Origin of the sequence: Ruminococcus sp. RTP21484sp1_RTP21277st1_D2_RTP21277_210401 (genome assembly GCF_040924225.1) — a bacterium.
Classification (GTDB): domain Bacteria; phylum Bacillota; class Clostridia; order Lachnospirales; family Lachnospiraceae; genus Blautia_A; species Blautia_A faecis.
Window position 1 is genome coordinate 57,672 of sequence record NZ_JBCOMJ010000018.1, and the last position, 44,557, is coordinate 102,228.

Consider the following 44,557-nt stretch of genomic DNA (forward strand, 5'->3'; position numbering starts at 1 on the left):
GGATCTGTTAAAGGGTGCCGGATTTTCGGCCTATCTGGTGAGCAACCTAAATACAAAAGAGGATGGCTCCTATGATTTTGAAAATGCAGTTCCGGTCGTATTAACTGAAGATGGAAAGACGGAAATCTTTACGGATGAAAAAGGTTATGCCTGCACCATTCCCCTTCCCTATGGAACTTATATCGTAAGGGAAACCACTACCCCTCATAATTTCAAACCTGTTGATGATTTTACGGTTGTGATCAGCGAGAACAAGTCAGAACCCCAGGTTTGGAGAGTGTTATTGGACGATGAATTTTCTGCAAAACTAAAAATCATTAAACAGGATGATGAAACCAAGAAGCCGGTCCTGGTTGCAAACACCGAGTTTAAGATTTACGACCTGGATGAAGGAAAATATGTGGAGCAGACGACCACCTATCCAAGTACCGTTACCCATAAATCTTATTTTACTGATGAAAACGGTTATCTGATCCTGCCAAGTGCCTTAAAATGTGGAAACTACCGCATTGAGGAAGTAACAGCACCGGATGGTTACATCCAGAATACCAATTATGTAGAAATCAAGGTGGACAGCAACACTGCTTACCAGATGGATTCTACAACTGGGGATGCAATCATTACGGTTGTCTATGAGAACCATCCGGCAAAAGGAAAGCTGGTAATCCACAAAACCGGTGAAACCTTAAAATCGTTCAAAAAAGATTTTACCTACGAGGAAACTTCCCTTTCTGGTGCAGAGTTTGTCATCTACGCTGCTGAGGATATTTATACCCCGGATCATCAGGTGGATGAAGCGGGCAACCGCACTGTCATTTATCCAAAAGATACCCTGATCCAGAAGGTTACCACAGATGAAAAGGGAGAGGCCATCCTAAATGATCTGCCCCTTGGCACCTACCGTGTTGTAGAAACCAAAGCACCAACCGGGTTTGTCATTAATTCGGACAGTCAGGAAATCACCTTCCTGTATAAAGACCAGAATACTTCTGTTGTGGAAGAAACCATGGAATTTTCCAATAAGCGCCAGAAGGTAGAACTTAAAGTGGTGAAAGAGGATGTCGAAACTGGTAAAAAGTTGGAAGGTGCCGAATTTGGAATTTATAACAATAATGACATTTATTCCGGCGATAAGGTAATTGTAAAGGCAGATACCCTGCTTCAGAAGGTAAAGAGTGACAAAAATGGACTGGCACAGATTACCCTGGACCTGCCGCTTGGCAAGTATTATGTGAAAGAGCTTCAGGCACCGGATGGCTATGTTTCCTCGGATGAAATCCTGGAATTTGATGCCAGCTACCAGGGACAGGATGTAAAAGTAATCAAATTAAAAGCCACCAAGAAAAACCAGCCAACCACCGTGGAAATCACAAAGGCAGATCTGACTACCGGCGTGGAACTGGACGGTGCATCCTTAATTATCCTGAATAAAAAGGGCGAAGTGGTCGATTCCTGGATTTCAGAGAAAGACAAGCCGCATGTGATTAAAGGTTTAAAGGTTGGGGAGGCCTATACTCTCCGGGAACAGATCGCGCCGTATGGCTATTTACGCACAACAGATATCACCTTTAAGATTTCCGATACCGCTGAGGTACAGAAGGTAAAGATGGAAGATGATGTGCCGATTGCCCGCCTTCTGGTAAATAAAAAAGGTGAGTTTTTAGATGATGTAACTTTGCTTGACAATGCAAAAGGTATGGTGGAACATTTCTTTAGCTATGTAACTGGAAGCCTGATGGATGTTTCCTTTAATGTGTACGCAGCTGAGGACATAAAGGCAGCAGATGGTGTCAGTGAAAACTACTATACAAAAGATCAGCTGATCGGTACCATTACAACCGACGGAACGGGTATTGCAGAGCTTGACAATCTGCCTCTTGGTAAATATTACATAATTGAAAAAGAAACCTCCTATGGATATGTATTAGATGATGAGCCAAGATACGTGGACCTTACCTACCGTGACCAGGACACTCCGGTTGTAACCTATAGTGCAGACTGGCAGAACCGTCGCCAGAAGGTGCAGGTTAATGTTCTGAAAAAAGAAAAAGACAGCGACAAGGTTCTTTCCGGAGCCATTTTTGGACTGTTTGCAGCGAAAGACATTACATCTGCAAGCGGTAAAGTCCTGATTGAGAAGGATACCATCATTGAGTTGAAGACCACAGATGAAAGCGGATGGATCCACTTTATTGCAGATCTTCCGATCCGTGCCAAGTATTACCTGAAAGAAATCTATGCACCAGACGGATATGTGCGTGCGACCGAAACCCAGGAATTTACTTTTGAGTATCAGGGTGATAAAACCACCCAGGCTGTTTATGAATTTACCTTTGAGGATGTGCAGACTTCTGTAGAGCTTTCCAAGGCAGACTTAACAGATGGAAAAGAGCTTCCAGGCGCTTCCTTACAGGTATTAGATTCCACTGGAACTGTTGTGGAAGAGTGGATTTCTACGGAAGAACCTCATATGATACGCGGCCTGTTAGTAGGGGAAACCTACATCCTGGTGGAAACCAAACCAGCAGACGGCTATACCACTGCAGAGAGCATTGAGTTTAAAGTGGAAGATACAGCCGAAGTTCAGAAGCACCAGATGCTGGATGATGTGACAAAAGTAGAAATCAGTAAGACAGACATGACAGATTCCAAGGAAGTCCCAGGTGCGAAGCTGACTATCCTGGATAAAGATGGAAAAGTAGTAGAAAGCTGGGTATCTGATAAAGATCCGCATATGGTGGAGAAACTTCCGGTTGGAACATATACCCTTCGGGAAGAACAGGCACCGGATGGGTACCTGATTGCAGAAGAGGTATCTTTTGAGGTCAAAGATACTGGGGAAATCCAGAAGGCGGAAATGAAAGATGCCCGCCCGGTTGGAAAACTGGTTCTTAAGAAAACCGATGCAGAAGATGGCTCCCCTCTTGCCGGAGCAGAGTTTGAGCTTCGGATCAAGAAATCCGGAAAAGCTGTGGCAACCCTTGTCACAGATGAAGATGGCGTTGCCACAAGCGGAGACATTCCAATCGCGACCTATAAAGATGGAAAGATGAAAAAAGAAATCGAGTACATCCTGGTGGAAACCAAAGCACCGGAAGGTTATGTAAGAAGTGAGAAAGAGGAAAACGTTGTATTTGAGTACAAAGATGATAAGACAAAAGAAATTGAGATCACAAAAGAGCTTACCAATGAGCGGATCCCGACTGGCGGTTATGTAAAATCTCCGAAAACAGGAGATGACACTAACATCTGGCTGCCAATCCTTCTTCTCGTTTTATCAGTGGGCGGAATTGCCGGAATCTTCTGGTATACCAAAAAGAAAAACCACGAGGAATAAGAAATCTGGACTGTCACTTCGGTGGCGGTCCTTTTTTCGTGTAAAAAATTGGAAATGGAGGGAATTATGAAGCAGGTAAAAGAAATGGGAATCGTGGCTGTGTGCCTGATGCTGCTTGGTTTTGGAATCTGCATGGGAATCGGAACGTATCTTATGTACCGGAATGGAGAAGAGGAATATGACACCCTTCGGGAATATGTTGCCGTGGAGGAGCTAAAAGAAAATGCTGATGGTGAAACACCGGAGAAAAACCAGAAAGAAACAGTTACTGTTGATTTTGAAGCTTTGAAAAAAATAAATTCGGAGATCATTGCCTGGATCCGGATTCCGGACACGAAGATTGATTATCCGGTTGTGCAAGGGACAGATAATGAATTCTATCTGAAGCATACCTTTAAAAAGACAGAACATGTAGCTGGGAGCATTTTTCTGGATAAAGATAATAGTCCGGATTTTTCCAACCGAAAGAGCATTCTATATGGCCACAATATGAAAGATGGCAGTATGTTCCAGGGGCTGCACAAGTACGAGAATGAGCAATATTTAGAAACACACAATAAAGTGTACCTATATCTGCCGGATGGACAGTCCTTGACCTATTCGGTATTAAGATGCGAATATGTAAATGCGGACAGCGATACCTTCTGGCTGGGAGAGCCAGTTGAAACCAGTCAGCTTTTATTATCCACCTGTGGTTCCGATTCTTCGAAACGACTGGTGCTTTTTTGTGAACTGCCAGAGGAACAGGAAGAATCAGAGGTAAATGGCGAGGATATAAGTATGGAAGTCTTTTAATCGCAGGGAGCTAAAATGCCATCCTTGATAGCAAAAATATCAAAGATGGCATTGTTTTTTATGTGTAGTGTTTACACTCGTATTTTCTGGGGATTGCAATTCAAATGCAATATATTCAAAAATTTCTCTTAAATCGCTGTCAGCCTGTTCAGATAATTCAACCTCATAGATCATATACCATAATCATTGCGGATATCTGCAAAGGCTTTTTTCTCATTTTTAGTCCGTCCCGCCTGCATATCCGAATATCCTTTCTCCAATTCTTCATTGAATTCTGTTTCAGATACTGTATGAATGTCAACAGGTCTTGAAGATGGTAATTTCACTTCAAATGGAAGTCCCCTCTGTAAAATAATCTGTTTATAAAACATATTAATAGCACTGGAAACTGGAATTCCAAGCGCAGACAAAATGCTTTCTGCTTTTTCTTTTACATCTGGTTCGATTCGTGCATATAAATTTGCTGATTTTGCAGCCATATAGATCCGCTCCTTTCAAGAAAAATATGTTATCTATAGTTATAGTACACAAATGTCCGTACAATAGCAATACTTTTTACAGGTCGAATTGGATATAAATGGCGAATAGTTACTGTTGTTTAATGAAGGAAGACTATGAAAAATTTTTCAAAATAGTATTCTTTTGTTTCCTTATTTTGCAGGTTTTATCAGGCATTTGAAAACGCATTGTATTACAGGGAAAAATCCGCTATAATAGAAACAAAGGTTGCTGATAGGAATCATTGCAAAACATAAAGCCAGACAAAGATACGAATTATAGATTTGGAGGGAACGTATATGCCATTATTTAAAGAAGAATACAAAAAGGAAGAGAAAATAAATGGTGTCATTTATGATATGTTGCCATCACCAAATTATCAGCATGGTATCGTAAACGGAAATATATACCGGATTATATCTGGAAAACTGCAGGGAAGTATTTGTCTGGCATTCATTGAGAACTTGGATTACAAATACCATCCTGAAATAAATGATGATTATGTAATCCCGGATGTTATGATTGTCTGTGACCGGAAACACTTAAAAGGCGGTGCCTATTCTGGCGTGCCTAAATTTATAGTAGAAACACTTAGCCCGGCTACTGCATTGCGTGATAAAACAGACAAGAAAGAAATATACCAGAAAGCTGGGGTAGAAGAATATTGGATCGTGTCACCTAGAGAAAGGGCGGTTGAAATCTACTACTTGGAAGATGGAAACTATAAGCTGAATTATAGTTATATTCTTCAGGATGATCCGGAGGAAGCGCATTATAATGCAGATACCGTAATCACATTAAAAGAATTCCCGAATATCAGTATGACGCTGGCAGAAATTTTTGCGGATATTGATTGAGGCTTTACCATCTGGTATAGGACGATACAGAACTAGGAAGGATCATGCACGATCTACATTGTAAAAAGGCAGATGAAATGCACAGTCAGGTTCTTGCAAAAAGGGTACATGAATTAAAAGAGACACAGAAAGGGGTTGAGCTTATGTGCCATGAAATGGAGAAAATTTACAGCGAGGGAATGGAAAGCGGCGAATTAAGGGCTAAAAAGGAAACTGCTCTTTCTATGGCAGAAGAGGGAATGAACGTTAAAACCATTGCTCGTCTGGTTAAGGTAAGCGAAAAAGACGTCCAGAAATGGATTGATGAAACTTTGTGTGTAACAAAATAACTGAAATCATTATAAATGGGGCTGTCGGGACAGTCCCATTGTCAATATTAACAAAGAATAATATTAAAAGTGTAATGTCTGGAGGCGGTTTTGTGACACACGATCAATTTAAGAAAGCAGCAGATTATTGGAAGAATAAAAAACAGAATGCTATGCCGGAAGAGAAGCTAAAAAAGACAGTATTGGAATATATTAGTTCCAACAATACTTGTGCACTTGCGACTGGAACCGGGGATTATGTAAGATGTACTCCAATTGAGTACAGCTACCATGATGGGAAGTTCTGGATGTTTTCAGAAGGTGGTGAAAAGTTTATTGGTCTTGAGAAAAATGAAAATGTATGCCTTGCGATTTACGACAAGTATGAAGGCACCGGTAATCTGAAGAGCATACAGATAATGGGAAAAGCAGAGCTTGTGGAACCTTTTTCCGATACATACAATACACATGCACAGATCAAAAAAATCCCAATAGAAGCGTTAAAGAAACTGCCTTCACCAATGAATCTTATCTGCGTAACGCCAGTTAAAATGGAAGTGCTTTTTTCGGAATTTAAGAAAAGTGGATACAGCAGCAGGCAGACAATATAATTTTAATACATTATATTTTATGGAGGTATTGTATGAAAGCACATAAATATTGGTCTATCGGAGCATTTATTACCATGATCGGAACTTTTTATACCGGTTACAAAGGGTTAAAATCAAGCCACAAATATTTCGCATTAAGCTCTCTGCTTTGTATGATAATGTCTATCTATACAGGACATAAAATGATTTCTGGCAGTAAAAAAACGAGAAAGAAAGCGGAAGCTACAGAAACGGAGGATTAAAAAATGTTGGAAACAGGAACAAAAGCCCCTGATTTTGAGCTGCTGGATCAGAACGGAAACATGCATAAATTAAGTGACTATGCTGGAAAAAAAGTGATTTTATATTTTTATCCGAAGGATAATACAGCTGGATGCACGAAACAGGCCTGTGGATTTTCAAAAAGGTATCCTTTGTTTACAGAAAAAGGAGCTGTTATCCTTGGTGTTAGTAAGGATTCTGTAGCTTCCCATAAGAGATTTGAAGAAAAATACGGACTGGCATTTCCCTTATTGGCAGATCCAGAGCGCAAAGTGATGGAGGCATATGATGTCTGGAAAGAAAAGAAGAATTATGGAAAAGTCTCTATGGGAGTGGTAAGGACGACATATCTGATTGATGAGCAGGGAATCATCATAAAAGCAAATGATAAAGTGAAAGCAGCGGATGATCCTGAAAATATGCTGAAGGAATTGGCGTGATGAAGATTATATTATCACCAGCAAAAAAGATGATTATAGATACGGACAGTATCGCACCAGTGGGAATGCCGGATTTTCTTGATAAGACAATTGAGATACTAAGTTGGATGAAGAGCCTGGAAAAAGATGAACTGAAGGCAATCTGGAAATGCAATGATAAAATTGCCATGCAGAATTTTGAAAACCTGTGCGTCGCATTCTCGTTACTTCAGTGATGAGTTAGACGCACTATTTTTTAAAAATAAACAGAACAAATGTTTGCAAACAATTCTTGCATATGGTATAATAAAAACATGGAGAAAAATATGTTTAATATCAATGATAATGAACTTTCATATGGTAGAGGATATGTGTATTCCCTGCAGTACCATCTGGTATGGTGTACAAAATACCGGAAAAAGGTTTTAAAGGATGGTATTGATGCAGAATGCAAAGAAATGCTCTATGACCTTGCTGAAGAATATAAATTTCAGATTCTGGCAATGGAAGTTATGCCGGATCATATCCATCTGCTTGTAGACTGCAGACCACAGTTTTATATCTCTGATATGATCAAGATCATGAAGGGGAACATTGCTCGGCAGATGTTTCTTGCGCATCCAGAACTGAAGAAGGAACTTTGGGGAGGGCATCTGTGGAATCCATCTTATTGTGCAGTAACAGTGAGTGACAGGAGCAGAGAACAGGTATGCTCTTACATCGAAGGGCAAAAAGAAAAACAGAAACCTGAAAGAAGCAGTTTTTAACCGAATCAAGCAAGTCCCCTGCTGGGGGTGCGCAAAGCAATAAGCAGTGGGTTGGGAATTGCTTGTATTAGGCGTGGTGCAAGCCACTCCTGATAAGCTGCGAAGCAGCATCCGGTTATGAGCAAGTAGCGGAGCGGACCTGTAATATCCGCTTGACAACGGTAAGCAGAAAGAGGAAAAAGATGAAGACAGTATCCAGTTATGGCGTAGAATTGCGAAAACAGAATATCCCGGTCCGCCAGACACTGGACATCTATCGTACTGCGGTCAGCTGTCTGACGGGGATTTATGCTCAGATATGGGATGAACTGGCAGTGATCACGGAACTTAAAAAAAGATTCAACACGGCAGAACATCTGGTACATACTACTAAAAAGAATCATGCAAGATTTGATTTTGACCGGCGCTTTCCCAAGATGCCTTCTTATCTCAGAAGGGCAGCTATCCAGCATGCCCTGGGAAGCGTATCCTCATATAAGACAAGGCTGGAACTGTGGGAAAAAACGGATCAGAAAGGCGGCAGGCCGAAGTTGGTGTGTGATAATCATGCCATGCCGGTATTCTACCGTGATGTGATGTACCGCGAAGATACAGAAGAAAGAGATGGAGCGTACCTGAAACTTTATGATGGCCATGACTGGAAATGGTTCAGGGGCAGTCTCAGCCATACAGATATGGAATATCTCAGAAAGAACTGGGCTGGAAAAAAAGCTGCAGCACCCGTATTGGAAAAAAGGCATCGTAAATACTTCCTGCGTTTTTCTTATACAGAAGAGGTGCTGCTTACAAAGGCACCTGCAAAAGAACAGGTCATCTGCAGTGTGGATTTAGGACTCAATACGGATGCAGTCTGTACCATTATGCGGTCAGATGGAACTGTCCTGGGAAGAAAGTTTATCGATTTTCCCAGTGAAAAAGACCAGATGTACCGTGTGCTGGGACGGATAAGCAGGTTCCAGCGGGAGCATGGCTCTGCACCGGTGAAAAACAGGTGGGCTTATGCGAAGCGTCTTAACACAGAACTCGGAAGAAAGATCGCAGGGGCAGTCACAGGGTATGCAGAAGAAAACCATGCAGATGTGATCGTTTTCGAGTATCTGGAAACAAAAGGAAAGATATCCGGGAGAAAGAAACAGAAGCTGCATCTGTGGAGAAAAAGGGATATCCAGAAAAGATGTGAACACCAGGCGCATCGCAGAGGGATGCGTATATCCAGGATCTGTGCTTGGAATACCAGCAGGCTTGCCTGTGATGGTTCAGGAACAGTTGTCCGTGATCCGGGCAATCACAGTCTCTGTACATTCCGGAATGGAAAAAGATATAACTGTGATCTTTCGGCATCCTATAATATTGGAGCAAGATATTTTATACGGGAACTCTTAAAACCCCTTCCGGCAACGGAAAGGTCTTTGCTGGAGGCAAAAGTCCCTTCAGTAAAGCGTAGGATCTCATGTGTGTATGCTGACTTAAGAGAATTATTTTTAGAAATGGAACTTTTAAGAGCAGCATAAACACAGGCAGATATACAGCGGACTACCTGTGGTGTGGGAACCTGCCATATCTGGCATGGAAAAAGCGCATGACTGCGCATATCCTAAGTTACAGGCGTATCCGCCGATATTTAGCCTTGTCGCTTAAAGCGACTGAGGAGCACGTGACTTTAGTCGTGTGAGATCCACCGGAAGGTAGACTGATAGGGAAAATTAAAAGAAGATAATAAGGTTATTTAGAATCATAAGAGGATGCCAGTCTCTTCTACTGGTTTTCCTGGATACCGTTACCCGGCATAGTAACAATATGCACTCTGCAACACAAAATACAGAAAATGAATTGTTGACGCATACTATATCTTGTGTTATTATGATTTTGAGATTTGTATTTGTGCCTGTAAAACAGGTAAAAAAATTTGGTTTCGGAGAAGTCCGGAAGAAAAAAATATGAGGAACATGGTTCCTGCCTTTTGTGAGAAATTAGGTCATTTAGAATGAAACGTTCTAAGTGGCCTTTTTTTATTGCAAAAAAACAAATACGAATCAACATCTTGAAAGGAGGAAAAATAAAAAATTCAAAAGAAAGGAGATCGGAAGAACTGGTAAAAGAAGGAAAATGATAACGGACATTTGGAATTCATTCTGAATGTTTTTTGTTATCAAATCAAAAACAACAAGGAGTGTGGACATGAATAAGTCTATATTTATCGGACGGATGGCAACGGATCCAAAGGTGATGTCTTCAGCGGGAAAAAAGACAGTCGCGTATTTTCGGATTGCAGTTGAGCGAAATTTCAAGCAGGAAGGAGCTCCGAATGCTGATTACTTTAGCTGTGTCACATTTGGGGAAAGAGCTGAGTTTGTAGCAAAGTATTTTTATAAGGGCAAAAAAATCGCTTTAGAGGGCGAGATGCATAATGATAACTATACAGGTAATAGTGGCGAAAAAGTATATGGTATGAGACTGCTTGTAACTGACATTGAGTTTGTAGACAGTAAGGACGAAAGTGAAAATGTGAGCCAGAACGGACGTACCAATCGGAATTCCTCACAGTCTTCACGAAATAGTGGATCAAATAACAATGGACGATCCAGCCAGAATCCAGGAAATTCCTATCAAAATTCGCCGTACTACAAAAACACGAACCAGGGGAAAACAAACTGTACAGGAAGTAAACCACAAAGAGCCCAGTCTTCACGCCAGAATTCACAAAACCGCTACAACGTAGATGAGAAATTTATGAATATGGGAAATGAAGAGATGGGAGATTTTTGCTGATAACAAAGGAGAAAAAAATGGAACGAGTAAAAAAATGGTGCCAGGCACACCAAAAAGCCTGCCTGATAACTGGAATTATAGGAATGCTTTTGTCACCCTTTTTATGGCCGCTGTTTTTAGCAGTGATTGTACAGAGTCTGACACTGGGCCTTCCAATTGCAGCAGGTATCTATTGCTACAAATATCTGAATGAAAAAAAGGAGAATCCGAATGAGAATGATGAACAAAAACGCAGCCATCCTGAAACCAAGAAACCAGCTCCCGGTAAAGTACGCGGTCATGCTGAAGCGCCCGGTGGCGTTCAAAAGAGTCCGGATGAAACGCGGTCAGAACCGGTAAAACAGAGGAGAAAGCAAGGAAGAAAACAGGGAAGAAAAAGAGGTGTTTCCGGAGGTGATGGACCAAAATGAAATGTAAAGCAGTCCGGTGTATCTATTACAATGCAGGAAATGGATACACCGTTGCCTCCTATGTAACGGAAGAAACCCTTCCCAAGGAAGTAAGCAGCCAGAAAAATGGCAGATATGGCATGTTTGTGGCAGTTGGAAATGAGCTTCCCACAGAGGATGGCCTTGAAGTAGAACTGAACGGAACCTGGAAAGACGGAAAATTTGGAATGCAGTATAAGGTTTCTTCTTTTCAGATTGCATTACCCACGAGCATAGAAGGAATCAAGGCATACCTGGCCTCTGACCTAATTAAGGGAATCGGGCCAGTACTTGCCGAGCGGATTGTAGACCGCTATCAGGAAGAAACCTTTGCGGTACTGGAAAATGATCCTGAGAGACTGCTGGAAATCAAAGGCATTACCCGAAAAAAGCTCTCAGAAATTCTGGAAGGATACCGTGAAAGCGAGACTTTGAGGCAGTTAATGGTGACCTTATCTCCCTTCGGGGTGACACCAAGGAAGGTGGCGCAGATCCAGGAACACTTTGGAAATGCAGCCCCACTTATTATTCAGAACACGCCATTTCGTTTGTGCGAGATTCCTGGGTTTGGTTTTCTAACGGTGGATCCGATTGCGGTAAAAGCAAAGAATTTTAAGCCAGATGAGCCTATGCGGATCAAAGCGGCGATCCTTCACATTATGTCGGAAGCAGAGGGCGAAGGCCATCTATACCTGACTTGTGAGGAAATTTTAAAGCGGACAGCCCTGCTTTTAAACCATAAAAAGGAAACCGGACTGGTGCCAGAAAGAGCCATCCGGGATGCCGGAAATGAAATGATCCGTAAGGATGGTACCCTGGTGTGTAGTGATGGCGGATTTTATTTAAAGAATAGTTTTCGTGCAGAGCTTGGAGCGGCCGCTTCCTTAGTCAAACTGATCCTGCGAGGTGGGACACAAAGTTATCAGGTGGACTCCATTATAAGCAGCATTCAGAAAAAAGAGAAGATTCTACTAAATGTCAGGCAAAAAGAAGGAATTTTAAGAGCATTTCAATATCCGGTTACCATCATTACCGGAGGACCTGGACGTGGAAAGACGACAGATATCAGCTTTATCATTGAGGTAGAGAAAATTCTTCATAAGAACGCGGAGATACTGTTATGTGCTCCAACTGGTCGTGCCAGACGAAGGATGAGTGACTGTACTGCTTACCCCGCCCTGACGATTCATAAAGCAATTGGGTTAAAAGGAGAAGCGGGTGAGGAAGAATGGGATGAAGAGAGTATGCTGGAGGCATCTCTTATCATTGTGGATGAGTGCAGTATGATCGACATGCCACTTATGGATAAGTTTTTGTCTCGGGTTCCTATTGGAACCCGCCTGGTATTCTTAGGCGATAAAGACCAGCTGGAATCAGTGGGACCGGGAAACGTATTTAAAGAGATGATCGAGTCCGGTGTGATCCCAGTTACGATACTAACAGAGAGCTTCCGTCAGGAAGGAAAATCCACGATTATTCAGAATGCGGATAAGATAAACGAAAGGAAAACCAATCTGGTTTTTGATGATACGTTCCAGTTTTATCCGGCAAAAGATGATGAAGAAGCAGCTGAAATTATCCAGAAGCTCTATCGGGAAGAACTTCAAAAAAACGAAAACCGGGTAGAAGGGGTTCAGGTACTCTCCCCACTTCGAAAGGATACGAAGGTAGGTGCAGATGCATTAAATCCTGTTCTTCGGGATATCGTGAATCCGAAGAGGTACGGTTATCCGGAAATTAAGAATGGATCGACTACATATCGGGAGAGAGATCTCGTTATGCAGCTGAAAAATGAGGAAGATGTGGCAAACGGTGACGTGGGAGAAGTCCTAAATATCTATAAAGCAGACGGGAAAAGCAGGATGCGTGTAGATTTTGGGGATGGAAAAATCATGGAATATACCGAAGGGGATATATGGCCGTTAAATCTGGCTTACTGTATCACCGTCCATAAGGCACAGGGCTCGGAATATCCAGTAGTGATTCTGCCGATGCTCACCTGTTTTTATCGGATGCTGCGGAAAAATCTTTTCTATACCGCAGTCACAAGAGCAAGGCGTGGGGTGAAAATAGTAGGAAGTAAAAAGGCAATGGTAATCGCAATCAATAACGATACGGTGAGCAAACGAAATACCATGTTTGGTTACCGGATCAAAAAGATTTACAAAGCCTACCTGGAACAGGAAAAGAAATCAGCATAACAAAGATCAGCAGGATATGAGACGCAAAATGCTCATACCCTGCTTTTCCATATGGAGGAATCAAAATGCCAGAAATCTGTTTTTATGAACCATGGACCTATCAATTGGCATTGCCAGAAAAAATTGAGGCATATTTAAAGTTTGCAAAGAAAAAAAGAATCAGCTATGAAGCGGAAGACTGCTCCAGATATAATACGCGGACAAATGGAAAATCTGCAAAGCTTCATCCGCCTACTTTGGCTGCTATTTTTAAGCTTTTTGGAATGAAAGAGAAAGAAGAAGGTGCTGCCGGAATTCAGCTGGCAGAAAAGTCTGTTCGTTATTTTTGCCTGGAATACCCGGTGGAGCAGGAACTTTGTGTCATGACATACAATTATCAAAACGGAAGATTCTGTGGAATTAGAAAGAAAAAGGATCCCGCAGGAGAAACAACAAAGATGCCTGGCGTTTTAAAGGGAAAATCTACCGGGGAGGAGTATCTTGCAATGCTTGTCTATGCAAGTATAGTTCCCGAAAGCCAGTATTACGACGATGAGTTTCATACCTGCTTTGATGAACTGAAACGTGCTATAAAAGCAGGACTGGCGGGGCAGGCGCTCAAAATGTCCTTTCGCTGCTGTGATAACCTGTATCTGCGGATGACTGCCACAACGGAGGATGCCATTTCTTTTGACCGGAACCAGTTTGCGGAAGGAAAACTGAAGGATAGTTTTCACCCATTTGACCTGAACTCCGGAATTTATGCGCCAAATGCCTGTATAATTGGTACTTTTAAGGTGCTGGGAGTAAAAGGGAGGAAGAAAGGTGCTGCTATTTCGGAGTTAAAGATGGAGTATGCAGGACATTTTAATTGCCGGCATAGTGAAAAAGAGAGGATCCCCACGCTTCCAGAGGATTACATTGTGAGCCAGGAGGTGGAAGAAATCCTGGAAATGGTCGTTCATACCCCGGCAAGGCTTTTTATGATGACGGGGGAAGCTGGAACTGGAAAAACCACAGATGCCAGGATGATCGCACAGATATTAGGTCTTCCCTATTATGTATTTACCTGTGGGCCTGGTACAGATGAGCTGGAGCTTCTTGCAAGTACGGTACCAAACATGGGAACGAAAAACAAAACGCTTCCAGTGCTTCCAGTCTTTTACGACCTTCAGATGGATCCAGCTTCCGCACTTTGTGTACTTAGCGGAACCTATGAAGAGGGCATTTCAGAAGAAGCTGCATTTGAAAAACTTTTGCGCCTTGCGTATGAAAAAGGATATGAAAGTGCAAGGGCAGAGAAGGATTTTTTGTTGCGGGAATCAGAGATCATAAAAGCGTGCCGCCTTCCTTCCGTTTTGGAAATTCAGGAGCCGTCCATGATTGAAAAACCAGGAACGCTTACAAGACTGAACTCCCTTTTTGATGACGGAGCAGTGACGGATCTGATTAATGGGGAAAAAATACGGCGAAATCCGAATACCATTATCATTATGACTACAAACCTGGATTATGTGGGCTGCGGAAACTTTAACCAGTCGGTATTATCCCGAATGAGCCTGATCCAGCCCAAGCAAAATCTCACAGAAGAGGAAATGAAGCGGCGGGTTATTGCACGTACCGGATATGCGGATGAGAAAGGCTTAAACTTTATGGTTTCGGCCGTTCGAAAAATCCATGCTTATCTGAAGGAAGAAGATCTTCAGGATGGTGTGTGCGGTTATCGGGAACTGGAAAACTGGGTGCGTACCTTTCAGGCAATTAAAGATGTCAGGCGCGCGGCACAGGTTGCGGTTATCAGTAAAGCCACAATGGATCCGGAGGAACAGGAACATCTGATGAAGACCTATGTGGAACCGTATTGTTAGAAACAGGAGAATCGAAATGAAGGATACTTATAGAGAGCGGATCAAGGAAGAACAAAAAAAGTTAAGCCCCAGTCAGGTCTTTTTTTCAGAAGGTTACCGGAAACTTTTTCGGGACCTTGCAAATGAAGTGGCAGGGGAAAAACTGGAGCAGCTGCTTTTGTACCAGAGTACAGAAGACGGGCTGGCAGGCTGGAATGATGGGAAACGAATTGGCATCAACATTGACAATCTCATTACAGGCAGTTTTTTAGAACTGGAACAAAAAAGTGACAGCCTGATCGGGATATTAGGACATGAATGCGGTCATGCCAGATTTACGGATTCTGCACTTCGGAAAGTCTATGTGCAGAACATGCTGGCAGGTGTCTGGTATCCGGATGCACCAGAGCCGGAAAACGAGGACGAAGAAAAAGCCCTGGATGAGATGGATACCTGTCTGACCGGGAAAAATCCAGTGGTGGTTCCCCTTCTGACAGAATGTGCGGCTTATATCAGCAACCTTTTAAATGATGTGTACATAGAGGAAAAGATGTGCAGCCTGTTTCCTGGAAGTATCAAAAAAGGAATTCTGATCAACCGGAGACGAAACGTGGAATGGATTCCACCGTTAAAAGAACTGCTAGAGGGGAATTCAGATCCGGTTTCCGTTTTTTTAAAGGTACTTGTACAGTATGCCCTTCGGGGATATGCCAATTCCTGGAATATGGAAAGCTGTGAGATGCTGGATACCTTAAATGAAGTGAAGCAGTTTGTGGATCTGTCGGTGACAGCGGACAGTGACCTTATCCGTTACCAGGCCACCAACCAGATCCTGCTTAAGATGTGGAAGTATTTTCGGAATCTTTTGGAAGAATTGAAGCAGGAATGTCAGGAACCAGAAGAAAACGAGGAAGAACGACCACAGGAAGAAGAACCGCCGGAAGCAGAAATGCCTCAGGAAGAACCATCAGAAAAAGAGCCGCCAGAAGAGGACGAGCCACAGGAGGAACCGTCGCAGAAAGAACCACCGCAGGAAGAATCGGCAGAAGAAAAATCAGCAGGGGAAGAAAATTCTACAGAGGAAGATAGAAAAGAGGCATCCCAGGGAAATGGAAAATCCATGGGAGAAGAGGAAGAAGAATCCCCCACAGAAGAAACGGAATCCAAAGGGGAAGAGGAACCTGTAAAAGAAAGGAATACTTCTGGAGATAACAACCGGGAAGCTTCTAAGCAGACCGGGGATGAGGAGTCTCCAAATTCTTCAGAGGAGGAAAATAAATCAGAAACGGTATCTGAGAAAGCTTCTTCAGAAGAGAAATCTAAGGAAGCTGTAGGCGGTAAAGAAGGTCCAATAGATTTTTCTTCGGATTCCTCCGATGAGGATCTTCCGACAGATGTATCCGGAAATGGAAAGGACGAGGCGAAAACCGGGAAACAAACAGAAGAGCTGACGGAAGAACAACTAAAAAAGCTGGAGGCAGCCATGGGGGAGTATCTAAAAGAACTGACCGAAGATCTTCCCAAATTTATTCAGGAATCGGAAGTGGATGAGACTGCCTTACCGGAACTTGAAAATGCCACAGCGATCCAGGTTTCGAAAGAGGATAAGGAAGAACGGGAAGGCGCAGATGAAAAATCTGACCTGATACTGCAAAAAATCCTTTTGGATTTAGTATCAGAAACCGTGGATCAGGATATGGGAGTAGAAGCCCAAAACCGTCTGCAGGAGGAACTGGATGGGATGGAATTTGAAGTAGCCCATAACATGGTAAGAAAAGAGGTCTTGTATAAGAATACCTTCACAGAAACAGAAAAAAGCTGGCTGTCTGCATATGAAGCTTCGGCAAGAAAGGTAGAAAAAAGGCTTCGGACCAGGCTTCTTCCAATCCTGGAAAACCAGAAGGAACGGACGGAACGTCGGATGTATCTTGGAAAAAAGCTGGATATGCGTGCCATTGCTGATCCAGGCGGTGCCGTATATAAGCGGATATTTCCCGGAAAGAAAACAGATGCGGTGGTCTGCGTGTTAGTGGACAATTCTGGCTCCATGATAGGCCATCGTATAGAAGCAGCCAAGGTAGCAGCCCTCACCTTATACGATTTTTGCAGACAAGCCGGAATCCCCATTCTGGTTTACGGACACCATACGGATGGTTACGAACATTGTGATCCAAGTGAGGAAACCGTTTATTTTCACAGTTATGCAGAATTCGAAGAAGACAGAAACGACCGTTTGCGGATCGTCACTATGGAAAACGATGGCAGTAACCGGGACGGGGCAGCCCTTCTATTTATGGCAAATAAGCTTTTAAAACGTCCGGAAAAACAAAAACTGTTATTCCTTATCAGCGACGGACTGCCAAATGCAACCCGTTATTTTGGAAGCTATGCCACAGCAGATTTAAAAAAGATCAAGGAAAAGCTCGGAAAGAAAGGAATTTTGTTTCAGGCTGCGGCGATTGGATGGGATAAAGAAGCCATTCGGAAGATTTATGGAAATGCCTATCTTGATATATCAAGCTTAGAGCAGCTTCCCATCCGACTGACAAAGCAGCTGGCAAAATTACTTCGAAGAGTAAACTAAAAAAGGAGGAGCATGATGCAGCATAAAAAAAGAAAAAAGATTTATTCCGAAGAGTTGTTACAGATCCATGAGGATTCAAAAAAGATACATCCGGGAAAGGAAATCTACGCAACCGGGTATGTGATCGAGCTGAAAAAAGACTGTTATTTTGCAGGCTTTCAGGATGGAAAAATTCTGTGCCGCTCATTTGAGTATGCCCGTTATTTTTCTAACACCCACAGTGCGGAACAGTTTGTAAAAGAATATCTTGGGTATGCAGGATTAAGATGCAATCTCTGCAAGGTGGCCTGGGGGCTTGCCGTTCACGGATTGGAGTCCGGATGGAAGGAAAACCTGAAGCCCTATAAAAATAAGGGGCAGATCCTTTATTTCTCGTCTTACCACGATGGCGTAAACTATCAAAAAGAAAACCATCTGGAACAGACGACCTATGTTCTGCCTCTTGTGGACAGGGAAAAAGAACTTTATATTGCAGCGTAACTTTTTGGGGGACAAGTCGTCCCCCTTATTTAATAGGAAGAAATAATTTTAAATGGAGGCGATAACATGACCGTAAGGGAAGCTGGAAAAGAAATCGTAAGAAGCGGAGGCGGAACTTATCAGATTGGATATACCGATCTGTATGGAAGGGAACAGGAAACGGAACTTAGTGCATTCGGGATGAAAGATCTGGAAGAATTGTGGAGTTCCTTGTGTCCGGAATTTGAATGCCGAAAAAACAGTATCTGCTATATAGAAAGAGCGTGAAAAGAATAAGGCAGGGCTTGGTGCCGACAGAAATGGAGTGAAAAATATGGGAATGTATCATAAAAACCACCTGGTAGGACCTGGATTTAAAAGAATGGCAAAACGCCAGACTTCAAAAGGCATGAGAAGGGCAGCGAAAAAAAGCTGTCAGGAACATTTTGAGGACAGTATTACATTGACCAGAAAAAGCCATAACCTGCATGGGATTGATGCATTTAAGTTTAGTTGAAAAAAAGGAGAAGTAAAGAATGGAATGGAACATCTATAAAGACTGGCTGGATCCCGTCTTGTACCGGCAGATGGTGTCCATGATCTATCAGCTGTCCTCAAATGCGGACAAAGAAGCAGTTTTAAAACAGGAGAGAGAAAACAGCCTGTTTTATGGAATCTGTGAGCGCAGTATGGAGGAAGAATATAATCTTCATTATCCCGGAGAAGTATTAGAGCGTATGAAAGAGCGGAGAACCATGACAAAACCGGTTTACCGCGCCCTTGGTCTTGCACTTGCAGGAACGCCTAGTATTCAGGAGCCGTGTATGTTTAATGGCACCCAAAAAAGCGGCTTCTGGAAACAGTTTGATAAGGCACTTGGGGAAAAGGATTTGTGTTACCTTGCAGTCCGGTGTCTGCTTGCAACAAAAGATCGCAAGCTCTGGGTGGATGCCCTGCACCAGTATCCATATGAAAAAGTGGAGGAAATGATCTTTATCCTTTCCGTTTTTCCAGAGTCGGATACGTTATGGCAGAAATTAAAGGGAAAGATCGCGGCCTGCTTTGGAAGGGAACGCAGGCTGTCTGTTTACGAAGACTGGCATTTTTATGCCTGGATTGCCATGAAATATGAGAAACGGCTGAAAAATGACCGGACCAAAGAAACTGCGGTGTTAAAACAGGTGGTAAAACTTTCCCAGACAAATGCGGCGAATGCAAACGGGGCGTTGGAGGAACAGCTTATAAAAAATGGATATAAAAAGGAAGAGGTCATTTTTTTAAATGGCATATTGACAGGGGCACGAAGATACCTGGATCCGAACTCATTGACTGCGGAGAAGATTGCAGTAAAGGTATTGAAAACCTTTCTGCCAGGAGAAAAGATGTATCCGGATGTGGTGTATGAGTTATGTGAAACTTTTTTAAGAAAATACGACTGTTTTCCAGTGCGTCTTGGTGGACAGGAAAAAATCCAAAATTGCCTGTATGGAATGAAGGTGGAAAATGTCCGGACTTTCTTAACGCTGTTTCCTTTTCGAAAAAATGGGATGAAAGAGTGGCATTATATTAATTTAAACCAGGAAAAATGGCACTGCATGGCCACGCAGCTTAAGGAGGAAGAGTTTGAAAAGTGTGTGAATGACACCCTGCGAAATGGGGCATTTGAAAAAACAGAGCTGGAATCTTATCTTGCAGCCTATCAAAAGCTGACCGGACGGGAATATGTGGAAATCTTCTGGAAGAAAATGGATTACGATCTTTGTCATGTCTTTCATCTGTTAAGTGAAAATGGGATCCTGGATGCCGTCGGTCTTATGAAACAATTTTTTAAGGAATACCGGGAAATGAGAAACAAAGAACCGGAACCGGATGCTTTTGAACCGGTCCCTTTTATCGGAGAGGCTGATACCGGGGAGGATCAGACCGGGGAGGCAGAAAAAGTATTTGGGGAGAAATGGGATAGCATGCTGTATTACCTGAAAGCAGATATGGAAGATATAAATACCATGACCAGTTTTTCCATGTTAAAGCTCGTCATTACCCAAATCGGAATAGAGGGAATCCCAGGAATTCTGGAACCATGGAGCATGCTTCAGAGATCCTTTTCGTTGTATCCGTATGGAATCAGTCGTGGAGAATGTGAGATCTGCCGTCCGCTGTTAGAAAGAAATGCACATCAGGAATTATTTATGTGGATCGAGGAACATCTGTTTTTAACAGATGTTGGAAACTACATCAGCTTTTTGAGGAGCATCCTGTTAAAAGACAGTACAGGACTTTGGATGGAACCAAAGGAAGCTATGCAGATGGCAAAAGAAATCCTTCCCTATCTGGAGGACAGTAGTGGGAAAGAAACGCTGCGAAGAAAATACATGTCAGAGGAAGAACTGCGAAGCCTTGAAATGGAAAAAGAGTGGAAACAGATACAGGAAACAAGGATGCGAAAGCTGGAAGAGGAAAAGAAGATCAAAAAGGAATTTAATCTTCTGCTTCGGAAAAATAAGGGGACAAATCAGCTTTTCGAACAGATCTATGACTTTTATTACTATGGAAGATATGCGGAAAATTCCTTACGTGCCAGGATCATTCTTTCCTATATGCGGGATTATCTGGACAGAAGAGGAAAAATTGTAACCAGCAAAGAGGAAATAAAATATCTGTTGTTGCTGATTCAGAACCTGTATAAAAATGAACAGATAGAGTTAGAGGGCATCAGGCAGATGGTAGATTTGATGGAGGTTGCATAATGATTGAAGTGATAAAAAGACATTTAGCGGAACGAAATATGCTAAAAACGGCGGGACTCTCTCTTTGTTACCTGGAAAAAAAGGGAGAAGAAAAATGTGTACGGGCAGCAGAAGCCATCATTCAAAATGAGGTTATGGATGTGATCCCGTCCTTGTGGGAACAGGTATGTTTGTACATGATGGAAGATCCGGAAACGATTACCTATCTTGGAAAATTGAAAAAAGAGGGATGTGAGCTGAATGCATACCGGTTCCAGCGGATCCTATTGGATGCGGGGACAGATAAAGTTTCAGATTTTTCCTATGAACAGGTAAAAGCCGTGTATTTTGATCCGCTGGTAACCGATGGAACCGCTTATTCTTATATGAAATATTATGGAGAGCAGAATGTAAGCAAAGAAGAAAAAGAACAGCTGGTAAAAAGTATTGCCATGTGTATGGATGTGCTGGACTTTGAGAAGGCAGGGGAAAAAGACCGTATGCTGCTTGTGAATCCGGTATTTTCCTCAGAGCTGCTACTTAATCTATTGGAAAATGTAAACAACCTTAAAATTCTTCAAGACCAAGGTCTGATGGAGCTTGTCAATACGCTTGCTGGGTACGAGGCTGAGATCCGGTCTCTAAACCAGAAGCAGTTCGATCAGATGAAGGAAAGACCTGGTGAGATACTGGAAAAGTTAAGGCTTGTGACCAGGTACATTGAAAAAGAGAATCTGACAGATGGATTAAGCTTATGGCTGTGGAATGAAACTCTGTATGAGGATTTGTGTAAGCTGGAACGGGCATTTACAGATGGCGCGGATCCAGCCGAGGTATTTTCCGGCAAAGTGTCCTATGTGAATACCCTATACCAGAATCCCTTATCTAAAATTTCTCTGTCCAGTTTAAGTGTAGAAAAATCAGAACTTCTATTATATGCCATCACACAGAAAAAGAAGGCATTCTTAAATCTCATCAATGAGGAACCGGAACTTTTTTATGATCTTCCAAATGCTTCCATGCTGTTAAAGAAAGAGATGTACCAGGAGTATATAAACTTAAATACCCTCAATCGGAAGAATTTAAAAGATAGTGCGGATCTGATTTTATCGCGTGACAGATTTGAACTTTTGGCAAAACGGGAGCATACATTTGAAGAGTTAAAGCTTCTTTGTACTGCAAAAGAGGCAGTGATCCGTTTGTATGAACAGCTGACCTGCAAATGTGATGAAAGACTCCTGGTTCTTCGGGAACTGATAAAACGGGAGTGTGTGCCGTATTCCTTTTGGAAAGGACAGATAGAACCACTTGCAACTGCGTTATCCCAAAAGCCGTTATCCAGATGGATCCGGGAGAACTTTTGGAACATTCCGGATTTAAGCTACGGAACGGCACTGTGGCTTTTGGTGTACCGGGAGCAGCTAAAAGGCATGGAAAAAGAGATCACCATGGAACAACAGGCCCTCTATCTGTTAAAAGATCTGGCACTGGTAAAAGAGTGTGATTCGTTAAGTGAATTAAAAGAAAAGCTGATCTTAGGGGATGTTTCCTGGAGGCTGCTAAAAGAAAAACTGTCGTTTTCAGAAGAATTTGTACAAAATAATGCTGCTCGGATTGGCAACTTTCTATTTGTAGGCGGGGCTGAGATCATGGAAACTTTTCTGGAACGGCAGCCCTCCAAAATCGAAGAGATCCGGAGACTGGTTACAGCAGAGCTTCTTGGAAAATTTGACGAACTGAAATATCCATCTGGGGATCTCATGCGTGAGATTGATTTTGAGGTATCCGAAGAAGCGGAAAAAGAATGGAAAATAGATCGGACTTTTACCAGCAAAAACTTGGTATTAAAAGAGGAAACCGGTCTTCTTCCAGTTATGCAGATCGGAGAGGTCCCAAGCTATTCCTGCCTCTCCTACCGCTCAGGGTTAAACAGCGATTGCCTGTTATCCTGCTTTGATTCGAATAAAAAGTTTTTCTTTATCCGAAAAAATGGACAGGTGGTATTTCGGGCCATGATACGATTGACAAAGGGATCCTATGTGGGTGACAGAATGCGAAAAAAGATCCAGTTTGCAGATCTGTCAGGAGCTGGGAAACCAAAAGAAGAGGAAGGGGAGGAACTGGTATTGTTCTTGGAGCGCTATTACGAGAAGAATCTGACAAATGAGGAAATGGACCAGGCCGTATATCTTGCATTTGTGGCTGCAAAAGAAAAAGCCAAAAAGCTGGGAGCCAGGTTGGTTCTTAGCTGTTACTACCAGGATGATGTGAAAACAAAGGAATATATAAAGAGTAACTACTATTTATATATTTCCAAATCCAAAAACGGCAGCCAATACCTGGATAGCCTATACGGGGAAGCGTCAGTATCGGATTCCGGAGACTATAGCAGCAATATCTTTTTGCTGGAAAATAAAGAACAGGAGGTAGCTGCGTGAGCGTGCAGGAACTAAGAAAAGAAAGGGCGAAGAAGTTAAGATATAAAAAGCCCATTGCAAAAGGACTGAATTGGCAGGATATTTTAAGAAAAGATGAGCGAGGAAGTGTGTATGGCAAGGGCATTGTATGATTTATGTAGAAAGGACGGAACGGTGATGGTTTATTCCATCACCGGACCAGAAGTGGCAGCAGCAATCGGCTGTAAGCTGCAGGATGTTTATAATTCTGCGTGTTATGGACAATTGATCCAGCATACCTATTATGCGGAAGTGATTGACCGTCCGCTTAGCAGGCGAAAGGATATTACCCTCTTAACGGAGTATGACCGTGTCCGCAAGGTATTTTTACGAAAGTATGGAAGCGCATCGGAGAAAAGAGACGTGACAAGATAAAAAGAAAAGGGATAAGAGAGGAACCCATTTATGAGAAAAACCGAACAGAAAGAGTTTTGTGAAAGATATGACGCAAGAAGGACATTTTATAATTGTCAGCTGAAGGTGCCGCAGGTATCTTCTAAGCTGGAAACGCTGTTTGCAAACAGTAAAATCGAATGCAGGGAGCTCTATGAAAACCAGATGGAGAAGATCACTGATGCAAAGAAGCTGGCAGACTGGATCCGCGATACCTATATGCGTGTTAATAAAGAGCGTGGCGTGTTATATGCAAGAGCGTGCCTTACGGTGATGATGGCAGCTGGCTATTCAGTCCGCGGCATGCGTCTTCCACATAAGAACGAATGTGTGACAACCTGGTGGAAGTTAAAACATGTCATGAAAAGAAAAGAGCAGCTTATTGTAACCTATAGAAGTGCATTAGGTCCGCTCCAGAAGGAAAAGGCAGTTGTATTTGGAAGAGAGTAGGATTAGGGGGCTGAAAACAGCCCCCTTTGGTGGGAGAAAGTTATTGAAATGACCATATTAGAAATGTTATATATATAATTAATTTTTAAAAAATCTTTTAGAATGATTGACAAATTTATAGATAAATGTTATGATTTTGACAATAAATAAATAATAATGTGGTCGGCTCCTAAAGAGCCTGTTTAAGACAATCCAGTGGAAATCTGGAACTAAACCTTTGTGTTTACCTGTGTATAGCATTTTATATAAAGTGCTTAAGTCAGACCATACTACACGTTGGCGGAGACTCCTATATTTGTTTATGGAGACTTCGCTTTTGTTATCTAAATGTGATTTTTCATAGTTAGGATCTGAGCTATAGGCAGACTTGATTTGAAGAATAAAGAAACAGGAAGGAGGGTCACAGGTCGGATTAGCAACAAAATGATAACTAAAAATTATAAAAAGAAAAATGGTCTTAAATTGAAAGGAGACAACACCATGAAAAAGAATTTTAAACGAGTATCCGCTATTATCTTAGCAGCAGCAATGTCAATGAGCTCAAGCGTAATCGCTTCCGCAGCAAAGATGAATATTTATGTTAGAGATTACGATCAGAAAGTAACAAATATTTATCAGGAAACTTCAACTACCCCAACAATTGTACTTGATACAAATCCTGGTGAGTCTATCTATGAAGCTATTGCAAAAGGAAAAGTAGCAAGCGATTCTAATAATGCGTTAACAGCAAGCATTAGTTCTAATTGGAATAAAGTAACCAATAAAGATGGCTCAATTGACTGGTATTTGATTTCTATGGGAATTAATAACCGTGCTAAGACATCGTTTGCTACAAAAACAAATGACAATAACTATTCAGATTTGGAATACGATGATGAAGGCAATATCATTCATGGTGTATGGAGCGGACATTCTTGGATGTGGCTGGAAGGTGGTATGGAAAGTATTAACAGTACAGCGTATCCGGAATATACAATGAGTGATGCTGTGTGTCCGGCAAGTGATTTTTCAATCATCTTAAGCTATGATCATTCTGAATTAAAATGGTAAGTAGGTGACGGTGAGAGATGAAACGTAAACAATTTTTTTTCATTCTTTCTACTTGCTTAGCTTTATCTGCATATAGTCCAGTAAGTGCAGCAGAAGCTACATTTAGTAGTTTTGAAGAAGATGAGACATTTGTATCAGAAGATGAGGACTCTTTTCGGGATGAAAATTATGATATTATAGATGATGAAAATGATGGCTATAATTTCGTTGATTCTGAAGAATGTGGAGAGACTGAACAGGCTGAAATATTTGCTGATGAAGCTGATACAGGATATAAAATAGTAAAAAATGGGGTACCAATCGAGTTTAAATATGATGGGACAACATTATATTTTAGGCTAACAGAGGGTGCAACAGAAGGAAAATTACCAGATTGGGGATCTGTTGCTGGAGCAATGTGGTGTCGTGGCACGCTACAGACAAGTGCACAGAACGTAACGAAAATCGTTATCGGTGAAGGAATAACAGCTATTGGCAAGAATAATTTTTGCAAAGGCGGAAATAAGTTATTTGAAAACTTAACAGAGGTTGATGTGCCGTCAACACTTTCTGAAATCGGTTTCGGAGCATTTCAGAATGACACTAAATTAGTGAAGTTTGATTTTAATAATATAAAATCAATTGGTGATGTTGCGTTTGCTGGCACTGGATTTACTGACGTTACAATTCCTTTAGATGGTGTTATTCTTGGAAGCAATGCTTTTTATAATTGCAAGAATTTATCATCAGTTTCCATTGGTGATTCTGAATTATCAGATGGAATATTTTCTGATTGTAATTCTTTAGCTGATATTCATTATGCGAGTAAATTAGTGAATATTCCAGCAAATGCATTTCAACGAACTGCACTATCCTCTTTTAATTTTGATGGAGTTGAATCTATCGGTAAAACAGCATTTCAAGGAACAAAATTAGAAACAATTAGTCTGCCAAATGTAAAAGATATTAGTTCTTATGCATTCTTAGGATCATCGGTGAAAAAGATTTCTTTCGGCAATGCAGAAATAAATGTTGCTGAAGATGCATTCTCTGATTGTAATGATTTGACATCAATTTGTTATGCTGGAAGCAGAGAACAGTGGAAAAATCTAGCAATCAGCGCATCAGTTTCTGAGAATGTTCAAATTCATTGCAAGGCAGATAGTGTAGAACCTAAAGTTGCTACTTGTACCGAAACAGGATTGAAAGAAGTTGGTGTTTGCGAAGTATGCGGTGATCATTATTCATATGCAGACGATGAAAACGTACTTCCTGTAGACACTGTGAATGGACACAACTGGTCAGAGGATTATGTGGTGGATCAGGAAGCAACCTGCACAGAGCCAGGTTCCAAGAGTAAACATTGTACAAGAGAAGGTTGCAATGCAAAAGATGATAGCCAGGAGATTGAAGTTCTCGGACATGATTATGTTTCCAAAGTGACAAAAGAAGCAACCTGCACAGAGAAAGGAATTCTTACTAAGACCTGTAGCAGATGCAACGATGTTGTAACAGAGGAAATTCAGGCACTTGGTCATGATTTTGCGAAAGACTATAGTGTAGATGTAAAAGCTACCTGCACAACTGATGGTGAGCAGAGCAAGCATTGTTCCAGATGTGATGCGAAAGAAGATGTGCAGAAGATTGCAGCACTTGGACATGATTTTACATCTAAAGTTACCAAAGAAGCAACCTGTACAGCTGATGGCGTGATTACCAAAACCTGCAGCAGATGTGGTGCAACTGAAACTGAAGCAATCAAAGCAACTGGACATAAGTTTGGTGACTGGAAAGTAACTGCTGAAGCAACTGTTTTCGCACCAGAGCAGCAGGAGAGAATCTGCGAGACTTGTGGAGAAAAGGAGACAAAGACAGTAGGTACTGCTTTAAAAGCGACTGCTACTGTAAACGCTTCCAGCGTAAAGCTGAAAGTAAAACAGTCCACATCTGGTCTTAAAGTTACTGGCCTTGCAAAGGGCGATTCTGTAAAGACATGGAAATCCACCAATACTAAGATCTTTACTGTAAAGGGATGTGCAAACGGTACCTGCAAGCTTACAGCAAAGAAGGCTGGTACTGCAAAACTTCAGATCACTCTTGCAAGCGGCCTGAAAAAGACTGTAACTGTGAAAGTGCAGAAAGCTGCTGTAAAGACTACAAAGGTTACCGTAGCAAATACAAAAGTAACAGTTAAGAAGGGCAAAAAAGTTACCCTGAAACCAGTGGTAACTCCATTTACCTCCAAACAGAAAGTTACTTACACAAGTTCAAATAAAAAAGTGGCAACGGTTTCCGCTAAGGGTGTTGTAACGGGAAAGAAAAAAGGAACAGCAAAAATCACAATTAAATCTGGTTCCAAATCAGTAAAAGTTACTGTTCGAGTAAAATAAGCATTAGGATCAAGGCTCTTCTTCCGTGAGGACGGGGAGCCTTTTTTAGAAGGAGTGGCTGAAAAGAATGAAAAAAATAGGACTATGGAAAAAAATAGCCAGTTGGCTGCTTGTTTTTTTGTTGGTATTGCAAATCCCAGTAGATACATTTGCAGAAGAATGGATTAGCGGGAACGATATTTCTGTAGAAACAGATTTTACAGAAAATGAGAATTCAAATAATGAAGAGGAAGAAAACACTGATTTTTATAGTGATGGAAATATAGAAGAATCAGAAGGTGATAGTTTTACTGATTCAGATGAACTGCCAGAGGCAGATATTGTTTCTTTTAGTGATGGAACCAGTCTGTCCGAAGATACAGAGACACAGGAAATTCAGGTTACTGTGAGTGTAAGCAAAGACGGTAAATTTTTAAATGACAAAGACGGTAAGCCTATGGCTGGCCGTACCGTATTGCTTAGTGGCAAGGCGTCTTACACTATGGATGATGCCCTAAAACTGGCGCACGACTTATATTATCCAGGTGGTTCTGAAGCGGGATATGATTATCATGCAGATGATAGTGGTTTATATTATGGGCTTATTTACAAATTATGGGGAATTAATCGCGATGATGTTCCGTTTATAAAATCGGTATTAAACAATGATAGCGCAAATTATCAAACTTCTTTAAATAGATTGATTCATGACGGTGATGATCTTTGTTTCTTTATTCAAAAACGAAAAAGTGTGGATTCTTATGCATATTTTACAAGGAAAACACAAACGGTTTTTGCAGGGCAGGATATAACGTTACAGCTGAAAGAAACAAGTGATGCACATATTTATAGTAATTGCCAAAGCGCATCTATTTATATTGACGGAGAAAAGGCAGAAGGTTTAATTACAGATGAACAGGGTAAAGTAACTATATCAGGATTGGAATCACGGGAGAAACCATATTTTATTACGGCAGAGAAAATGGAAGAAACTGCTGATGGTGATAGAGCTACTTTAATATCAGCTGCTTATTCCTATATAACAGTTATTCCAAATGAAAGTGTTAAACAATCTTGCATAGATACAGTAACACTTCATTTTGAGACGGAAGAAAAAGAAAAAGATATTGCTCTTAGTGTATTAGATGGAAGCCAGGCATTTATTGTTCCAGCGGAAATGACATATGTAAATACGCATACTAACAAAACAGATATGTATGTTAACGTAGGCATGAAAGAAGCAGTGAGTGATGACTGTCATGTTTATGCTGTTTATACGAGTCCGCGAGATCAAGCGGAACATAGAGTTAGCTTAATCCAAAATAAATATGTATATTTAAGCCAGGCAATTTCTAAAGATGCTATATTGGATCAAGGAAAAGGATATAATTTGGCTATTCGATCAATACGGATAGAAGTAAGTAAGAATGGCAATGTTATTGATTCTTGCGATCTTGAAATTCGTTATCGTAATCATTTAAAAGAAATAAAAGTTATTGACCCCAAAAATCACGAAATCCCGTCCAATCTAGAAGACTCATTGGATAACCAAGAACTTATTGTCAATATGCCAGAGAATATTGAACATATTAATCTTGAACTAGAAGCATACGGATATAACTCTTCTCTTAAAGTAATGTTGGAGGAAGAGGAAATTAAACCGGATTATTTAGGCAAATACTGTATTGTACCAAATTGGGATAATAAAGAAGAGTATATAGCGACAATAGAAATTATTGAGAGTAGCGACGTATATTGTCAGGAAACAGCCAAATACTCTTTGATTATAAAAAAGAGTGGAATTGACTATACTCCAGATGTTACATTTAAAGAACCATTTACTAATATAAAAACATTACATTTGGGAGAGACACCTTTAACGATAAGTGTGCAAGCGTCAGTGCCAGGCAATGGAGAGGGAAAATTTACTTATCAATGGTATTATTTACAGAGTACAGAGCGGTATTTTAGAGCATGGAATTATCCAAAAACAGCTTGTAAAATCATAGAAGGGGCTACAGAACCTACTTATACTGTAGATACAAATGAAGCTAGTTCAGAAAAATGTTATTGCTGTGAAGTTACTTATGAACTGAATGGAAAAAAATATAGTGAATGGAGTTCGTTTGGTCAGTACGAAGTACTTCCGGAAACTGTTTCTTCCCCTGTAATAACAAAGCAACCTGAAAGTATTATATATGTAAAAGGTAAGCCGATAACTTATCAGCTCAAAATAGAGACGGAAAAATCGCAATGGTTTACAGAAGACACTTTATATCAATGGTATAAAAACACTGAAAATAATTCCGAAAATGGAACTTTGATTCCAGGTGCTACAAAAGATTCTTATATACCACCAATTCCAGACGATGGCACGATGTACTATTACTGTAAAGTAAAAACAAAAAGGCTGGAAAATTGGTTTGATTCGTTTTATAGTGAGGAAATCTGCTCTGATGTTGCAGCTATGACTGCAGTGGATGAACCATTTCCATGGGAAGGAAATGGCACTGAAGAATCTCCTTATCTAATTCAAAATCTGTCTGATCTGGAAGCTCTGCAAAAGAAAGTCAATGAAGACGGATTCGATTTTTATGGAAGCAATTTTTCTTTAAAAGAAGATATCAATCTTCCATCAGACTGGAAACCAATTGGTACAATCCAACCTGGAAACACCAGCACAGGGAATGGAAAATATATTTGGCCATTTTCTGGAATCTTAAATGGCGAAGGGCACACGGTCACAGTCGCGACAAATGGAAAGCCGCTGTTTAATTATGTCCGTGATGCAGTGATTGAAAATCTCAATCTTTTGGGAGAACAGATTAATGGATATGGTCTGGTTGACCGTTATACAGTTGATTATGGTCCTGACGGTATTTATAACACAGGATGTCCGGATGCAGTTACGATTCGGAATGTTACGTTAAAATCTGGCATGAGTACCAAAAAGGCAGGACTGATTGGAGGATATGCTTCCGGAGCCAACTCGATTGTAATTGAAAACTGCAAGGCAGAGAGTGGTGTTCTGATCGGATATACAGGTCAGGAATCCAGTATTGGAACTTTTGCTGGTACAATTAATGGAATTATTCGCAACTGTAGCAGTTCAGCAACTGTGAAAGGATTAAACAAAGTCGGAGGGTTAGCTGGAGCTAAAGGCCAGTCTATGGGCTCCTGTACCATTGAAAACAGCAGCTTCACTGGAACCGTAAATGCTACTGGCAAGTGGGTAGGAGGAATCCTGGGAAGCGGCTATGAGGCAGATTCTGCTCCGAATACTCCGGTTGCTTCCGTGAAAAACTGTTATGTAGCAGGAACCATCAGTGGTGTATCGAACGTTGGCGGTATCTTTGGCGGGGAACCAAGCTGCATGCAGTGTTGGGGAAATGGAAGTGGATCTATTTCTAACAACTTCTTCTACGGCACTGTTTCTGGAAAAACCAATGTAGGAGCCATTGTCGGATATTTAAAGAGCTTCGATAAATTCCAGGGAATTTCCAACAACTATTACCTGGACTCCTGTGGTGCTACCCAGGGAATCGGTGAAGTGGAAAACATCCTGACCGTGGAAAATGATCCTAAATGTGGAATCGACTACGAATTTAACCAGAACGATTACTGCTTTGCAAAGACCGCCGGGGAATTTGCCGACGGCACTGTAAAGGATGGCTTAAACAGCGGCAACTACCACAACTGGGAGCAGGGAGAGAATTATCCGGTTTATGGAACTGGCGCTTACCCGACAGGGCTTACCCTTACCGGAGATTACAAAACAGAGTATTATATCGGAGAAGAATTAGATCTTTCCGGCGGTACCTTTACCGTTACCTGGAGTGATGGAAGCAAGACCAATCCATCTTTTGAAGAAATCACAGTGCTCGGTTATGATCCCCAGACCAGGGGCAGCCAGATGCTTCAGTTAAAGTATGGGGCGGTTGAAACAACCATTACGGTGAAGGTGCTGGTAAAAGCAGAAAAGATCACCGTTTCCTTTACACTCCTTGGAGATAAAGCCCATGACAGTGATACGGACGGTGAGGTACATACCTTAAAGGCAGGAAACCTGGAGACCTGGATTCAGGAGACCAGTGTAGATACTGACAGCAACGCAACGGTACTGGATGTACTGGAAAAAGTGCTTGCAGACAATCAGCTTGAATACAGCAATCCAAAGGGCAACTATATTGATTTTATCACCAAAGATGGGGAGAAGCTTGGAGAGTTTACCAATGGAAAGAATTCCGGCTGGATGTACACCTTAAACGGAATCCATTCCGATCTTGGTGTCAGTGAGCAGTTTTTAACAGATGGAGATGAAATTGTCTTCCATTATACCGATGATTACAAACAGGAGCATGACCATAAGTGGGTAGAAGGCTGGACTTCCGACGCAGAAGGCCACTGGCATGAATGCAAATCTGATTATGGAACCTGTGACATCACTGATAATACGAAAAAGGGCGGTTATCAGAAACATACCTATGGAGATGGCAAGATAATAACCGCAGCTACCTGTAAAGCAGAGGGAAAGAAGGAATTTACCTGTCTGGTGTGTGGCTATACAAAGACGGAAGTTATTCCAAAAACCAGCCAGCATTCCTATGATGCTGGAACCATCACCAAACAGGCAACCTACACCGCAGCCGGGGAAAAGGTTTATACCTGTACCGTATGTGGGGCAACCAAAACAGAAGTGATCCCGATGCTTACTCACGAGCATAACTTCACCTGGACGGTCATTTCCAAAGCGACTGTATTTGCTCCGGAAAAACAGGAGGGAATCTGCTCCATCTGCGGTGCAAAACAGAGCCGTGATAACGGAAGCAAGCTCACCGCAACCATGAAGTTAAATGTAACCTCCATCAAGCTTCAGAAGAAACAGGCTACGACAAAAGTAAAGGTTACCGGTCTGGCAAATGGGGATTCCGTGAAGTCCTGGACTTCCAGCAACAAAAAGATTGTGACCGTGGATAAAAACGGCAAGATCAAGGCTGGCAAGAAAACTGGAAATGCGAAGATCACCATCACCTTAAAGAGTGGCAAGAAAGCAACCCTGAAAGTGAAGGTACAAAGCGCGAAGGTAAAAACAACTAAGATTACCGGATTAAAGACGAAGCTCACCTTGAAAAAAGGAAAGAGCCTTACCTTAAAGCCAGTGGTTGCGCCAATCACCTCCCAGGAGAAGGTGACCTACACCACTTCTAATAAGAAAGTAGCAACCGTTACGAAAAATGGTGTGATAAAAGCGAAGAAAAAAGGCACAGTAACCATTACGGTAAAATCCGGAAAGGTTACCAAGAAGGTCAAAGTAACCGTAAAATAAGAATCGGAACATCCACCAATGTCGGAGAAAAGTTCTCTGGCGTGGTGGATGTTTTTTCTGGTTAAAAGAAACTGGGGAAAATAAAAGAAACCAGGAAAGGACCAGAAACTATAAATCCAGATGACAGTCCCCTCAAACAATGCTACAATACCTGTAGAGAAAGAATAAAAAGAAAGGGAAGCGTATGAACCAAAAACGAAAAAAGTGGTTGACCTTGTTATTAAGTCTGTTACTGCTTCTATGTGCCAGCGTGTTTACAGGCTGTGGGGGAGAGTCCTCTTCCGGGGAGCCTGCGACCTGTACGATCGAGATCTCCTGTGCGACGGTCCTGGATCACATGGAGGAGTTAAAGGAAACCAAAAAAGAGTTTGTCCCGGAGGATGGACAGATCCTAAAAAAGACAACGGTCTCATTTACCACAGGGGAGAGCGTCTTTGATATTTTAAAAACCATCTGTGGGGAAAAGGGGATTCAGATTTCTTCGAAGTACACCCCACTCTATGACAGCTACTATGTGGAAGGAATTAACCAGCTCTATGAGCTGGACTGCGGAAAAAATTCCGGCTGGATGTACAGTGTCAATGGGACATTTCCCAATTATGGGGCATCTGCGTACAAGCCAAAAGACGGGGATGTGATCTTGTGGGTGTACACCTGTGACCTCGGAAATGATGTGGGAAATCCCTACCAGGAAGACGAAAAATAGCAAGGTAAGCTCACCTGGTTCTAAAACACCAATCATGCAAAAATATTCATAGATTGCCAAAATTTGACAGATACCATTTCAAATGCTATAATAACAATATTTGATATAGGTAGAACTATCAGAGATCGAAAAATCAAATAACCAGACATGGTTCAGCCAGATGTGGCTGATTTAGGAAAATTCGGTGCGATTCCGGAACCATAATCACTGTATGAAATTAGCGGTACATAACAGCGCATTTTAAGTCAGCATATTCCACTTGTCGTAAAGGACGGAGGCTCATCGAAGTAATGGGGCTCTGTTTTTGTTACCCAAAAAAGCGGAGGAAAGAAAAGAATGCGTGTTTATAAAGATGAAGAAATGCGCTGGAGCATGTTGCGGTATGACAGCCGCACATTTACAGCACAGCAGGCCAAAATGTTAAAAGGAGATGTTACAAGGAAGGAAATTCCGGAAAAATATATTTACATTGACGACGGCTGTTTTCGGGGAGACGGACGGATGAGAGAAGTCATTCTCCCACCAAATTGTAAGATCATTGGACGGGAAGCCTTTTTCCAGTGCCAGATCCGAAAGGAAGTTGTTCTTCCTAAGACATTGACGGAAATTAAACGGCGGGCGTTTTCAGAAAACCACAGCCTGCGTGCAGTCCATTTTCCGGCGTCCCTAAAAACCTTAGGACCAAAAGCTTACCGTGATTGTACCAATCTATTAAGAGCCGTGTTTGCAAAAGACTCAGAGTGCCGGGAAATTCAGGAGGGAGCATTTGATTCCTGTTCCAAGCTAAAAAGACTGGTGCTGCCAGACCACGTTGAAGTGATTGGAAGTAAAGCGTTCTTTCGGTGCAAGGAGTTAAAAAAGGTAATTTTCCCAGATACCTTGAAGGTAATCGAGGCAGAGGCGTTTCGGTTTACAGGCCTTGAGGAATTAAACCTTCCGGAAGGTTTAGTAGAACTTGGCGATAGTGCCTTTTTCAAATGCAACAACTTAAAACATGTTGTGATCCCGGAGAGTGTGGATGTGATCGAACGCTGGGTATTCCATGGCTGCAACCGGCTGGAAAGTGTGGAAATCCGTCACGATCCGGAGTATGTCGGTCCGTGGATCGTTAATAAGAGCTGTACCATTCGCTGTTATAAAGGCAGCAAGATGGATGCCTATTGTGATGAGTATGAACTGAAGAGGGAGTATATCGGTGCCGAAAGCGTTGTCAATGAATAAAGAAAAAAACAACAGAACGTGTGCAAACCTTACGGTAATGGATACCTTTTCTGCCTGTCATCCTTTTTTGAATTTTTTCTATTTTACAGTGGTACTTTTTTTTACCATGTTCAATCAACACCCGGTGTTCATCGGGATCTCTTATATTGGAGCATTTTCCTATTCGTTTTTATTAAACGGATGGGAAAAGACTCTGAAACAAAGCTTTCTTCTTACTCTGCCAGGTCTTCTCATTGTGGCACTATTAAATCCCATGTTTAATCATTACGGGGTTACCATGCTGTATTATGTAAAAAGCAGCGGCAACTGGATCACCCTGGAAGCACTTGTGTACGGTGTGGTGCTTGGCGCTGTGATGTTCGTAGTCATCCAGTGGTTTTCCTGTTACAATAAAGTGATGACAACGGATAAATTTATCTATCTGTTTGGGCGGATCATTCCGGCGCTTTCCCTGATCTTATCTATGGCGCTTCGGTTTGTGCCAAGGTTTACTGCACAGTTAAAAGTAATCCGAAGCGGGCAGAAAGCCATGGGACGGGATGTATCAGAAGGAAGCCTTTTTGCGCGTATCCGCCATGGGCTTAACATGCTCTCCATCCTGGTTACCTGGGCGCTGGAAAACGCCATTGAGACCTCTGATTCCATGCGAAGCAGGGGATATGGTCTGAAGGGAAGGACTGCGTTTTCCATTTACCATTTTACAAGAAAAGATAAGTATGTCCTGGGAATGATGATCGGACTGTCTGCTATATTTACAGGGGGCTGTATCAAAGGGGCTGCCTATGCAAGTTATGATCCCAGAATCCTGTTAGCTGGCTTTACCATCCAGGGATACGCGGCACCCGTTTCGGTTTCCCCGTTACTTGCCCTGCTTACCTATCTTTGTTTTGCAGCCTTTTGTTTTCTTCCAGTGCTGCTGGATGTGACAGAAACCATCCGCTTTTCCTATAGCAGGAGAAAAGAAACGGCGGACCTTGAAATGACGTATCAAAAAATTTACCAGACTCTGGAACAGGAAGGAACAGACAGATGAATCTTGTAGAAATAAAGGATTTCGGGTTTTCCTATCCGGAAAGTTCCAGAAAAGTTCTGGAGCATGTAAACCTGAACATAAAAGAAGGAACCTTAAATGTTATCATGGGAAGGAGCGGTTGTGGAAAAAGCACCCTGCTTCGCCAGTTAAAAAGCGTGCTTGCACCAGCTGGAGAAAAAGAGGGAGAGATCCTCTATCGGAATATTCCGCTTAGGGATACCGACCACCGCACACAGAGCCAGGAGATCGGGTTTGTGATGCAAAATCCGGACAACCAGATCGTGACCGATAAGGTATGGCATGAGCTGGCGTTTGGACTGGAAAGCCTTGGGTATGACAATGCCACCATCCGGCTTCGGGTGGCAGAGATGGCAAGTTATTTTGGTATCCAGAAGTGGTTTTATAAAAATGTATCGGAATTGTCAGGCGGGCAAAAACAGCTTCTAAACCTGGCTTCCGTGATGGCCATGCACCCGTCTTTACTGATCCTGGACGAGCCAACCTCCCAGTTGGATCCCATTGCAGCTTCCGATTTTCTGGAGACCGTGAAGAAGATTAATCGTGATATTGGGACTACTGTACTGCTCACCGAACACCGCCTGCAGGATATCATTCCGTATGCCGACCAGGTGTTTGTCATGGATGAGGGTACCCTGTTTATGGAAGGGACACCCCGGGAGATTGGAACCAAATTAAAGGAACAGCACCACGGCATGTTTTTATCCATGCCGGTTCCCATGCAGATTTATGCAGGGACAGAGAGCACCCTTACCTGTCCCCTTACCGTAAGTGAGGGCAGACAGTGGATCCGGGAATATATAGAAGAAAAAGGAATAAAAAAAGAACAGATCCAGCAGGCCAACCAAAGGTTGGAAAGACAGGGGGAGAAAAACAAAAACGAAACGGCAGGGCTTTTTGGGCATTTCAAGCGCCAGAAAGAAAATACGCCCCCAGCCATCCAGATGAAGGATGTCTGGTTTCGGTATGAAAAGGACAGCCCCGATGTCATTCAGGATCTGTCACTGGAAGTAAAAAAGGGAGAATTCTATGCCCTGGTAGGGGGAAACGGAACCGGAAAGAGTTCCACCTTATCTTTACTTGGACGAGTACACCAGCCGTACAGCGGCAGAATCTACCTGGATGGAAAGGATCTTCGTTCCTTTTCCGACCGGGAGTTATACGGTGGGTATCTTGGTGTTATGCCACAGAATCCCCAGAGCATCTTTTTAAAAAAGACGGTACTAGAAGACCTTTATAGCGTGATCGGCGGAAAAAAAGAAAAGCCGTCCAGCGAGTACCCCATTTCCATGAAAAAGGAAAAAGCCATCGAGGGGATTGTAAGCCTTACCCATTTGGAAGGGTTGCTTAACCGCCATCCCTATGATTTAAGCGGCGGGGAGCAGCAGCGGCTTGCCCTTGCAAAAGTGCTTCTTCTTCGCCCGAAGATCCTTCTCATGGATGAACCGACCAAGGGAATGGATGCGGAATACAAAGAAGAGCTTGGAAGTATTTTAAAGAAGCTGCAATCCCATGGAATGACGATTTTCATGATTTCCCATGACGTGGAATTTGTAGCCGAGTATGCGGATACGACAGGCCTGTTTTTTGAGGGAAATGTGGTGACAAGCAAAAAGACAAGAGACTTTTTCGCTGGAAATAATTTTTATACCACTGCGGCAAACCGTATGGCAAGAGGTCTGTTTCCAGAGGCAGTTACCGGAAAGGATGTGGTGTCATGCTTGACGAATCCCAGTTAGATGAATTTCTGGATGAATTCTTTGGGGAAGAAAAACCAGCTTCGGATGCCGCCCGTTTAAAGAATTCGGGAAAACAAAATCCTTTCCGCCGAAATGAAGTTCCTTCTGAAGAACTGGAAGAATACACCCTTCCGTCTGACGGAATGATTATCCGCCAGATGGAGCGCCAGGGAAAGGTAAGCCGCCGCACCTGGTTTGCATTTGCGGTCATGCTGATCGTGGTACCAATCCTTCTATTCTTCTCTGTGAAGATATGGGGAGGGCGAAAATACCTGCTCTGCAGCCTGATCGTAGTAGTGGCTGCCATGCTTCCCTTTTTTATGATGTTTGAGGGCAGGAAGCCAAAGGCAAGGGAGATCATGGTGATCTCGGTATTAGCTGCCATTGGCGTAGCAGGACGTGCCGCCTTTTTCATGGTGCCAAGCTTCAAGCCTGTGGCTGCTATCGTGATCCTAACCGGGATTTCCTTTGGCGGGGAGGCTGGATTTTTAGTTGGCAGTCTTACCATGCTGATCTCCAACATGTTTATGGGGCAGGGTCCCTGGACACCCTGGCAGATGTTTGCCTTTGGTATGATCGGATTTCTGGCAGGGATCCTGTACCAGAAGGGGATTTTAAAAGCCAGGAAGTTCGATCTTTGTATCTATGGATTTTTAAGTGTCTTTTTAATTTATGGCGGCATTATGAATCCTGCCAGCATCCTGATGTCCTACGGGTACATTACAAAAAGCAGCCTGATCGCTTATTACATTTCAGGTGTGCCTGTGGATCTGGTACATGCAGCCTCCACCGTGATCTTCCTGTGGCTGCTTAGCCGCCCGCTTCTGGAAAAACTGGAGCGGATCAAGGTAAAATATGGGCTGATACAGGAAGCAGAGAACCGATAATAGAAAAATAGATGTAAGTGGAATTTGATTTTTTAAAGAAGGAGAAACGAAAAATGTTAAATCCCAAAATGAAAAGGAAGGAATGCTATCTTGCCGGAATACTGGCGGCGGCAGCTGCCATCAGCCTGTTATCCGGGTGTGGAGGCGGTACTCCGTCCTTAGAGGAAGCATTAAAGAAAACTGCTTCCTATGAACAGACAAGTATTCCCTCCCCAGCTTCCGATTCCCTCGGCGGTGAGTGGACGGTGATCGCACTGGCACGCTCCGGGGAAGAGGCAGAGGACGGCTATTACGAAAAATACAGGGCAAACTTAGAAAAGCGTGTCAAGGAGCAGGAAGGGGTATTAAGTGAAAACCGCTATACCGAGTATGCAAGGGCTGTCCTGGCTTGTAAGGCCATCGGGATCGATCCTTCTGATATTGGCGGGTATGACCTTATAAAGTCCCTGGAAGATTTTGAGGCTGTTACGGCACAAGGGTTAAATGGAGCCGTGTATGCCCTTCTTGCCTTAAATGCGGACCGCTTGGAGATAGACGGGGAATTGGAGCAAAAGTATCTGACCTACATAGTGGAACAGGAAAAACCAGCTGGTGGATTTTCCTTAGATGACAGTTCCGATACCGCAGATGTGGATCTGACTGCCATGACCTTACAGTGCTTAGAGCCCTATGCCACAGAGGAAGAAATCAGTGCCATCATTGACCGTGGCGTGGAATTTTTAGCGGACGCGCAGGCAGAGGATGGCGGTTATGAGGCGTATGGGGATAAAAGCTCTGAGTCCGTTTCCCAGGTGATCCTTGCACTTAGCACGTATGGGATCGACTGCAACAAGGATGCACGTTTCCAGAAAAAGGAAAAAGGGCTTTACGACACCCTGATGGAGTATTATAAAAAAGATGGAAGCTTTTCCCATGTATTAGATGGGGACAGCGATCCCATGGCTACCGACCAGGCGTTTTGTGCAATGGCGGCATACAGCCGGTTTTTAAATGGCAAAACCAGTTTTTATGATATGAGCGAATCCAATTGACACATAAGAAAAAGAATCTGGATCAGCCAGTAAAAAGGGCAGGAGGAAAGAAATGGCAGATAAGATCACACAGCTTCAGAAGGAGCTTGGAACCATTATAAAAGGAAAAAAAGAAGTTACGGACAAGATCATCATGGCAGTGCTGGCAAGAGGACATGTGCTTTTGGAGGATGTCCCTGGTGTTGGAAAGACAACCACAGCTTTGGCACTTTGCCGTCTTATGGGAATGGATTTTAACCGGATCCAGTTTACGCCGGATGTAGTCCCTTCCGATGTAACCGGATTTACCATGTACGAAAAACAGACAGGCAAATTCATCTACCGCCCAGGTTCGGTGATGTGCAACATGCTTCTGGCGGATGAGATCAACCGAACCTCCAGCAAAACCCAGGCAGCTCTTCTGGAAGTCATGGAAGAGGGAAAGGTAACGGTAGATAACGAGACACATCCCGTTCCCCAGCCCTTTGTGGTCATTGCAACAGAGAACCCTACCGGTTCTTCCGGAACCCAGATGCTGCCGGAATCCCAGTTAGACCGATTTATGGTCAGCCTTTCCATGGGCTACCCGGATCACGAAAACCTGGTAGAGCTTCTTCGGGACCGGCAGACAGTAAATCCGTTGGAGAGGGCGAAAGCAGTTATTACAAAAGAAGAAGTCGTAGATTTACAGGATCAGGTACAAAAGGTATATATGGCAGATTCCATCCTGAACTATATTGCAACCCTTGCGGAAGCCACCAGAAACCATCCTATGATTACACTTGGTCTTAGCCCCCGTGGAACCCTGGCTTTATGCCGTATGACAAAAGCGGCAGCATTCATGGAAGAACGGGATTATGTGATCCCGGAAGATGTAAAAAGAGTATTCACAGATGTAACCGCACACCGCATGATTCTGGATTCCAGAGCCAGATACCAGGAACAGAGTGCGAAGGATATTCTGGAAGAGATTTTAAAGGATACAGAGGCACCGAAGGTAGAGGGATAATGAAAAACAGGATTTTACTACTCATATGGTTTATACTGCTTGCCCTGGCTGCGGTTTTTACCGGAGCCTGGGTATATGCCGTCCTTTTGCTTTTGTCCGCCCTTGCGGTAGTGGCGTTTTTGCTGCTTGGTTTCTTTTGCGGAAAAAAGATCACCATGAAGCTAAAGATCCCAAAAGCTGCAGAACAGGATGGAATCTGGAAAGGAAAGCTGCAGATCGTAAATGACTCTGTCCTTCCGGTATTTTTAGGAAAAGGCAGCCTGCAGCTGGAAAATCGTTTTACTGGGGAACAGATGGAGCTTCCATTTTCGTTTTCCCTTAAAGGAAGAGGGAAAAAAAACATTGACTTCCAGGGAAAAAGCCAGTGGTGCGGCTGTATTTACGCCACCTTACACACCTGGCGCTCCTATGATTTCTTTGGTCTGGCAGGGCAGAAGAGGAAGGCTGAGTTGTCCGCCAGTACGGTGGTGATGCCTTGTGAGCAAAAGGAAGATTTTCGTTTTCTCACAAAAGAGGGCTTTGACATGGAGAGCTTCCGCTATTCCGGAGCCCGTCCCGGGGATGATCCTGGGGAGACCTTTGATATCCGGGAATATCAGGAGGGGGACAGCATTCGTCAGATCCACTGGAAGCTGACGGGCAAGTTAGATAAAATGATGATCCGCCAGAGAAGCTTCCCGGTGGATGATACGGTCCTGATCCTGGCAGAGCCCTATTTAAAGGAAAAAGCCCCAGCCGTAGCACAGACGCTTGGTGAAGTGTTTGCCGCAGTTTTAAATAGTTTTATGGAACAGGGCATTTCCTGTCAGGCTGGTGTTTTTGACCACAGCACCGGACATTTTTACATTGAAAAAATACGCACCCGCGAGGATTATGAAAATATTCTCTATTTATTCCTCCGCCACGGAGGGGAGGGGGAAAAGCCCTGCACCATCACAGAATATCTTCACACTCCGGGACAACAAAGATTTGCAAATTATATTTATATTACAGGCACCCCAGAAGAGGAAGATCTTAGAAGCCTTCGAACCCGGGGCGAGGTAACCGTTGTAGGCTGCGGAATCGCAGCGGATAAAGGAGAAACCATCACATGGAAGTATGGATCACAAGACAAGAAGAAAAACATAGAAGATACCTGCCCGGTATCCTGCTGGAAAGTATCCTGATTTTTCTGGTAAACGGCGTTGGGACCTTTGCGCTTTTGCATACCCTGATTCCGTCTGTGAATGGGATTCCTTTTTTGGTGAGCGTCGCTGTCACCGCCCTTTTCTGTGGCTTTCTTTTCAGGCTTCGGGAACATTTGGTTGCTGCGGTTTTCTCGTTAAGTGCAGCTGACGGGATCTGCCTGTTTGCATTTTCTGGCATGCTCTTAAATGGATTCCTTTCGCTCTGGAACCAGCTTGCAGAAGTTCTTGGGAAAAAAGCAGGGATTTATCTTACCATCTACCAGCTGAAGGATTCTGGAAAAGCAAATGGGGAGCTGGCTGCTTTTATTTTCCTTGGCATTGCATGTGGGCTGCTTGGCTTCTTAATCCTGAAGCTTCGGTGGTATGTGCTGCTCCTTCTTTTTGCGGCAGTCCTTCCGGTGGTTCTGGTAAAAACCAGCCTGCTTCCAGATACCAGGCTTTGTCTTTGCTTTTACGCTGGAACCCTGTTAGAATTAAACTACATGACGAAAAATAAAGGGGGAAACTTAGGTAACGCTGCCGATGTGTCCGCTTTTATTGCCGGGGCATTTGGTCTTCTTCTGGTTTCCGTTTTCGGGGGTGTGTTCCTTCAAAGCCTGGTGCCAAAGAATGAGTACCAGGACTCCCAGCTTGTGGCAAATGCCAAAGAAGAGGCATTAAGTGGACTTTCCAGGCTCCGCTACAAAGGGCAGGGGGCAAATTCCCTTCCAGATGGAAAGTTAAAGCAGACCGGAGCCTGGAGTGCGTCATCGGATACGGCACTTGAAATTACCATGGAGCATCCGGCTTCTTTGTATCTGCGTGGCTTTGTGGGAAGCGTTTATGACGGCTCTTCTTGGACGGAGATTTCCACGGAAGAGGCCTATGAAGAAAAAGACTTGTATTACTGGCTTCACCAGGAGGGCTTTTATGGAGAAACCCAGCTTCTAAATGCAAGAAATCTGATCCAGGACGATTCCCTCTCCAGTGAAAAAGGAATCATTTCGATAAATAATAAAACGGCAAGCAGTAAATACCTTTATACCCCGTATGAGCTCTCAGGTCTGCCAGACGGCTACACAGGCGAAAACGCCCAGGCGGACAGCACCCTGTACGCCAGAGGACTGTTTGGAGAAAGAACCTATCGTTTTTCCTCCCTTGGAAATCTGGTAAGTGATTTTACCACCCTTGGAGCAAAGGTCTATCAGACATTGACCGCTGGAAATAATGCAGGGGATGGCGGCGCGGATGCCGTCAGTTCCTACCGAAGCCAGGAGAGTTATTACAATACCTTTGTTTATCAGGAAGATACCGCTCTTCCAGCGTCCTTAAAAACCCTGTTTCAAAAGGAACTTGGAGACGGCGGAAACCGGGAGGAAGGACATACCGATTACTACACGGCAATCACCAGGATCCGCTCCTATCTGGAAAAGAACATGACCTACAGTTCCCAAACGGATGTCTTTTCTGAAGACGGGGATTTTACCGAGAATTTTTTAACCACCTCTAAGATCGGGCACAGCGTTCATTTTGCAACAGCGGCGACGCTTATGTTCCGCTATTATGGCATTCCCGCCCGGTACGTGGAAGGGTATCTGATCACCCCTCAAGATGTAGATGGGAAAACAGATGGCGAAACTATCGAAATCCCGGGAACTAACGGACATGCCTGGACAGAGATCTACATTGATGGACTTGGATGGGTTCCGCTTGAAATGACACCTTCCTATTACGGTATCATGGAAGAAGCCAATTTAAAAACAGGGCTGGAAGCCAAAGGAAAACTGGCAGCTTCAATCCCGGAGACAGAATCACAGCCTCCAGTGGAAGAGAACATCCGTACCAATTTCAGCCTGAAGCTGGCATTGTTTGGAATCGAAAAATTCCTTCTTCTGTTTTTGATCGTATTTGATACGTTTATGTTTCTGTTTATCCTGACGGTGATATTCTTAAGAGCGTTTACAAACCGAAAGAGAAGAAAGTGCTTTGCCTCCCAGGACACCAAACTGGCAGTCCGGGCGATGGCTGGTTATGCCAGAGCGTTATACGAGCATGGCACACAGTATTCAGATGAGACCACATTACTCTATGAAAGAGTAAGAAAGATTGGACAAAAGGCAGCGTTTAGCCCCCATCCGGTATCGGCCTCCGAACGCCATGATACGGCAAGCTGTATCCGGCATTTAAAAAAGGAATTAAAAGCATCTGCAAGCTGGTATGACAGATGGATCATGAAATACATTGAAAGACTTTATTGACAGGAAAGGAGGCTGTTTATGAAAGAAAAAAAGAAAAGAAAAATACTGGCAGCGCTCATTCCTGTGGCAGTGCTTTTTCTGGCTGCTGTCGTTTTTGCACAGGGCGTATTAAAAAGTGAGCCCGAGGCAGTACCAAACCCGGTGCAGGGAATCAGTGCAGACAGCTCCTTAAAAGGGTATCTGGGAACCGGTTTTGCCTATGCAGGTTCTAAGAATGATGGAAACGGCGAGGAAATGGCAGAGCAGCAGGAACAGGCCCAGCTTCTTCCAGAAGAGACACCGACTCCTACGGTTACGCCGGAGCCGACAAAGGAACCAGTAATGCAGACGGTGACACCAACGCCTGAACCGGAGGAGAGCGTAACGCCCACCCCACAGGCAACTGTGACGGAAACGCCGCCAGAAAATAATAACAATACAAACCAAAATCAAGAGAATCAAAGTAATACGATTGAATATGATAACCAGGATGAACCAGACAATTCCGAACAGCCATCGGAAACACCAGATGCGGATGATAACCGGAACCAGGACGGGGCGCAGACTCCGGATGAGGATCTGCCACCTGTTACCCCGGCACCGGAAGAGCCGCAGATCACTGCGACACCTGCCCCTACGGAAAGTCCAGAGGAACCGGTAGA

36 protein-coding genes and 1 pseudogene (1 of these 37 running past the window's edge) are annotated in these 44,557 nt (G+C 43.0%); 36 read left to right on the plus strand and 1 reads right to left on the minus strand.

The annotated features are described in order from the left end of the window. Nucleotides 1–3,337, plus strand: the 3' portion of a protein-coding gene (locus AB5706_RS13065) for a SpaA isopeptide-forming pilin-related protein (protein WP_368366124.1). 3,050 nt of this gene lie to the left of the window's left edge; 3,337 of the gene's 6,387 nt are visible here — the last part of the coding sequence; the start codon falls outside the window, past its left edge; the stop codon is at nucleotides 3,335–3,337. Nucleotides 3,338–3,403: 66 nt separating this feature from the next. Further along, nucleotides 3,404–4,132 carry a class B sortase gene (gene srtB / locus AB5706_RS13070; protein WP_177968283.1) on the plus strand — a complete coding sequence of 243 codons (729 nt, stop codon included), beginning with the start codon at nucleotides 3,404–3,406 and terminating at the stop codon, nucleotides 4,130–4,132. Between the two features lie 170 nt (nucleotides 4,133–4,302). Here srtB and AB5706_RS13075 read toward each other — a convergent pair whose 3' ends face one another. After that, entirely contained in the window at nucleotides 4,303–4,611 is a 309-nt protein-coding gene (locus AB5706_RS13075; protein ID WP_177968282.1) for a type II toxin-antitoxin system RelB/DinJ family antitoxin, read from the minus strand. A 318-nt stretch (nucleotides 4,612–4,929) separates the two neighbouring features. On the opposite strand from AB5706_RS13075, the gene AB5706_RS13080 reads away from it, so the two are divergent. The 34 genes and pseudogenes from AB5706_RS13080 to AB5706_RS13245 all read left to right on the plus strand — a co-directional run. After that, nucleotides 4,930–5,487 carry a Uma2 family endonuclease gene (locus AB5706_RS13080; protein ID WP_177968281.1) on the plus strand — a complete coding sequence of 186 codons (558 nt, stop codon included), beginning with the start codon at nucleotides 4,930–4,932 and terminating at the stop codon, nucleotides 5,485–5,487. 44 nt (nucleotides 5,488–5,531) lie between these two features. Further along, nucleotides 5,532–5,816, plus strand: a complete 285-nt coding sequence (locus AB5706_RS13085) for a hypothetical protein (protein WP_347161062.1) — start codon at nucleotides 5,532–5,534, stop codon at nucleotides 5,814–5,816. 92 nt (nucleotides 5,817–5,908) lie between these two features. Continuing rightward, on the plus strand, nucleotides 5,909–6,406 hold the full coding sequence (locus AB5706_RS13090) for a pyridoxamine 5'-phosphate oxidase family protein (protein ID WP_347161061.1): 498 nt from the start codon (nucleotides 5,909–5,911) through the stop codon (nucleotides 6,404–6,406). Nucleotides 6,407–6,438: 32 nt separating this feature from the next. After that, a complete protein-coding gene (locus AB5706_RS13095; RefSeq protein WP_173717530.1) occupies nucleotides 6,439–6,648 on the plus strand; it encodes a DUF6219 family protein in 210 nt (69 codons plus the stop codon). 3 nt (nucleotides 6,649–6,651) lie between these two features. Then, complete coding sequence (locus AB5706_RS13100; protein WP_347161060.1) at nucleotides 6,652–7,107, plus strand: peroxiredoxin; 456 nt, start codon at nucleotides 6,652–6,654, stop codon at nucleotides 7,105–7,107. After that, on the plus strand, nucleotides 7,107–7,322 hold the full coding sequence (gene yaaA / locus AB5706_RS13105) for a peroxide stress protein YaaA (RefSeq protein ID WP_347161059.1): 216 nt from the start codon (nucleotides 7,107–7,109) through the stop codon (nucleotides 7,320–7,322). Before AB5706_RS13100 ends, yaaA begins: the two co-directional genes overlap by 1 nt. A 78-nt stretch (nucleotides 7,323–7,400) precedes the next feature. Continuing rightward, entirely contained in the window at nucleotides 7,401–7,853 is a 453-nt protein-coding gene (tnpA, locus tag AB5706_RS13110) for an IS200/IS605 family transposase (RefSeq protein ID WP_472253647.1), read from the plus strand. Nucleotides 7,854–8,035: 182 nt separating this feature from the next. After that, complete coding sequence (locus AB5706_RS13115; RefSeq protein WP_347161057.1) at nucleotides 8,036–9,364, plus strand: transposase; 1,329 nt, start codon at nucleotides 8,036–8,038, stop codon at nucleotides 9,362–9,364. Nucleotides 9,365–10,031: 667 nt separating this feature from the next. Further along, nucleotides 10,032–10,622, plus strand: coding sequence for a single-stranded DNA-binding protein (locus AB5706_RS13120; protein WP_347161056.1), 591 nt, complete (start codon nucleotides 10,032–10,034; stop codon nucleotides 10,620–10,622). Nucleotides 10,623–10,639: 17 nt separating this feature from the next. Then, nucleotides 10,640–11,032 (plus strand): hypothetical protein, encoded by a 393-nt coding sequence (locus tag AB5706_RS13125; RefSeq protein ID WP_347161055.1) that lies wholly within the window; start codon nucleotides 10,640–10,642, stop codon nucleotides 11,030–11,032. Beyond that, nucleotides 11,029–13,251, plus strand: coding sequence for an SF1B family DNA helicase RecD2 (gene recD2, locus AB5706_RS13130; RefSeq protein WP_368366125.1), 2,223 nt, complete (start codon nucleotides 11,029–11,031; stop codon nucleotides 13,249–13,251). Before AB5706_RS13125 ends, recD2 begins: the two co-directional genes overlap by 4 nt. Before the next feature lie 65 nt (nucleotides 13,252–13,316). Continuing rightward, nucleotides 13,317–15,098 carry a P-loop NTPase family protein gene (locus tag AB5706_RS13135; protein WP_347161053.1) on the plus strand — a complete coding sequence of 594 codons (1,782 nt, stop codon included), beginning with the start codon at nucleotides 13,317–13,319 and terminating at the stop codon, nucleotides 15,096–15,098. 16 nt (nucleotides 15,099–15,114) lie between these two features. After that, nucleotides 15,115–17,661 (plus strand): cobaltochelatase CobT-related protein, encoded by a 2,547-nt coding sequence (locus tag AB5706_RS13140; protein WP_368366126.1) that lies wholly within the window; start codon nucleotides 15,115–15,117, stop codon nucleotides 17,659–17,661. Between the two features lie 15 nt (nucleotides 17,662–17,676). Continuing rightward, on the plus strand, nucleotides 17,677–18,141 hold the full coding sequence (locus AB5706_RS13145) for a hypothetical protein (protein ID WP_347161051.1): 465 nt from the start codon (nucleotides 17,677–17,679) through the stop codon (nucleotides 18,139–18,141). 66 nt (nucleotides 18,142–18,207) lie between these two features. Beyond that, nucleotides 18,208–18,408 (plus strand): hypothetical protein, encoded by a 201-nt coding sequence (locus AB5706_RS13150; RefSeq protein WP_347161050.1) that lies wholly within the window; start codon nucleotides 18,208–18,210, stop codon nucleotides 18,406–18,408. 46 nt (nucleotides 18,409–18,454) lie between these two features. Further along, a complete protein-coding gene (locus AB5706_RS13155; protein WP_173718716.1) occupies nucleotides 18,455–18,637 on the plus strand; it encodes a hypothetical protein in 183 nt (60 codons plus the stop codon). 19 nt (nucleotides 18,638–18,656) lie between these two features. Further along, complete coding sequence (locus tag AB5706_RS13160) at nucleotides 18,657–20,867, plus strand: hypothetical protein (protein ID WP_368366127.1); 2,211 nt, start codon at nucleotides 18,657–18,659, stop codon at nucleotides 20,865–20,867. After that, nucleotides 20,867–23,284, plus strand: a complete 2,418-nt coding sequence (locus tag AB5706_RS13165; protein ID WP_347161048.1) for a hypothetical protein — start codon at nucleotides 20,867–20,869, stop codon at nucleotides 23,282–23,284. The genes AB5706_RS13160 and AB5706_RS13165 overlap by 1 nt, the downstream gene beginning before the upstream one ends. Further along, nucleotides 23,281–23,415 (plus strand): hypothetical protein, encoded by a 135-nt coding sequence (locus tag AB5706_RS13170; protein ID WP_272105110.1) that lies wholly within the window; start codon nucleotides 23,281–23,283, stop codon nucleotides 23,413–23,415. Before AB5706_RS13165 ends, AB5706_RS13170 begins: the two co-directional genes overlap by 4 nt. Then, complete coding sequence (locus AB5706_RS13175) at nucleotides 23,396–23,677, plus strand: hypothetical protein (protein WP_173718719.1); 282 nt, start codon at nucleotides 23,396–23,398, stop codon at nucleotides 23,675–23,677. Before AB5706_RS13170 ends, AB5706_RS13175 begins: the two co-directional genes overlap by 20 nt. Nucleotides 23,678–23,707: 30 nt before the next feature. Next, a complete protein-coding gene (locus AB5706_RS13180; RefSeq protein WP_173718720.1) occupies nucleotides 23,708–24,145 on the plus strand; it encodes a hypothetical protein in 438 nt (145 codons plus the stop codon). Nucleotides 24,146–24,517: 372 nt separating this feature from the next. After that, the gene (locus tag AB5706_RS13185) at nucleotides 24,518–25,195 is read left to right on the plus strand and encodes a hypothetical protein (RefSeq protein WP_173718721.1); all 678 of its coding nucleotides are present in this window, start codon (nucleotides 24,518–24,520) and stop codon (nucleotides 25,193–25,195) included. A gap of 17 nt (nucleotides 25,196–25,212) precedes the next feature. Next, on the plus strand, nucleotides 25,213–27,564 hold the full coding sequence (locus AB5706_RS13190; RefSeq protein ID WP_215661261.1) for a leucine-rich repeat protein: 2,352 nt from the start codon (nucleotides 25,213–25,215) through the stop codon (nucleotides 27,562–27,564). 67 nt (nucleotides 27,565–27,631) lie between these two features. Beyond that, nucleotides 27,632–32,869 (plus strand): Ig-like domain-containing protein, encoded by a 5,238-nt coding sequence (locus AB5706_RS13195; RefSeq protein ID WP_347161047.1) that lies wholly within the window; start codon nucleotides 27,632–27,634, stop codon nucleotides 32,867–32,869. 184 nt (nucleotides 32,870–33,053) lie between these two features. Beyond that, complete coding sequence (locus AB5706_RS13200; protein WP_347161046.1) at nucleotides 33,054–33,575, plus strand: DUF4430 domain-containing protein; 522 nt, start codon at nucleotides 33,054–33,056, stop codon at nucleotides 33,573–33,575. Nucleotides 33,576–33,911: 336 nt separating this feature from the next. Further along, nucleotides 33,912–34,796 (plus strand): leucine-rich repeat domain-containing protein, encoded by an 885-nt coding sequence (locus AB5706_RS13205; RefSeq protein ID WP_347161045.1) that lies wholly within the window; start codon nucleotides 33,912–33,914, stop codon nucleotides 34,794–34,796. After that, nucleotides 34,789–35,829: an energy-coupling factor transporter transmembrane component T gene (locus AB5706_RS13210; RefSeq protein ID WP_347161044.1), complete on the plus strand. Its 1,041-nt coding sequence runs from the start codon at nucleotides 34,789–34,791 to the stop codon at nucleotides 35,827–35,829. Before AB5706_RS13205 ends, AB5706_RS13210 begins: the two co-directional genes overlap by 8 nt. Continuing rightward, nucleotides 35,826–37,586 (plus strand): ABC transporter ATP-binding protein, encoded by a 1,761-nt coding sequence (locus AB5706_RS13215; protein WP_347161043.1) that lies wholly within the window; start codon nucleotides 35,826–35,828, stop codon nucleotides 37,584–37,586. The genes AB5706_RS13210 and AB5706_RS13215 overlap by 4 nt, the downstream gene beginning before the upstream one ends. After that, entirely contained in the window at nucleotides 37,565–38,473 is a 909-nt protein-coding gene (locus tag AB5706_RS13220) for an ECF transporter S component (protein WP_347161042.1), read from the plus strand. Before AB5706_RS13215 ends, AB5706_RS13220 begins: the two co-directional genes overlap by 22 nt. Before the next feature lie 53 nt (nucleotides 38,474–38,526). Continuing rightward, a complete protein-coding gene (locus tag AB5706_RS13225) occupies nucleotides 38,527–39,504 on the plus strand; it encodes a prenyltransferase/squalene oxidase repeat-containing protein (protein WP_347161041.1) in 978 nt (325 codons plus the stop codon). A 52-nt stretch (nucleotides 39,505–39,556) separates the two neighbouring features. Next, nucleotides 39,557–40,492, plus strand: coding sequence for an AAA family ATPase (locus AB5706_RS13230; RefSeq protein ID WP_347161040.1), 936 nt, complete (start codon nucleotides 39,557–39,559; stop codon nucleotides 40,490–40,492). Beyond that, complete coding sequence (locus AB5706_RS13235; protein WP_347161039.1) at nucleotides 40,492–41,658, plus strand: DUF58 domain-containing protein; 1,167 nt, start codon at nucleotides 40,492–40,494, stop codon at nucleotides 41,656–41,658. Before AB5706_RS13230 ends, AB5706_RS13235 begins: the two co-directional genes overlap by 1 nt. After that, complete coding sequence (locus AB5706_RS13240; RefSeq protein WP_347161038.1) at nucleotides 41,583–43,916, plus strand: transglutaminase-like domain-containing protein; 2,334 nt, start codon at nucleotides 41,583–41,585, stop codon at nucleotides 43,914–43,916. Before AB5706_RS13235 ends, AB5706_RS13240 begins: the two co-directional genes overlap by 76 nt. Nucleotides 43,917–43,934: 18 nt before the next feature. Further along, nucleotides 43,935–44,557: pseudogene (locus AB5706_RS13245) on the plus strand (hypothetical protein); the annotation flags it as partial.

Coding starts and splice junctions, on each gene's coding strand:
- srtB (WP_177968283.1), top strand. CDS start 3,404: ATGAAGCAGGTAAAAGAAATGGGAATCGTGGCTGTGTGCCTGATGCTG.
- AB5706_RS13075 (WP_177968282.1), bottom strand. CDS start 4,611: ATGGCTGCAAAATCAGCAAATTTATATGCACGAATCGAACCAGATGTA.
- AB5706_RS13080 (WP_177968281.1), top strand. CDS start 4,930: ATGCCATTATTTAAAGAAGAATACAAAAAGGAAGAGAAAATAAATGGT.
- AB5706_RS13085 (WP_347161062.1), top strand. CDS start 5,532: ATGCACGATCTACATTGTAAAAAGGCAGATGAAATGCACAGTCAGGTT.
- AB5706_RS13095 (WP_173717530.1), top strand. CDS start 6,439: ATGAAAGCACATAAATATTGGTCTATCGGAGCATTTATTACCATGATC.
- AB5706_RS13100 (WP_347161060.1), top strand. CDS start 6,652: ATGTTGGAAACAGGAACAAAAGCCCCTGATTTTGAGCTGCTGGATCAG.
- yaaA (WP_347161059.1), top strand. CDS start 7,107: ATGAAGATTATATTATCACCAGCAAAAAAGATGATTATAGATACGGAC.
- tnpA (WP_472253647.1), top strand. CDS start 7,401: ATGGAGAAAAATATGTTTAATATCAATGATAATGAACTTTCATATGGT.
- AB5706_RS13115 (WP_347161057.1), top strand. CDS start 8,036: ATGAAGACAGTATCCAGTTATGGCGTAGAATTGCGAAAACAGAATATC.
- AB5706_RS13120 (WP_347161056.1), top strand. CDS start 10,032: ATGAATAAGTCTATATTTATCGGACGGATGGCAACGGATCCAAAGGTG.
- AB5706_RS13125 (WP_347161055.1), top strand. CDS start 10,640: ATGGAACGAGTAAAAAAATGGTGCCAGGCACACCAAAAAGCCTGCCTG.
- recD2 (WP_368366125.1), top strand. CDS start 11,029: ATGAAATGTAAAGCAGTCCGGTGTATCTATTACAATGCAGGAAATGGA.
- AB5706_RS13135 (WP_347161053.1), top strand. CDS start 13,317: ATGCCAGAAATCTGTTTTTATGAACCATGGACCTATCAATTGGCATTG.
- AB5706_RS13140 (WP_368366126.1), top strand. CDS start 15,115: ATGAAGGATACTTATAGAGAGCGGATCAAGGAAGAACAAAAAAAGTTA.
- AB5706_RS13145 (WP_347161051.1), top strand. CDS start 17,677: ATGCAGCATAAAAAAAGAAAAAAGATTTATTCCGAAGAGTTGTTACAG.
- AB5706_RS13150 (WP_347161050.1), top strand. CDS start 18,208: ATGACCGTAAGGGAAGCTGGAAAAGAAATCGTAAGAAGCGGAGGCGGA.
- AB5706_RS13155 (WP_173718716.1), top strand. CDS start 18,455: ATGGGAATGTATCATAAAAACCACCTGGTAGGACCTGGATTTAAAAGA.
- AB5706_RS13160 (WP_368366127.1), top strand. CDS start 18,657: ATGGAATGGAACATCTATAAAGACTGGCTGGATCCCGTCTTGTACCGG.
- AB5706_RS13165 (WP_347161048.1), top strand. CDS start 20,867: ATGATTGAAGTGATAAAAAGACATTTAGCGGAACGAAATATGCTAAAA.
- AB5706_RS13175 (WP_173718719.1), top strand. CDS start 23,396: ATGGCAAGGGCATTGTATGATTTATGTAGAAAGGACGGAACGGTGATG.
- AB5706_RS13180 (WP_173718720.1), top strand. CDS start 23,708: ATGAGAAAAACCGAACAGAAAGAGTTTTGTGAAAGATATGACGCAAGA.
- AB5706_RS13190 (WP_215661261.1), top strand. CDS start 25,213: ATGAAACGTAAACAATTTTTTTTCATTCTTTCTACTTGCTTAGCTTTA.
- AB5706_RS13195 (WP_347161047.1), top strand. CDS start 27,632: ATGAAAAAAATAGGACTATGGAAAAAAATAGCCAGTTGGCTGCTTGTT.
- AB5706_RS13200 (WP_347161046.1), top strand. CDS start 33,054: ATGAACCAAAAACGAAAAAAGTGGTTGACCTTGTTATTAAGTCTGTTA.
- AB5706_RS13205 (WP_347161045.1), top strand. CDS start 33,912: ATGCGTGTTTATAAAGATGAAGAAATGCGCTGGAGCATGTTGCGGTAT.
- AB5706_RS13210 (WP_347161044.1), top strand. CDS start 34,789: ATGAATAAAGAAAAAAACAACAGAACGTGTGCAAACCTTACGGTAATG.
- AB5706_RS13215 (WP_347161043.1), top strand. CDS start 35,826: ATGAATCTTGTAGAAATAAAGGATTTCGGGTTTTCCTATCCGGAAAGT.
- AB5706_RS13220 (WP_347161042.1), top strand. CDS start 37,565: ATGCTTGACGAATCCCAGTTAGATGAATTTCTGGATGAATTCTTTGGG.
- AB5706_RS13225 (WP_347161041.1), top strand. CDS start 38,527: ATGTTAAATCCCAAAATGAAAAGGAAGGAATGCTATCTTGCCGGAATA.
- AB5706_RS13230 (WP_347161040.1), top strand. CDS start 39,557: ATGGCAGATAAGATCACACAGCTTCAGAAGGAGCTTGGAACCATTATA.
- AB5706_RS13235 (WP_347161039.1), top strand. CDS start 40,492: ATGAAAAACAGGATTTTACTACTCATATGGTTTATACTGCTTGCCCTG.
- AB5706_RS13240 (WP_347161038.1), top strand. CDS start 41,583: ATGGAAGTATGGATCACAAGACAAGAAGAAAAACATAGAAGATACCTG.